The sequence below is a fragment of the Streptomyces sp. NPDC056161 genome, assembly GCF_042268025.1.
Taxonomy (GTDB): Bacteria; Actinomycetota; Actinomycetes; order Streptomycetales; family Streptomycetaceae; genus Streptomyces.
On sequence record NZ_JBHJUV010000003.1, the window covers coordinates 57,672 to 115,342 of the forward strand.

Annotated in this window: 43 protein-coding genes and 1 other RNA gene (2 of these 44 cut by a window edge); 28 read left to right on the forward strand and 16 right to left on the reverse strand. The window is 72.8% G+C overall.

The features are described from left to right. The 9 genes from ACFC09_RS03945 to ACFC09_RS03985 form a co-directional block, all read right to left on the reverse strand. Positions 1 to 1,290: the beginning of a nitrate- and nitrite sensing domain-containing protein gene (locus ACFC09_RS03945; RefSeq protein ID WP_376523744.1), read on the reverse strand. 1,521 nt of this gene lie to the left of the window's left edge; 1,290 of the gene's 2,811 nt are visible here — the first part of the coding sequence; its start codon is at positions 1,288 to 1,290; the stop codon falls past the left edge of the window. A 319-nt stretch (positions 1,291 to 1,609) separates the two neighbouring features. Beyond that, on the reverse strand, positions 1,610 to 2,938 hold the full coding sequence (locus ACFC09_RS03950) for a hypothetical protein (RefSeq protein WP_376523745.1): 1,329 nt from the start codon (positions 2,936 to 2,938) through the stop codon (positions 1,610 to 1,612). After that, on the reverse strand, positions 2,935 to 5,187 hold the full coding sequence (locus tag ACFC09_RS03955; RefSeq protein ID WP_376523746.1) for a CDP-glycerol glycerophosphotransferase family protein: 2,253 nt from the start codon (positions 5,185 to 5,187) through the stop codon (positions 2,935 to 2,937). Before ACFC09_RS03955 ends, ACFC09_RS03950 begins: the two co-directional genes overlap by 4 nt. A gap of 6 nt (positions 5,188 to 5,193) precedes the next feature. After that, positions 5,194 to 7,494, reverse strand: coding sequence for a CDP-glycerol glycerophosphotransferase family protein (locus ACFC09_RS03960; protein ID WP_376523748.1), 2,301 nt, complete (start codon positions 7,492 to 7,494; stop codon positions 5,194 to 5,196). Positions 7,495 to 7,660: 166 nt separating this feature from the next. Next, entirely contained in the window at positions 7,661 to 9,922 is a 2,262-nt protein-coding gene (locus tag ACFC09_RS03965) for a CDP-glycerol glycerophosphotransferase family protein (RefSeq protein WP_376523750.1), read from the reverse strand. A gap of 164 nt (positions 9,923 to 10,086) precedes the next feature. Continuing rightward, the gene (locus tag ACFC09_RS03970) at positions 10,087 to 10,995 is read right to left on the reverse strand and encodes a carbohydrate ABC transporter permease (protein ID WP_376523751.1); all 909 of its coding nucleotides are present in this window, start codon (positions 10,993 to 10,995) and stop codon (positions 10,087 to 10,089) included. Continuing rightward, a complete protein-coding gene (locus tag ACFC09_RS03975) occupies positions 10,992 to 12,335 on the reverse strand; it encodes a carbohydrate ABC transporter permease (protein WP_376523753.1) in 1,344 nt (447 codons plus the stop codon). The genes ACFC09_RS03970 and ACFC09_RS03975 overlap by 4 nt, the downstream gene beginning before the upstream one ends. Positions 12,336 to 12,342: 7 nt before the next feature. Continuing rightward, positions 12,343 to 13,725, reverse strand: coding sequence for an ABC transporter substrate-binding protein (locus tag ACFC09_RS03980; RefSeq protein WP_376523754.1), 1,383 nt, complete (start codon positions 13,723 to 13,725; stop codon positions 12,343 to 12,345). Between the two features lie 308 nt (positions 13,726 to 14,033). Then, entirely contained in the window at positions 14,034 to 17,807 is a 3,774-nt protein-coding gene (locus tag ACFC09_RS03985; RefSeq protein ID WP_376523756.1) for an FHA domain-containing protein, read from the reverse strand. 354 nt (positions 17,808 to 18,161) lie between these two features. On the opposite strand from ACFC09_RS03985, the gene ACFC09_RS03990 reads away from it, so the two are divergent. The 4 genes from ACFC09_RS03990 (at position 18,162) to ACFC09_RS04005 (ending at position 23,726) form a co-directional block, all read left to right on the forward strand. Further along, positions 18,162 to 19,832: a protein kinase gene (locus ACFC09_RS03990; RefSeq protein WP_376523758.1), complete on the forward strand. Its 1,671-nt coding sequence runs from the start codon at positions 18,162 to 18,164 to the stop codon at positions 19,830 to 19,832. A gap of 227 nt (positions 19,833 to 20,059) precedes the next feature. Then, on the forward strand, positions 20,060 to 21,292 hold the full coding sequence (locus ACFC09_RS03995) for a serine/threonine-protein kinase (RefSeq protein ID WP_376523759.1): 1,233 nt from the start codon (positions 20,060 to 20,062) through the stop codon (positions 21,290 to 21,292). 102 nt (positions 21,293 to 21,394) lie between these two features. After that, positions 21,395 to 22,501 carry a peptide chain release factor 2 gene (gene prfB, locus ACFC09_RS04000; protein WP_376523761.1) on the forward strand — a complete coding sequence of 369 codons (1,107 nt, stop codon included), beginning with the start codon at positions 21,395 to 21,397 and terminating at the stop codon, positions 22,499 to 22,501. Positions 22,502 to 22,829: 328 nt separating this feature from the next. Continuing rightward, positions 22,830 to 23,726 (forward strand): hypothetical protein, encoded by an 897-nt coding sequence (locus ACFC09_RS04005; protein WP_376523762.1) that lies wholly within the window; start codon positions 22,830 to 22,832, stop codon positions 23,724 to 23,726. A 112-nt stretch (positions 23,727 to 23,838) separates the two neighbouring features. Here ACFC09_RS04005 and ACFC09_RS04010 read toward each other — a convergent pair whose 3' ends face one another. Further along, positions 23,839 to 24,045 (reverse strand): hypothetical protein, encoded by a 207-nt coding sequence (locus ACFC09_RS04010; RefSeq protein WP_376523764.1) that lies wholly within the window; start codon positions 24,043 to 24,045, stop codon positions 23,839 to 23,841. A gap of 246 nt (positions 24,046 to 24,291) precedes the next feature. On the opposite strand from ACFC09_RS04010, the gene ftsE reads away from it, so the two are divergent. From ftsE to ssrA, 5 genes are all read left to right on the forward strand, one after another. Continuing rightward, on the forward strand, positions 24,292 to 24,981 hold the full coding sequence (gene ftsE / locus ACFC09_RS04015; protein WP_376523765.1) for a cell division ATP-binding protein FtsE: 690 nt from the start codon (positions 24,292 to 24,294) through the stop codon (positions 24,979 to 24,981). Positions 24,982 to 25,019: 38 nt separating this feature from the next. Beyond that, entirely contained in the window at positions 25,020 to 25,937 is a 918-nt protein-coding gene (gene ftsX / locus ACFC09_RS04020) for a permease-like cell division protein FtsX (protein WP_376523766.1), read from the forward strand. A gap of 67 nt (positions 25,938 to 26,004) precedes the next feature. Continuing rightward, positions 26,005 to 27,174, forward strand: a complete 1,170-nt coding sequence (locus ACFC09_RS04025; protein ID WP_376523767.1) for a S41 family peptidase — start codon at positions 26,005 to 26,007, stop codon at positions 27,172 to 27,174. A 60-nt stretch (positions 27,175 to 27,234) separates the two neighbouring features. Beyond that, a complete protein-coding gene (smpB, locus tag ACFC09_RS04030) occupies positions 27,235 to 27,714 on the forward strand; it encodes an SsrA-binding protein SmpB (protein WP_376523768.1) in 480 nt (159 codons plus the stop codon). A gap of 147 nt (positions 27,715 to 27,861) precedes the next feature. Next, positions 27,862 to 28,259: a transfer-messenger RNA gene (gene ssrA / locus ACFC09_RS04035) on the forward strand. 68 nt (positions 28,260 to 28,327) lie between these two features. Here ssrA and ACFC09_RS04040 read toward each other — a convergent pair. The 5 genes from ACFC09_RS04040 to ACFC09_RS04060 form a co-directional block, all read right to left on the reverse strand. Then, entirely contained in the window at positions 28,328 to 28,762 is a 435-nt protein-coding gene (locus ACFC09_RS04040; protein WP_376523770.1) for a nuclear transport factor 2 family protein, read from the reverse strand. A 355-nt stretch (positions 28,763 to 29,117) separates the two neighbouring features. Next, a complete protein-coding gene (locus ACFC09_RS04045) occupies positions 29,118 to 29,642 on the reverse strand; it encodes a hypothetical protein (protein ID WP_376523771.1) in 525 nt (174 codons plus the stop codon). Between the two features lie 136 nt (positions 29,643 to 29,778). Then, the gene (locus ACFC09_RS04050; RefSeq protein WP_376523772.1) at positions 29,779 to 30,708 is read right to left on the reverse strand and encodes a MauE/DoxX family redox-associated membrane protein; all 930 of its coding nucleotides are present in this window, start codon (positions 30,706 to 30,708) and stop codon (positions 29,779 to 29,781) included. An 11-nt stretch (positions 30,709 to 30,719) separates the two neighbouring features. Then, complete coding sequence (locus tag ACFC09_RS04055) at positions 30,720 to 31,340, reverse strand: cell wall protein (protein WP_376523773.1); 621 nt, start codon at positions 31,338 to 31,340, stop codon at positions 30,720 to 30,722. 143 nt (positions 31,341 to 31,483) lie between these two features. Next, on the reverse strand, positions 31,484 to 31,906 hold the full coding sequence (locus ACFC09_RS04060) for a hypothetical protein (protein ID WP_376523774.1): 423 nt from the start codon (positions 31,904 to 31,906) through the stop codon (positions 31,484 to 31,486). 366 nt (positions 31,907 to 32,272) lie between these two features. Here ACFC09_RS04060 and ACFC09_RS04065 point away from each other — a divergent pair, with 366 nt between their 5' ends. From ACFC09_RS04065 to ACFC09_RS04100, 8 genes are all read left to right on the forward strand, one after another. Then, a complete protein-coding gene (locus ACFC09_RS04065) occupies positions 32,273 to 33,655 on the forward strand; it encodes a nitrate/nitrite transporter (protein WP_376523776.1) in 1,383 nt (460 codons plus the stop codon). Between the two features lie 161 nt (positions 33,656 to 33,816). Then, positions 33,817 to 34,983 carry a uroporphyrinogen-III synthase gene (locus ACFC09_RS04070; RefSeq protein WP_376523778.1) on the forward strand — a complete coding sequence of 389 codons (1,167 nt, stop codon included), beginning with the start codon at positions 33,817 to 33,819 and terminating at the stop codon, positions 34,981 to 34,983. A gap of 363 nt (positions 34,984 to 35,346) precedes the next feature. Then, on the forward strand, positions 35,347 to 35,934 hold the full coding sequence (locus tag ACFC09_RS04075) for a CGNR zinc finger domain-containing protein (protein ID WP_376523779.1): 588 nt from the start codon (positions 35,347 to 35,349) through the stop codon (positions 35,932 to 35,934). Positions 35,935 to 36,341: 407 nt separating this feature from the next. Continuing rightward, positions 36,342 to 36,863 (forward strand): sigma-70 family RNA polymerase sigma factor, encoded by a 522-nt coding sequence (locus ACFC09_RS04080; RefSeq protein ID WP_376523780.1) that lies wholly within the window; start codon positions 36,342 to 36,344, stop codon positions 36,861 to 36,863. Positions 36,864 to 36,910: 47 nt separating this feature from the next. After that, positions 36,911 to 37,684, forward strand: a complete 774-nt coding sequence (locus tag ACFC09_RS04085) for an anti-sigma factor family protein (protein WP_376523781.1) — start codon at positions 36,911 to 36,913, stop codon at positions 37,682 to 37,684. Between the two features lie 94 nt (positions 37,685 to 37,778). Beyond that, positions 37,779 to 40,208 (forward strand): HelD family protein, encoded by a 2,430-nt coding sequence (locus ACFC09_RS04090; protein WP_376523783.1) that lies wholly within the window; start codon positions 37,779 to 37,781, stop codon positions 40,206 to 40,208. Between the two features lie 412 nt (positions 40,209 to 40,620). After that, complete coding sequence (locus ACFC09_RS04095; RefSeq protein ID WP_376523784.1) at positions 40,621 to 42,036, forward strand: NAD-dependent malic enzyme; 1,416 nt, start codon at positions 40,621 to 40,623, stop codon at positions 42,034 to 42,036. A 290-nt stretch (positions 42,037 to 42,326) separates the two neighbouring features. After that, the gene (locus ACFC09_RS04100; protein ID WP_351736298.1) at positions 42,327 to 42,608 is read left to right on the forward strand and encodes an HU family DNA-binding protein; all 282 of its coding nucleotides are present in this window, start codon (positions 42,327 to 42,329) and stop codon (positions 42,606 to 42,608) included. A 317-nt stretch (positions 42,609 to 42,925) separates the two neighbouring features. Here the strand turns inward: ACFC09_RS04100 and murA are convergent, their stop codons facing one another. After that, entirely contained in the window at positions 42,926 to 44,266 is a 1,341-nt protein-coding gene (gene murA / locus ACFC09_RS04105; RefSeq protein WP_376523786.1) for a UDP-N-acetylglucosamine 1-carboxyvinyltransferase, read from the reverse strand. 318 nt (positions 44,267 to 44,584) lie between these two features. Here murA and ACFC09_RS04110 point away from each other — a divergent pair, with 318 nt between their 5' ends. From ACFC09_RS04110 to ACFC09_RS04160, 11 genes are all read left to right on the forward strand, one after another. Further along, positions 44,585 to 45,157, forward strand: a complete 573-nt coding sequence (locus ACFC09_RS04110; protein ID WP_376523787.1) for a YqgE/AlgH family protein — start codon at positions 44,585 to 44,587, stop codon at positions 45,155 to 45,157. A 30-nt stretch (positions 45,158 to 45,187) separates the two neighbouring features. Then, on the forward strand, positions 45,188 to 45,463 hold the full coding sequence (locus ACFC09_RS04115) for a DUF3039 domain-containing protein (protein WP_376523789.1): 276 nt from the start codon (positions 45,188 to 45,190) through the stop codon (positions 45,461 to 45,463). A 236-nt stretch (positions 45,464 to 45,699) separates the two neighbouring features. Next, complete coding sequence (locus ACFC09_RS04120) at positions 45,700 to 46,995, forward strand: extracellular solute-binding protein (RefSeq protein ID WP_376523791.1); 1,296 nt, start codon at positions 45,700 to 45,702, stop codon at positions 46,993 to 46,995. A 338-nt stretch (positions 46,996 to 47,333) separates the two neighbouring features. Beyond that, positions 47,334 to 48,167 (forward strand): carbohydrate ABC transporter permease, encoded by an 834-nt coding sequence (locus tag ACFC09_RS04125; protein WP_376524102.1) that lies wholly within the window; start codon positions 47,334 to 47,336, stop codon positions 48,165 to 48,167. A 14-nt stretch (positions 48,168 to 48,181) separates the two neighbouring features. Next, on the forward strand, positions 48,182 to 49,027 hold the full coding sequence (locus tag ACFC09_RS04130) for a carbohydrate ABC transporter permease (protein ID WP_376524104.1): 846 nt from the start codon (positions 48,182 to 48,184) through the stop codon (positions 49,025 to 49,027). Between the two features lie 4 nt (positions 49,028 to 49,031). After that, positions 49,032 to 50,714 (forward strand): beta-N-acetylhexosaminidase, encoded by a 1,683-nt coding sequence (locus ACFC09_RS04135; protein WP_376523793.1) that lies wholly within the window; start codon positions 49,032 to 49,034, stop codon positions 50,712 to 50,714. A 566-nt stretch (positions 50,715 to 51,280) separates the two neighbouring features. Beyond that, positions 51,281 to 52,174: an FAD binding domain-containing protein gene (locus tag ACFC09_RS04140; RefSeq protein WP_376523794.1), complete on the forward strand. Its 894-nt coding sequence runs from the start codon at positions 51,281 to 51,283 to the stop codon at positions 52,172 to 52,174. Next, entirely contained in the window at positions 52,171 to 54,237 is a 2,067-nt protein-coding gene (locus ACFC09_RS04145) for a 2Fe-2S iron-sulfur cluster-binding protein (protein ID WP_376523796.1), read from the forward strand. The genes ACFC09_RS04140 and ACFC09_RS04145 overlap by 4 nt, the downstream gene beginning before the upstream one ends. After that, positions 54,234 to 56,543, forward strand: coding sequence for a xanthine dehydrogenase family protein molybdopterin-binding subunit (locus ACFC09_RS04150; RefSeq protein ID WP_376523797.1), 2,310 nt, complete (start codon positions 54,234 to 54,236; stop codon positions 56,541 to 56,543). The genes ACFC09_RS04145 and ACFC09_RS04150 overlap by 4 nt, the downstream gene beginning before the upstream one ends. Beyond that, complete coding sequence (locus tag ACFC09_RS04155) at positions 56,540 to 57,103, forward strand: AAA family ATPase (RefSeq protein WP_376523798.1); 564 nt, start codon at positions 56,540 to 56,542, stop codon at positions 57,101 to 57,103. Before ACFC09_RS04150 ends, ACFC09_RS04155 begins: the two co-directional genes overlap by 4 nt. A gap of 267 nt (positions 57,104 to 57,370) precedes the next feature. Continuing rightward, a protein-coding gene (locus tag ACFC09_RS04160) for an SUKH-4 family immunity protein (protein ID WP_376523800.1) crosses the window boundary here: on the forward strand, positions 57,371 to 57,671 show its 5' portion. 866 nt of this gene lie beyond the right edge of the window; the window shows 301 of its 1,167 coding nt (coding positions 1–301); its start codon is at positions 57,371 to 57,373; its stop codon lies off the right edge, out of view.

Genomic DNA, 57,671 nt, shown 5'->3' on the forward strand with positions numbered 1-57,671 from the left:
TCGCACGTCCTCCTCGGCCAGTTCCACGGCGGTCCGCTGCAACGCGTCGAACGCGGCGCCCAGTTCGGCCATCTCCCGGTTGACGAAGACCGGCCGGGTCATGCCGGCGCGCACGTCGACCGTCTCCCCGCGGCGCAGCCGGCCGACCACGTCCCGCAGCGCGTCCTCGGTGAGGTTGCGTGAGGAGGTGTTCAGCCGGTTGATGTCACCGCTGAGGGAGCGTGCCATCCGGACCGACATCACGATCGACACGATCAGCGACGACAGACCGAGCACACCGGCCACGATCAGTTCGGCGAACGCCCGGCGGGCCGGCGGACTGGTGCGGGTGAACACCAGCGAGATGTCGTCGAGGGCGGTCGTGCTGCTCGCCTTCGCCGTCGCGTCGTAGGCGGAGCGCCACTGGTCGATGGTGAACGGGAGCCGTCCGGCGGACGGACCCGCGCCGATGATCTTGTCCTCCAGTGCGCCGACCTTCGCCATCGGCCCGCCGGGCGCGGCCAGTTCGAGGAACGGCTTGCGCTGGGCCTCGGGCAGCCGCTTGACCACCTCGGCGCTCAGCAGCCGGCGTGCGCCGATGTCCTGCACCAGGGTCCGGTAGGTGGCGGCGTCCAGCCGGCCCGAGGAGGCGGCGGCGGCCGAGATCAGCGCGTCCTCCCGGGAGAGCAGGTCACCGGCGGGCACCTCGGTGTAGAGGGCCTGCCCGAAGTCCTGGGCGTCCTGGTCCGGCAGGATCGTCATGGCCCGCAGCGCCTCGGCGATGTCGCCGTTGACGGCCGTGTACGCGGCCAGGATCTCCTCCGGCGTACTGGTTCCCGCGTCGGTCCCGCGCCGGAGTGCGTCCAGGGTGGCGAGTGACTTCTCCGCCCGGTCCACGCCCTCGCGCACGGAGTCGCTCTCCGCGCGGCGTACGCCGTCGTCGTGCGCCTCTTTGAGGAACGCCGCGACCGCCGTGTCGGTGGCCACGCGACCGGCGTCCAGCGTCTTGCTGCCGCCGTCCGGTGTCTTGCTGCCGCCGTCCGGTGTCTTGCTGACGCCGCTCGGTGTCTTGCTGACCGTGTGCGCGACGGAGGCCGCCACGACCGCTTCGCGCCGTTCGATCTCCAGGGCCACCACCGTACGTCCGAGGGGGGCGGCGAGGTGATTGCCGATGGTGTCGACGTGCGAGAGGGTCAACGCGTTGCCGAGGGACAAGTAGGCGGCGTAGCCGCACAGGGCTGCCAGCGACACCAGCGGCAGCAGGAGGAGCGCGGTGAATTTGCGGCGGATGGACCAGCCATGACGTTTCATTGAGGCCCTGTCGAATAGCGCGGTGGCGCACGGCTGCCGGCATACGGATACATGACTTCCGTGACGCAGAACGCTTTCTCCACGGCAGAAGAGGGTGTGTGCTACTTGTGCAGGTCAAGGAGGAAGGGGCACATCACCCTGGAGGAATCTCCACGTCGTGATCATGTTATGCGTGTGCATCGGTTGCGAGATAAACAACTCCCGACAACTTGGTTAACGGCTCTGCTCCAGGAGATCTCCTGTGGGAAGCTCCGGACCCCCACCCGGTGTCCAGGTGATTCCACGGGCGGTAATTCCCCCTGGCTCACCGCCCGTTCGCTCACCCCACCGAATGCACCCGCCGTCCCCCGACCCCCTGCGCGGGCACCGGCAGGGGCCGCCGTACCACCGGTTCCAGCAGCAGCGGCACCCCGATCACCGGCAGCAGCCAGGCCAGTACGATCAGCCGTTCGCCGAAGATGTTGATGTCCGGGTGTGCCGCCTGGGTCAGGAAGCCGGTGGCCGCCGCCGCCAGCAGGAAGCAGCCGAACGCGGGACGGCGCAGCGCGCCCCACAGCCCCGCGCCCAGCGCCGCGGCGAACAGCGGCTGTCCCACCTGCCGTCGGGCCCACTCCGTCCAGAAGTTGCCCTCCAGGTGCAGGAACTCCGACCACGGGTGGGCCCGGTCCGGCCGGGCGAAGTGGTCGGTGAGCAGATCCTGGAGGCTCTCCGACTCGGCCGGATAGTGCAGCAGCCGCGCCAGCAGCACGGTGCCCAGCACCGCGCAGCACCCCGCCACGGCGATCGCCGCCACCCCGCGCCCTGCCGCCACCCCGCGCCCTGCCGCCACCCCGCGTCCCGGCGCCCGCCCGCGTCCCGGTGCCCGCCCGCGTCGCCCGCGCGCCACGAGGACCGCGGTGCCCGCCCCGGCCAGGGTCAGCCCGAGGAACAGCGCCTGGGAGTGCTTGACCGGAACCAGCGCGAGCAGGCAGCCGCAGGTCAGGGCGGTGCCCGCGCGGGCCCGACCGGTCAGGGCCAGAGCGCAGCCCCACACCGCGGCCAGGGTCAGCGCCAGCATCAGACCCTCGGTCATCGGACGCATGGCGGTCGCGCCGCACGGCAGGACGTAGTACAGCGCCTGACCGGTCAGCGCGAGCGGCACCGGTACGGACAGGGTGCGCAGGACCAGGAAGGCGAGGATCCCGGCGGCGACCGTGACGAGCACGCTCGCCGTCCACACGCCCCAGGTCACACCGAGCGCCGTGACGAACGGCAGCAGGAACACCGGGTAGCCGGGCCGTACTTCGAAGATCCGCTTGAGCCGGGGCTTCATGAACGGCGGGATGTGGCCGTCCGTCTGCCCGGCCGCCAGCCGCCGGTCCACCACCTTCAGCGCCTCGGACCGGCACTCGGCGAACTCCCGGGCGGCGGGGTCGGGCCGGTGGAAGCGCACCACGTCGACGCTCTGCCCGCGCCGCGCGAGGGAGGCCCGGCCCGCGCAGGCCCAGTCGACCGTGGTGGCGGCGGCCTCCCGCTTGCCCGCGCCGCCCAGACCGAGCGCGTACGCCACGTAGTTCCGCGAGTCGGGGGTGTCCCGGCCGGTGACGGCGGTGAGTTGGAGCAGCGCGAACACCGCTGCCAGCAGCAGCACCCAGGCGCGCGGCCTCACGTCGACGCCAGCAGGTCGTGGCCGGCGTCCTGCCCGGGTACCCGGGCGGCGCCCGGCTCGGGCATGGTCTCGCCGAGCAGCAGCGTCCGCACCACCCGCTCGGCGGCCCGGCCGTCGTCGAACTCGCAGAAACGCGACCGGAAACGGGCCCGCAGCCGCGCCGACTCCTCGTCCCGCCAGCGCCCGGAGGCGAACAGCTCCGCCAACTCCTCGTAGCAGCGGGAGACATGGCCCGGCGCCTCGGCCGTGATGTCGACGTAGGCGCCGCGGCTCGCCGTGTACACCGCCCAGTCGTCCGCGTGGACGACGACCGGCCGGTCCAGGTTGGCGTAGTCGAACATGATCGACGAGTAGTCGGTGACCAGGGCGTCCGCGGCCAGCAGCACCTCCTCGGCGTGCGGCTCGTCCGTGGCGTCCACCACGATTCCGCGCCGGTGCAGTTCCGCGAGGCCGAGACCGCGCGCGGGACCGGCCGCCAGGGCGGGGTGCAGCCGGACCACCAGCGTGGTCCCCGCGCCCAGGTCGGCGGCGAACCGGGCCAGGTCCACCCGGTCGACATGGCCGCCCCTGCGGTAGGCGCGGCGGGTCGGCGCGTACAGCACCACCAGGTGACCGTCCGGGATGCCGTGCCGCCGGCGGAACTCGGCCCCGGCGTCGGAGCCGTCGAGCGCCGCCCGGACCAGGACGTCGTTGCGCGGGCTGCCGGTGCGTGCCGAGGCGAAGTGGCACGGGTAGGCCCGCTCCCACACCAGCTCGGAGTGGCGGTTGGCGACCAGGCTGTGGTCCCAGCGGTCGGCCCGGCGCAGCATCTGCGGCACGTCGAAGCCGTACCGGGCGCCGGGCTTGCCCAGCAGGTCGACGCCCGCGTACCCCAGCGGGGTGCCCTGGTGGGTCTGGATGTGGACGCTGCCGGGCCGTTTGGGCTGGGTGCCCGGCCAGTTGACGTTGTTGACGAAGAATCCGGCCCGAGCGGCCAGCCGGTGGTGGGCGGCGGAGCCGAGCAGTACGTGCTCCACGCCGTCCGGGACGAGCGCGGCGGCCTCCGCGGACGACATGGCCGCCGCGGCCTCCGGGTCGCGCACCACCCACACCCCCCGCAGGTGCGGGGCGATCTCGCGCGCCGCGCGGTACACGGCCGCCGGGTCGCCGAGCACCCCCCGGTGCGAGGACGCCGAGTACAGCACGAGGTGCGGATCGAGCGGGCGGCGCGCGTGCGCCGCCCGGATGCCGCGCTTGACGCGCCCGGCCGCCGCCCGCCGGACCTGGAGCGCGCGCCGCCCCAGCTCCCGGCCCGCCCGCGCCGCCTGCCGCCGCACCAGATAGGCCGCGTACGGGCCGGTCAGCACGGCGGTCTCGCCGGTCACCCGGGTGTCCGCGGGCCGGTGCCGGGCGAACAGCGCGGCGGTGTTCCGGAAGAACTCGGCGCGGTCGCCCGGTGGCAGCCGGTCCGGCTTGGCGAGGACGTCCAGACAGTGCTCGCCCATCTTGCGGTGCAGGTACGGCCGCCAGTCCGCCAGCCCCGGGTGCTCGTCGACGTACCCGAAGACCCGCTCGTACTGGTCGTGGATGTCGAAGTGCTTGCGGCTGGTGGTGGACAGGATGTTGCCCTGCCGGCGCTGGCGGTAGTTCAGGCAGATCCGGTCGAGCACCGCGATCCGCCCGGCGCTGAGCAGGACCGGGAAGGTCCAGGGGGTGTCCTCGTAGTAGCCGGGCGGGAAGCGGAAGCCGTGTTCCGTCACGTACGCGCGGCGGTACGCCTTGTTCCACACCACCATCAGCAGGTCGAGGATCTGCGGCTGTTCGGCCGCCGTGAAGACGGCGTCGCCCGCCTGGGTCAGCACCTGGGCGAGCACGTTGCGCCGGGTGCCGCCCCACCAGTAGGTGCGCGCGTAGTCGAAGACCAGCACGTCCGGGTCGTCCGCCTCGTCCAGGCGGTCGGCGACGGCGCGCAGCGCTCCCGGGGTGAGGGTGTCGTCGCTGTCCAGGAACAGCAGGTAGTCACCTGTGGCGTGCGGCAGTCCGGCGTTGCGGGCGCGGCCGAGGCCGACGTTCTCGGGCAGGTGCAGCACCCGCACCCGGGGGTCGCGGGCCGCGTACTCGTCGAGGATCGCGCCGCAGCCGTCCGGCGAGCGGTCGTCCACGGCGATCAGTTCGATGTCGGTGAAGGACTGCTGGAGGACCGAGTCGAGGCATTCGCGCAGAAAGCCCTGCACCTTGTAGCACGGGACGATGACGCTGAAGCGGGGCACGGCGGGTCAGCTCCTTGCGAGGGTCGCGGCGGCGGGGGCGGGGAGACGCTCCGCGAGCGGGATCACCGGGGGGATCGCCTCGGGCGGCTCGCCGAGCAGCACCCGGCGGACCACCCGTTCGGCGGCCAGGCCGTCGTCGAACTGGCAGAACCGCTCCCGGAAGGCGGCGCGCAGCGCCCGTGACTCTGCCCCCGCGTAGGTGCGGTCGCGAAAGACGCGCGCCAGTTCCTCGGGGGTGCGGGTCACCGGGCCCGGCGGCGCCGCCATCAGGTCGAAGCAGACGCCACGGGTCTCCCGGTAGACCTCCCAGTCGTCGGCGTGGATCACGATCGGGCGGTCCAGGTTGGCGTAGTCGAACATGATCGACGAGTAGTCGGTGACCAGGACGTCCGCGGCCAGGCAGACCTCCTCGGCCGAGCGGTGCGCGGATACGTCGATGACGCGGCTGACGCGGCTGACGCGGTCGGCCCGGCCGTTCCGGCCGTTCCGGCCGTTCCGGCCGTTCCGGTCGCTCGGGTCGCTCGGGCCGCGCGGATCGCTCGGGTCGCCGCCCGCGGCCGGGTCGCGGTCGTAGAAGTAGTGGGCGCGCAGCAGCACGACCACGTCCTCGCCGGCCGCCGCGCAGAACGCCGCCAGGTCCAGGCCCGGTTCGAAACCGGTGTGGTGGTCGCGGTGGGTGGGCGCGTACAGGACGGCCGTCGCGCCCTCGGGCACGCCGAGTTCCCGGCGGACGCGGGCCACGTCGTGCGCGGTCGCCGTGCAGTACACGTCGTTGCGCGGATAGCCGTACTCCAGCGCCTCGTACGAACCGGGGAAGGCGCGCTCCCACACCTGGGTGGAGTGGCGGTTGGACGACAGGTTGACGTCCCAGCGGTCGACCCGGCCGAGCAGCTTGGCGAAGCTCCCGGTCTGCGCGGCCACCACCGGATAGGTCGACTGGTCCACGCCCATCGTCTTCAGCGGGGTGCCGTGCTGGGTCTGCACGTGCACACTGCCCGGCCGTTTGACGACGCCCTCGGCGAAGTTGGCGTTGTTGATCAGGTACTTGGCGCGGGCCAGCACCTCCCAGTAGCGGCGCGAGCCGATCACCGCGTGGTCGACGTCCGGCGGCATGGTGTGCTCCTGGCCCGGTTCGACCAGGAACACCGAGCGGATGTGCGGGGCGAGCACCCGGGCCTTGGCGTGGATGGCGGCCGGACTGCACGCGTAACCGCGGCCCCAGTAGGCGCAGTACACGGCGAGCCGCGCGTCGAGCGGGCGGCGCAGCAGGGCCCGGTAGCGCAGCCGGGTGCGCAGCATGCGGGGGCGCGGGACGCGCTCCGCGGCCCGCGCCGCCGTCCGGTTGGCGGCGCGCAGCGCGCGGAACGCCGTGTACGCGCCCGCCGCCAGCAGCCGGTGCTGCACGCCCAGCCGCCCGGCCGGCGGCCGGAAGCCGGCCGGGCGGTGCCGGCGGTGGAGCCTTCGGGCGCGCCGGAAGAACGCGCGGTGCCCGCCGGGCAGCCGCTCGGGCCGGGAGGCCGTCTTCAGGACGGTCCCGAACAACTGCTCGAACAGCGGCCGGGCCCGGTCGACGGCGAGCTGCCGTTCGGCGGCCCGGGTCAGCACCAGGTCCACCTGGTCGAGCAGGTCGAGCTGGTGCGCGCCCGGCAGGTTGAGCCGGCTGCCCTGGCGGCGCAGCCGGTGCCGGACCAGGACCCGGCGCAGCACCGCGATCCGTTCGGCGGCGAGAGTGGCGAGCCCGCCCCAGCCCAGGTCCGTGAAGTACCCGTCGGGGAAGGCGAGCCGGTGCCCGGTGACGAAGGCGCGGCGGTAGGCGGCGCTGAACGCCGGCAGCGGTACGCCGGTCAGCCGCGGCCACCGGCCGGGCGCGAATGCGCCGTCGGGGGCGCCGGCCAGCAGCGGGGCGACGGGGTCGGTGGGCTCGCCCTCCCACCAGGGGGCCCGCTCGTGCCCGAAGTACAGCACGTCCACGTCACCGGTCGCGGCGAGCCGTGCGGCGAGCGCCGCCAGCGCCCCCGGCAGGAGCAGGTCGTCGCCGTCCAGGAACAGCAGGTACGCCCCGCTCGCCGCCCGCGCCCCGGCGTTGCGCGCCCCGCCCAGCCCGGCGGACGGCGGGGAGTGCACCGGAGCCACCCGGGGATCCCGCTCGGCGTACGTCCCGGCGACGTCCGCCGCCGGGGTGCCGGGGCCGTCGCAGACCGGGATCAGTTCCAGGTCGCCGAAGGACTGCGCGAGGACCGAGTCCAGCGCCTGGGACAGCCGGCCGGCGACCCCGTGGGACGGAACGATGATGCTGAAGCGGGGCATGGCGCTCTCTCTGTGGTCTTACCTGCCTCCCGGGTCGTGCGGGTCCCGGGACTCAGGCCGTACGGACGCGGCCGGGCCGCCCCGTCGGCCGCCAGGGGGACGGCCGGCTCGGGGTGGGCCGCGAGGTGCTGCGGAGCATGGGAACTCCCGTAGGGGGAAACGGCGTTCAACGGCCTTCGGTGACGGTGAGCGGTCCGTAAGGTTGCGGAAGGGTTACCGAAGGGGAGTGGGCGGGGGTCGAGGACGCCGACGGGACCGGGTGGCGGTGGGCGAGCGGCGTGATGCGCGGCAGCCCCGCCGACTCGCCCAGCACCACGTGCCTGACCACCCGTTCGGCGGCGCGTCCGTCGTCGTACGGACAGAACCGCTCCCGGAACGCGGCCCGCAGCTGGGCCGAGCGCGAGCCGCGCCAGTGGCCGCTCGCGAAGATGTCGACCAGTTCGTCCTCGCCGCGCGCCATCGCCCCCGGCGGACAGGAACGCAGGTCGACGTAGGTGCCGCGGGCCGCCTCGAACGCCTCCAGGTCGTCGGCGTGGAGCACGATCGGACGGTCCAGGTTGGCGTAGTCGAACATGATCGACGAGTAGTCGGTGAGCAGCACGTCCGAGGCGAGGCACAGGGACTCGACGCTCGGGTGGCCGCTGACGTCGATGACGCGTTCGCCCCCGGCCGGCGGCCCGGGGTGCCCGGGATGGGCGCGCACCAGCAGCACGAACCGCGGACCCAGCCGGCGCAGCAGCCGCTGCGGGTCCAGCGGGAGCGGCTGGGCGCGCCGGTAGTCGCGGTGGGTGGGCGCGTAGAGGACCGCCACCGCGTCCCCGGGGACGCCGAGCCGCTCGCGCAGCCGGGCCACGTCCGCCGAGGTCGCCTTCTGGAAGACGTCGTTGCGCGGGTAGCCGTACTCCAGCGTCGTGTAGCGACCCGGGCAGACGCGCTCCCAGACCAGGGTGGAGTGGCGGTTGGCGGACAGGACGTAGTCCCAGGTGTCGACGTCGGCCAGGAAGGCCGCGAGGTCCGTGCCGCGGGCGGCGGACGGGCGGCCGTGCAGATCGAGGCCCGTCCGCTTCAGCGGCGTGCCGTGCCGGGTCTGCACCCGGATCTGGCCGCGCCGCTTGACCAGCCGGGGATCCAGGGCGGAGTTGTCGATCAGGTACTTGGCGCGGGCCAGCGCCGTCCAGTAGGCCGCGGTGCCGGGCCGCAGCCGCCGCGTGCCCGGCGGGACGGTGTGCCGGTGCTCGGGGCGGGCGATCCACGCCGTGCGGACGTGCGGGGCGTACGCCCGGAACGCGGCCTCCAGCGCCCCCGGGTTGCAGCCGTGGCCGCGGCCGTCGTACGCGGTGAACACCGCACGGTCGGCGCGCACGGGCAGACACCGCTGGACGCGGTAGTGCAGTCGCAGGACACCGGTGCGCACCGCCTTGAGCAGTCCGGCGGCGAGCCCTCGGGCACGCCGGTGCAGGGCCGCCGCCGCCCGGAGCGTGCGCCAGGTGCGGTGCGCGCCCAGCCGGACGAGGGTGTGGCGCAGCCGGGAGCCGGGCGGCACCGGGGCGCCCGCCGGGCGGTAGCGGCGGTAGTGGGCGCGGGCCCGGCGCAGGAACTCGGCCCGCGCGGCGCGCGGCAGCCGGTCCCGCCTGCCGTACACCGTCGCCAGGTGGTCCACCATGCGCTGCCACAACACCGGCTGCCAGCGGGCGAGTCGGGGCCGCTCGGCGACGTACGCGAAGACCCGGTCGTACTGCTCGAAGACGTCGAAGTGCCGGCGGCTGGTGGTGGAGAGGATGTTGCCGGCGCGGCGCTGCCGGTAGTGCACGCAGACCCGGTCCAGGGTCGCGATCGATCGCGCCGACATCAGCACCGGGAACGTCCAGGGCGTGTCCTCGTAATAGCCCGGCGGGAACGAGAACCCCGCCGCCTCGACGAACTCCCTGCGGCACGCCTTGTTCCAGGCGACCATCAGGACGTTCAGCAGCCCCGGCCGGTCCGCCAGCCGGAAGGGCGCCGGGCCGTCCTCGGTGAGTTCGGCGGCGACCCGGTTGCGGACCGTCTCGCCCGTCCAGTACGTGCGCGCGTAGTCGTAGACCAGGACGTCCGGTTCGCCGGTGCGAGCGATCCGGTCGGCGATCGAGTCGAGCGCGTCCGGGGTGAGGGTGTCGTCGCCGTCCAGGAAGACCAGGTAGTCGCCCTTCGCGCACTCCATGCCCGCGTTGCGGGCGCCGCCCAGCCCCCGGTTCTCGGGCAGGTGCACCGGCCGGACTCGCGTGTCCCGGGCCGCGTACTCGTCGATGACCGCCCCGCTCGCGTCGGGTGAGCAGTCGTCCACGACGATCAGTTCGAGATCCGGGTACGACTGCGCGAGCACCGAGTCCAGGCACGCGTGGAGGTACGCCTGGACCTGGTACGCGGGGACGATGACACTGAACCTGGGCACGGCACATCCATGGGTCGCTCGGCGCGGGCGTTCTGCCCGGGAACGGCCGGTGGAGTGACGTGGTTACGGCCCGTACGGCATACGGGGGACACCCCGCGCGCACCGGGAGGCGGGCCGGCACCGGCCCGCCTCCCGCTGGATCTCCGTCCGCCCCCGCCCGGCGGCTACTTGACCGCGCCCGCCATGACCCCGGACACGAACTGCCGCTGGAACGCGAAGAACACCGCCAGCGGGATCACCATCGACAGGAACGCACCGGGCGCCAGCACATCGATGTTGTTGCCGAACTGCCGTACCTGGGTCTGTAGGGCGACCGTGATCGGCTGCGAGCCGGAATCACTGAACACCAGCGCCACCAGCATGTCGTTCCACACCCACAGGAACTGGAAGATGCCCAGGCTGGCGACGGCGGGCCCGCCGAGCGGCAGCACCACCCGGGCGAACAGCCGCAGTTCACCCGCGCCGTCCAGCCGGGCCGCCTCCAGCAGTTCCCGCGGGATCTCAGCGAAGAAGTTCCGCAGCAGGAACACCGCGAACGGCAGGCCGAAGGCGACGTGGAACAGCACCACCCCGAAGACCGACCCGAACAGCCCGATTTTGCCGAAGAGTTCGGCGATCGGGATCAGCGCCACCTGCACCGGTACCACCAGCAGGCTGACCACGGTCAGGAACCACCAGTCGCGGCCCGGGAACTCCATCCACGCGAAGGCATAGCCCGCGAGCGCGCCGATGACGACGACCAGGACCGTCGCCGGGACCGTGATCAGCACCGTGTTCACCAGGGAGCCCGTGATGTCGCCGTTCTCCAGGAGCTTCTGGTAGCTGTCGAGGGTGAGCTGGGACGGCTTGGTGAACACGTGCCACCAGCCGTCCGCGCTCATGTCCTCGGGCGAGCGCAGGGACGAGACGAGCAGCCCGATGGTCGGCATCAGCCAGAACAGGCCGACCACGATCAGGACCGCGCGGACCAGCCCGCCGCTCAACCGCTGAGCGATCCGCGAGCCGAGCGAGGACCGGGCCCGCACCGCCGGGCCGGGGACCACCTTGCCGACGCCTGCCGCTTCCGTCGTCATCGCCGCCCCTCCCGCCGCAGCCGCCGAATGTTGAACCACATCACGGGAATCACCAGCAACAGCAGGAACACCGCGATCGCGCTCGCGACGCCGGGCCGGTCCTCCGCGAAGCCCTTCCGGTACAGCTCCAGGGCCAGCACGTTCGCGTCGTCCTGGGACGAGCCGGGCGCGATGACGAAGACCAGGTCGAACACCTTCAGCACATTGATCATCAAGGTGACGACGACCACGCCGAGGACCGGCGCGAGCAACGGCACGGTGACCCTCCGGAACACCTGCCACTCGTTGGCGCCGTCGACCCGCGCGGCCTCCAGCAGCTCCCGTGGCATCCCCGCGAGCCCGGCCGCGATCAGCACCATCGCGAAGCCCGCCCACATCCATACGTACGCCCCGATGACGGCCGGGGTCACCAGCGCCGGGCCCAGCCAGTCGACGCCGTTGTAGGGCTCCTCGAAGTTGTCCGCCGGGAGCCGCAGCACGGCGCCGTCGGCCGCCGCGGGCAGCGTGAACGTGCCGTCCGCGGCGGCCTTCGTGGCGGCCACCACCTTGCCGTCCTTCACCGCCTCGATCTTCATCCCGGCGTAGCCGAGTTCGGACGGGTCGGGCGCGCCGAGCCTGCCGACGCCCTTGCCGCGGGTGAAGTCCTGCCAGGCGGTGCCGGTGACCTTCCCCGGCTCGGGCCCGGCGGCCACGGCCGTGCGCGCGGCACCGGGCATCTGGTCGGGGGCGACGCCCACCAGCGGCAGGGTGACCGGCGTACCCGCGTGGACCGCCGCCGACGTGACGAAGCCGCCGCCGTCCGGCCTGAGCGGCGACTCACGGCCCGGGTGCGCCTTCGGGAACGCCGACGACTGGGCGAAGGTGTCGTGCACCCCCACCCACACGGCGTTGGCGACGCCCTTGTCCGGGTCCTGGTCGTACACCAGCCGGAAGATGATCCCGGCCGCCAGCATCGAGATCGCCATCGGCATGAAGACGACCAGCTTGAACGCCGTTCCCCAGCGCACCCGTTCGGTCAGCACCGCGAAGACCAGCCCGAGGGCGGTGGACACGGTCGGCGCGAACACCACCCAGATGATGTTGTTCTTCAGGGCGGTGCGGACGCCGTCGTCGGTGAACAGGGCCCGGTAGTTGTCGAATCCGGCGAATCCGTCGCCGGCGTTGTCGTAGAAGCTGCGGACCAGCGAGTACCCGATCGGGTAGACCACGAGCGCGCCGAGCAGCACCAGGGCGGGCAGCAGGAAGAGGACTGCCACGGCCTTGCGGGTGCCGGTCACGCTCTTGCGGCTGCGGGGAGCGGCGGGGGCCGGAGGGCCGCCCGCCGCCGTGGCCGACGCCATCGCCGCCTCAGCCGCCCGTCCCGTACGCGGCCGCCGCGCCCTTCTCCAACTGCGCCTGGGCGCCCGCGACGTCCGACGGGTTCTTCAGGAAGTCCTGGAGGGCCTTCCACTCGCCCTTGCCGGGCGTGCCGCCGAACGCCTGCGGGGCCTGGTCGGACATGTCGAAGCGGAAGTCGTCGCCGGAGGCGATCAACGCCTTGGCGATGGTGCGCTGCACGTCGTTCGGATACGCCGAGTTCGGCACGTTCTTGTTCGGGGAGAGGTAGCCGCCGAGCTTCGCCTGGATCGTCGCCGCGTCCGCCGAGGCCAGGAAGGTGACCAGCGCCTGCGCCGCCTCGGAGTCCTTCAGGACGACGGCCGCGTCGCCGCCGGAGACCACCGGCGTGCCGTCCCCCACCGCCGGGAACGGGAACACCTTCGCGTCCGTGCCCACCTTCGCCTTGGTCTCACCGATGTTGACCTGCGCGAAGTCGCCCTCGTAGACCATCGCCGCCTTCGGCTGGTCGCCGCCGGTGAAGGTCTGGGTGACGGAGGCCGGGAACTCGGTCTGCAACGCGCCGTTCGCGCCGCCCGCGATGTAGTCCTTCTTGCCCCAGATCTGGGCGAGCGTGGTCAGCGCCTCCTTGACGGAGGGATCCGTCCACTTGATCTTGTGCTGGGCCAGCTCGTCGTACTTCTGGGGGCCCGCCTGGGAGAGGTAGACGTTCTCGAACCAGTCGGTGAGCGTCCAGCCGTCGGCGCCGCCGACCGAGAACGGCGTGACCCCGGAGTCGTACACCGCCCGTGCCGCCGTCAGCAGGTCCTGCCAGGTCTTCGGCTCCTGGGCGCCCGCGTTCTCGAACGCCTTGGCGTTGTACCAGATCAGCGACTTGTTGGCGGCCTTGTAGTAGGCGCCGTACTGCTTGCCGCCGACCTTGCCGATGTCCTGCCAGCCCTGCGCGTAGTTCTTGGCCAGCTGCGCCTGCGCCTCGGCGCCCAGCGGCTTGGCCCACCCCTTGTCCACCGCCTGCTTGATCGCGCCGGGCTGCGGCAGCAGCGCGACGTCCGGCGGCTTTCCGCCCGCGATCTTCGAGCCGAGGAAGTTGATGATCGGGTCCTGCGCCGGTACGAAGGTGACCTTGGCGCCCGTGCGCTTCTCGAACTCCGCGAGGACCTGCTTGAAGTTCTTCTGCTCGCCACCGGTCCACACGGCGGCGACCTCCAGGCTCGCGCCGTTCAGCTTCGGCAGGGTGACGGTGCTCCCCGTCCCGGCGGAGCCGCTGCTCTCGCCGCCGCCGCTCCTCTTGTCGTCGCCGCCCCCGCAGGCGGTGAGCGCGAGCGCCCCCGCGAGGAGGCCGGCGAGTGTGGTGACGGCCCTGTGTGTCCGGACGGTGCTGCTCCTGCTGCGCATCACTACCCCGTTCTTCGTGCTGCCGTTGAACGTCCGAGCGCTGTCCCGTGCCGTACGGTCTACGCCCGGCCGCTCGGAAGCGGCAAGAGCGCCTGCGGCGTCAACGGGCTGATCGTGACCGGCTCGTGATCAAGCGCCTACACACAGTTCGGTGTCATGCGCGGGAGGGGCGGCATCGGGGACCGGCCATGGGGGCCTCCGGGATCGGCCACGGGGCCTGCCCCCCGGGGCGACGGCGCCTGGGACAGCGGTGGTTGAGGGTGGTGGCGCCGACGGGCGGTGGCGCTCGGGGTCACAGCAGTTCGGGGTCAGAGCAGTGATGGGACCTCCGCGGCCGACACCTCCCGGGCCGCCCGCTCCACCGCGCTCGCCAGCAGTGCCAAGTCCGTGGGCCCGTTGCCCAGTTCACGCACCGGTCGGCGGGCCGGCGGGTCGCCCATGCGGTGCCACTCCAGCGGGACGACCGTGGGCCGCTGGGTCGCCGTCCGCGGGATGCGCCCCGTCACCCGGCCGGCCTGGAACGCGGTGACGCCGCCGTCCGCCGTGGCCAACCGCCCGCGCCCCGGCGCTGGTTCGTCCGGTCCCGGGGACGGGGCGTCCAGGGTGACCCGGAGGGCGGCCCGCCGCGCCGGCTCCGTCTCCGCCGTACGACCGCCGGGGGCCGCCGCCGCGACCAGATGGACGCCGAGCCGGTCGCCCTCCCGCGCCACCGCCTCCAGCGCCCGCAGCACCGAGCCCGCGGCGGGGCGGCCCGGCGCACCGAGCGCCGGGGAGACCAACGCGTCCAGGTCGTCCACGACCACCACGAGACGGGGCAGCGGCGCCGCCGCCTCGGTCCGCTCCTGCCGGGCCCCGGCGGGGCGCAGCCGCAGCGTCGTACTGGGCGGGGATTCGAGGTCACCGCCGTCCGGCGCGGCGGGCCGTCCGGGCGGCGTGCGCTGGGCGACGATCCGGCCCGCCGCCCCGCCGTGGGCGTGCCACTCGGCGAAACCGGTCCGCCCCAGCAACTCGGCCCGCCGCTTCAGCTCGGCGCTCAGGGACTGCGCGAACTCCCGCATGCGCACCGGGTCGTTGGCGGTCAGGTGGGTGGTGACGTGGGGTATGTCGGTGCACACGCGCAGCCCTTCGCCGCCCGCTCCCGCGCCGTCCCGCCCGTCCATGAGGACGACGCCGAGCCGGTCCGGGCGTTCGGCGGCGGCCAGCGAGGCGACGAGGGCGCGCAGCAACTCCGTACGGCCGCTGCCGGGCGGGCCCTCGACCAGCAGGTGCGGGCCCTCGGCGACCAGGTCCGTACCGAGCGGGCCGTGCGGACCGGCGCCGAGCACCGCCCAGGCCCGGCCGCCCCGCGACTCCGTGTCGTCCGCCGCGTCCGCCCAGCGCGCCATCAGCGACGCCGGGGTGGCCCGCGCGAGCCCCAACTCGTCCAGCAGCCGCGCCGACTGGGGCAGCGGCGCCGCGACGCGGGCGCGGTGCCCGTCGACGGCGCCGTCCGTCCGCAGCGGCGCCAGCGCCCGCGCGAACCGCTCCGCCCAGGCGGGCGAGACGGCGTCGACCGCGGCGAACGCGCCCGGACCGACCGGGACGGGTGAGTCGTGGCGGCGCGGGCCGGCCGGGGCGGGGGCGGCATGGGTCGGGGGGCCGGCCGTGGTGGTGGGGGAGACGGGGGCGTCCGGCTGGGCGACCCGCATCAGGTGCAGCGCCGTCGCGACGTCACCGCCGAGCAGCGCTATGGCCCCGCACGCGCGGAACGCCGGCGCGACCTCGCACGCCGCCTCGTAGGCCGCCCGGTTCGCCGCCTCGTACGCCCCGGCCGCCTGCCCGGCGGCGTGCGCCGGGACGGGCGGTGTCTCGGCCAGGCACACCACGTGCACCCCGGCCCGCGGCCCCGCCAGCGCCAGCCGCGTCACCGCCTCGCGCAGGCCCGTGCCGCCCGGATCACCGTCCACGACGACGACCGTGTACGGACCCGGGAGGCCACCCGCCGCCTCCCCGCCGTGCACGGCGGGGGAGGCGGGGCGGGGCGCCGTCGGCCCGGCCGCGGCGGGGTGGTGCCCCGCCCGCCCCGCCGGTGCGTCCCCCGCACGGCTCTCCAGACGGCGCAGCAACTCCTCCGTGCGGGCCGCGGCCTGCTCGCGGTCGTAGGCCAGCAGCAGACGGCAGTCCTGACCGTGGCCGGGGCGTACGTGCGGGAGCCAGCCCAGCCAGGACCACTCGGCGGTGCGCTCCTCCAGCGGGCGCGAGTGGTCCGCGCTGATCAGGACGATTTCCAGGCCGTCGGGGGAGTGCAGCGCGGCGAGCTGGGCCAGCACCGAGCGGGCCAGCCCGGACAGCCGCGGGCGCGGTCCGGCCAGGCCCAGCGCCCCGGCCTCGCGCAGGTCGGCGGTGACCGGGACTGCGGGCAGCGGCCCCGAACCGTCCGGTGCCGTCCGGTCGGCCGTGCCCAGCCGGACCGTGAGTGACTGCGGGTGGCCCGGCCCGCGCTCCCACAGCCGCGGGCCCGGTCCGAGCGCGGTCAGCAGCAGCGCCGCCGGGTCCGGCCAGGTCTCCGGCCGCTGCGGGCCGCCGGGCGGGGGGCCGCCGGCGGGGCCGGGGTCCTGCGTGTCGTACGGCCCCGGGCCGCCGTCGGCCGGTTCGGGGCGCCCCCCGGCCAGCCGCCGCGCCCAGGCGCCGAGACCGCCGCGTCTGCGCACGCCCGGCGGCAGGTCGGTGCCGCGCACGGGAGTGCCTCTGCGGCCGTCGGCCTGCGGGGTGTCGGCGCCCGGACCACCGGGTCCGTACGCCCCGTCCGGGCCGGTCGCGGAATGGCCCGCGGGCGGGCGCGTGCCCGGGGCGCCCTCGGCGTGCCCGCCGCGCGTCGAGTCCGGGACACCCTCGGTGTGCCCGCCGCGCGTCGGGTCCGGGGCGAGGCCGTCGGGACCGGCGCCGCGAGCCGTCGCGTGCGGGTCCGCCGGCGGGCCGGACCCCGGGCCGCCGAAGGCCGCGCCGGGACCGCCGATCCCGAAGCGGCCGGCGTGGGTGTCCATGCCGGTCGCCGTGCGCGGCCCGCCCCGGTTCTCGATCCGCGGCGCGCCGGCCTGCCCGGGTACGACCGGCCCCTGCGCCGGGTGGTGCTCCTGGGCCCGGGGAGCCGTGTCCGAGGCACCCCGGCCGGCCGTGCCGTAGGCATGCCGGGTGGCCCCGGAGGGCGTGCCCGCCCCGCCGTACACCGCACCGGCGCCGCCCGCGTCTGCGCGCCCTGCTCCGCTCCCGCCCGCGCGGGCCGGGCCGCCCCCGTACGCCGCGCCGGCCCCGTGTCCCCCGCTCGGGCCGTCCGCACCGGCCCCGTAGGCCGCCCCGCTGCCCGGCGGCCGGGTACGCTCGCCGCCGCCCGCGGTCCCGCCGTCCCCGCCGCCCGCGGTGCTTCCCGTCCGCGGGGTCAGCCGCACGCAGCCCTCGCCGTCGGGTGCCGTCCGGATCCGGGCGCCGGGCCCCCCGGACGGCGTAAGCCGCAGGGCGGATTCGCCGATCCGCAGCAGCGCGCCCGGCGCGAAGCGGACCGGGCGGTCGTCCACGCGCGTGCCGTCCAGCACCGTGCCGTTCGTGGAGCCGAGGTCGGCGACGGAGACACGGCCGTCCGCGGCGACCGTGACGGCGCAGTGCAGGCGGGAGACGTCGGGGTCGTCGAGGGGGACGTCGGCGTCGGCGGAGCGGCCCACGGTGACCCGGCCGCCGTGCAGCAGATGGACCCCGCCCGCGTCCGGCCCCGCGACCACGTGCAGCTGCGTCGGGGCGTCGTCCAATTCCGGATGCGGCTCCGGCTCGGCCGGCCCGCCCAGGGCCAGCACGGCGCCGTCGACCAGCGGCGGCTCGCCGAGGGTGCTGCGCCGGGCGTCCAGCCGCTCGGCGCCGGCATACAGCACGACCGGGGCGCTCGCCGGGTCCCGGCCCGTGCCCCCGTCGCCCGCGACCGTCGAGGCCAGCGCCGACGCCACCGCCGCGAGGGCGGTGCCCGCGGGCGCCGTGACCAGCACGTCGCGGCTCGCGGCGGGTCCCCGGCGCGGAGACGGGCCGGGCGGCTCTACGACGGTCAGCCGGATCTGCATCGCCGTCAGCGGTCCCTTCTGCCTGCGCGGGCGCGGACTTCCCCCCACCCCGCACGAGCACATCGGCCAGTACTGAAGGCATCCTCGCACCTGCCACTGACACCTCGCCCGCGGCCCGGTGCCAAGTGATCTTGATTGGTCGGCTCTGCCCCTAAAAGTGCCTGACCAGTACGGCGCCGATGATCACTTGGGACCGGGTGAGATCGGCCATGCCGTGCTTCGGCGACCTTTCGGCAACCTGGAGAGCAAGGGGAGCGTCTTTCCTTCGAACGTGGACGAGAACGCTTATGTGGCGCCTCGGTGGGCGGCACTACAGTGGACCGGAACACCCGCAAGCAACAGGGAGCGCATGACGTGCGGCCGGTAGGCAGCAAGTACTTGCTTGAGGAGCCGCTCGGACGCGGTGCCACGGGCACCGTCTGGCGAGCCCGCCAGAGGGAGACCGCGGGCGCCGAGGCGGCCGTGCCCGGCCAGCCCGGCGAGACTGTCGCGATCAAGGTCCTCAAGGAGGAGCTGGCGAGCGACGCCGACGTCGTCATGCGGTTCCTGCGGGAGCGCTCCGTCCTGCTCCGGCTCACCCACCCGAACATCGTCCGGGTCCGCGACCTCGTCGTCGAGGGTGATCTGCTCGCCCTGGTCATGGACCTCGTCGAGGGCCCCGACCTGCACCGCTACCTGCGCGAGAACGGCCCGTTCACGCCCGTCGCCGCCGCGCTGCTGACCGCCCAGATCGCCGACGCGCTCGCGGCCAGCCACGCCGACGGGGTCGTCCACCGCGACCTGAAGCCCGCCAACGTGCTGCTTGAGCAGTCCGACGGCCGGATGCACCCGCTGCTGACCGACTTCGGCATCGCGCGCCTCGCCGACTCCCCGGGCCTCACCCGGACGCAGGAGTTCGTCGGCACGCCCGCGTACGTCGCGCCGGAGTCCGCCGAGGGCCGCCCGCAGACCTCCGCCGTCGACATCTACGGCGCCGGCATCCTGCTGTACGAGCTGGTCACCGGCCACCCGCCGTTCTCCGGCAGCTCCGCACTCGAAGTCCTGCACCAGCACCTCAGCGCCGAGCCGCGCCGCCCGTCCACCGTGCCCGACCCGCTGTGGACCGTGATAGAGCGCTGCCTGCGCAAGAACCCCGACGAACGCCCCAGCGCCGAAAACCTCGCGCGCGGCCTGCGGGTCGTCGCCGACGGCGTCGGCGTGCACGCGGGCTCCGCCCAGATCGCCGCCGCCGAGGGCGTCGGCGCGCTGCTCGCCCCCGACCCGGCGCCCACCTCCGTACCGGGCGCGCCCGGGGCGGCCGACCCGACCCAGGTGCTGCCGACGGGCTCGTCGCCCGGCGGGTTCGACCCGAACGGCGCGACCAGCGTCCTGCCGCACTCCGCAGGCCCGGCCGGCGCGGCCGACCCCACCGCGGTCCTGCCGAGCACCGGTGCGGCCGACCCGACCGCCGTCATGCCGCCGATGCCCCCGGGACAACCCGGTCAGCCCGACCAGCCGCACCCCTGGCAGAACCAGCTGCGCGCGGCCCGCGACCGCAACGAGCAGACGCAGGTCCAGTACCTCGACCCGGACCAGGACCCGCTGCGCCGCCGCCCGCAGCGGCAGGTGTCCCGCCCGCAGCAGCAACAGCGCCCGCCCGGCGGCTACCAGCAGCCGTACCAGCAGCCGCAGCAACAGCCGTACCAGCAGCCTCAGCAGTACCAGCCGCAGCCGTACGCCGCACCCCGCCCCCAGCAGCGGTACGCGCCGCCCGCCCCGGCCGAGCCGCAGCGCCCGGCGCCGGAGCCCCGGCAGCCACGCGGGCGCAGCGCCAACCCGATGCGGATCCCCGGGCTCGGCTGTCTGAAGGGCTGCCTGTTCACGATCGTCATCCTGTTCGTGGCGGGCTGGCTGGTGTGGGAGCTGAGCCCTTTGCAGGACTGGATCGGGACCGGCAAGGGCTACTGGGCGCAGCTCAGCGACTGGTTCAGCACCGTCACCGGATGGTTCAAGGACCTGGGCGGCGGCAGCTCCAGCGGCAACTGACCGGACCGGGGCGGGGCCGCCGCGCCCCACGGCGGCGCGGGGAGACCGCCCGGCCGTGCACGGCGCCGCCGCGGACGAGCGACGGCACGGCACGACCCGGTCGGCGGAGCACTCGGCTCCCGGTCTGGGGATTTGTCGACACCCCGCGGGTGATTTGGGTCTCCGCGGTGAACGTGGGCTCCTCGGACGCGTAGTTTTGTCGGCAACACGCGTCTGTAGGAGCAGTCTTGACACGGAAGATCGGCAGCCGGTACACCGCGAACCAGATCCTGGGACGGGGCAGCGCCGGCACGGTGTGGCTGGGCGAGGGACCGGACGGACCCGTCGCCGTCAAGCTGCTGCGCGAGGATCTCGCCTCCGACCAGGAACTCGTCGGACGCTTCGTGCAGGAGCGCACGGCGCTGCTCGGCCTGAACCACCCGCACGTGGTGTCGGTGCGCGACCTCGTCGTCGACGGCACCGACCTGGCCCTCGTCATGGACCTGGTCCGCGGCACCGACCTGCGCACCCGCCTGGAGCGGGAGCGGCGGCTCGCCCCCGAGGCGGCGGTGGCCATCGTCGCGGACGTCGCGGAGGGGCTGGCCGCGGCACACGCGGCCGGAGTCGTGCACCGCGACGTCAAACCGGAGAACGTGCTGCTGGACATGCAGGGGCCGCTCGGCCCCGGCGGCTCGCACCGCGCGCTGCTCACCGACTTCGGGGTCGCGAAGCTGATCGACTCCCCGAAGCGGACCCGCGCGACGAAGATCATCGGGACCCCGGACTATCTGGCGCCGGAGATCGTGGAAGGGCTGCCGCCGCGCGCCGCCGTCGACATCTACGCCCTCGCGACGGTGCTGTACGAGCTGCTGGCCGGGTTCACACCGTTCGGCGGCGGCCACCCGGGGGCGGTGCTGCGCCGGCACGTGACCGAGACGGTCGCGCCGCTGCCGGGGATCCCGGACGAGCTGTGGCAGCTGCTCGTGCAGTGCCTGGCGAAGGCGCCCGCCTCGCGGCTGCGCGCGTCCGAGCTGGCGGCACGGCTGCGGGAGCAGTTGCCGCTGCTGGCCGGGATGCCGCCGCTGGTGGTGGACGAGCCGGACGCGGTGGCGCCGCCCGAGGCCGCGGAGCCCGCGCCGGAACGCCCCGCGTCCGGCGAGCGGACCCGGCGGCGCGGCTCGGTGTCGCTCGTCCCCGGCGCCCAGCCGGACTCCAACCGGGACACCCACACCTCGATGCGGGTGCCGGGGCCCGACGAGCTGGCGGGCGGCGCCCGGGGCACCGCGCGGGTGCCGCGGGCCGCGGGTGCCCCGCGCCCCGGCTCGGCCCGGCACCGGGCGGCGGCCCGGCGCAGACGGGTGACGCTGGGGGTGGCGGGCGTGGTGCTCGCGGCGGCCGTCGGCGTCGGCGCCTGGCTCGCGACCTCGGGCGACGGCACGGACGCGACTCCCGGGAGCACTCGGACGTCCACGGCACCGTGACATTTCCCACCCCGCGGCGTCCGCCCGGCCCCGCCGTCCGCCGACCGGGCGGCCGGCGGACGCGCGGCCGAGGTCGGTTGCCACAGCGGTTACGCTGGGGGCGTGGCAGTCGTCGATGTATCCGAAGAGCTCAAGTCCCTCTCCTCGACCATGGAGTCGATCGAGGCCGTTCTGGACCTCGACCGGATGAGGGCAGACATCGCCGCGCTTGAGGAGCAGGCGGCGGCGCCCTCCCTGTGGGACAACCCGGACGAGGCGCAGAAGATCACCAGCAAGCTCTCCCACCTCCAGGCCGAGGTCAGGAAGACGGAGGGGCTGCGCGGCCGGATCGACGACCTCGGTGTGCTCTTCGAGCTGGCCGAGGCCGAGGACGACTCCGACACCCGGGCCGAGGCCGAGACCGAGCTGGCCGACGTCCGCAAGGCGCTGGACGAGATGGAGGTCCGCACGCTGCTCAGCGGGGAGTACGACGCGCGTGAGGCGCTCGTCAACATCCGCGCCGAGGCCGGCGGCGTCGACGCCGCCGACTTCGCCGAGAAGCTCCAGCGCATGTATCTGCGCTGGGCCGAGCAGCGCGGCTACAAGACCGAGGTCTACGAGACGTCGTACGCCGAAGAGGCCGGCATCAAGTCGACCACCTTCGCCGTGCAGGTGCCGTACGCCTACGGCACCCTCTCCGTGGAGCAGGGCACGCACCGGCTGGTGCGCATCTCGCCCTTCGACAACCAGGGGCGCCGCCAGACCTCCTTCGCCGGCGTCGAGGTGCTGCCCGTCGTCGAGCAGTCCGACCACGTCGAGATCGACGAGTCCGAGCTGCGCATCGACGTCTACCGGTCCTCCGGTCCGGGCGGCCAGGGCGTCAACACCACCGACTCCGCGGTCCGCATCACCCACCTGCCGACCGGCATCGTCGTCTCCTGTCAGAACGAGCGGTCGCAGATCCAGAACAAGGCCACCGCCATGAACGTCCTCCAGGCCAAGCTGCTGGAGCGGCGCCGCCAGGAGGAACAGGCCAGGATGGACGCCCTCAAGGGCGACGGCGGCAACTCCTGGGGCAACCAGATGCGTTCGTACGTGCTGCACCCCTACCAGATGGTCAAGGACCTGCGCACCGACTTCGAGGTCGGCAACCCGGAGGCCGTGTTCAACGGCGAGATCGACGGCTTCCTGGAGGCCGGGATCCGCTGGCGCAAGCAGCAGGAGAAGTAGAAGCAGCGGAGACGCCGGTTTCCGTCCGCCAACTGCCGCCCATGAGGCGGCAGTTGTCTTTTGGTTGGATTTTCGATAACGATCGCGGGCTGCAACTCCCCGTAAATGCCGTGCGGGCGGACATTGTCCACGCAGTGGCCTTGACGGTTCCTTGGAAAATAGGAAGGGTGAAGCGTGCTCATGCGTATCTCTGGGGCGCATGTGAACCGGGGGGCGTGCAGGACTCGAAGGACAGTTGAAGGACGCTGACTTCACCGGCTACCTCCGTCGATCACGGCTGGCCCCATGCGCCGCACACTGACGATCAGCTACTGGGGGTAGCAACTACATGACCAAGAAGACGCGGGTCCGGGTCGCGCGGGTCGCCGCCGGTGCGGTGATCGCGGCCGGCGCCTCGCTGACCGCCGCGGGCGCGGCATCGGCGCTGGACATCGGTATCCAGGCCGGTCCGATCAAGGCCCAGGTGAGCACCGGCGATGGACTCATCGGCGGTTCCAGCTCCGGTTCGTCCGAGGGGACCAGCACGGGCACGTCCGAGGGGACGAGCATCGGTGCCTCCGAGGGGACGAGCACCGGTTCGTCCGAGGGGACCAGCACGGGCACGTCCGAGGGGACGAGCACGGGTACGTCCGAAGGAACCAGCACGGGCACGTCCGAGGGGACCAGCACCGGTGCCTCCGAGGGGACGAGCACGGGTACGTCCGAAGGAACCAGCACGGGCACGTCCGAAGGAACCAGCACGGGCACGTCCGAGGGGACCAGCACGGGCACGTCCGACGGTGGCACCGGGAACAACGGTGGCAACGGCAACGGCGGCAACGGCAACAACGGTGGTAACGGCAACGGCGGCACCGGCAACAACGGTGGCAACGGTAACGGCGGCGGTAACGGGAACGGCGGCGGCAACGGCGGCGGTAACGGTAACGGCGGCGGCAACGGTGGTGGCTCCAGCACCACCGGCGGCAACGGCGGCGGCTCCAGCACCACCGGCGGAACCACCCCCGACGGCGGCGGCAACGACAACGTGCCCCAGGACGAGGGCTCCTCGGCCCTCACCGACACGGGCTCGGACACCACCGCCCAGGGCGGCGGCGACCAGCTGGCCGAGACCGGTGCCGGGCAGACCGCGTTCCTGCTCGTGGGCGCCGCGACGATGATCGCCGGCGGCATCGGCTTCCGTGTCCTGCCGCGGCTGGCGGGCGGCCGGGGCGGCACCACCGCCTGACGGTGACGGAACGTAGTCACCGGCGTACGATTCGTACGTACAGGGCATGACGAAGGGCCCGGAGCCTGGCGCTCCGGGCCCTTCGGCCGTCCTCAGCCGCGCTACGGCCCGCTCACGCGGTCTGGTGCGCCACCAGCGCCACCGCGGCGATCAGCACCACCAGGAGCGCGATCAGCGCCATCGGGTTCAGCCCCGCGAAGAAGCCGTCCTGGAAGAAGCCCTGCTGCTGCAAGCGCTCGCGGTTGGCCCGGCACACCGGGCACCGGCCCTCGCTCACAGGCGCAGCGCAGTTCGCGCACACCAACCGGTCGTACGTCATGCGCTCGCCCTCCTTGCACCGGCCGTCATAGGGACAACGCCCACGGGAACGGGAACGTTCCCCCACCACTGTGCCAGGTTCCCGCGGAGCCTGCGCGGGCCACCGCCGTGGCCCGGTCCGCACGGCGCCCCCAAATCCGGGCACAAAAATGTACAAGCTCCGCACAACCTCGACCGGCGACTGCGCTCGCCCTCCGGGTTCGCGTATGGTCACGCACATCTACCCCCGGCTACCCGTGGTGCATCCGTGATCCGATTCGACAATGTCTCCAAGGTCTACCCCAAGCAGACCCGCCCCGCGCTCAGGGATGTCTCCCTGGAGGTGGAGAAGGGCGAGTTCGTGTTCCTCGTGGGGTCCTCCGGCTCCGGAAAGTCCACCTTCCTGCGGCTGATCCTCCGCGAGGAGCGGTGCAGCCATGGTCAGGTGCACATCCTGGGCAAGGACCTCGCGCGCGTCTCCAACTGGAAGGTGCCGCAGATCCGGCGCCAGCTCGGCACGGTCTTCCAGGACTTCCGGCTCCTGCCGAACAAGACCGTCGCGGAGAACGTGGCCTTCGCGCAGGAGGTCATCGGCAAGTCGCGCGGCGAGATCCGCAAGTCCGTGCCGCAGGTGCTCGACCTCGTCGGGCTCGGCGGCAAGGAGGACCGGATGCCCGGCGAGCTGTCCGGCGGTGAGCAGCAGCGCGTGGCCATCGCGCGGGCCTTCGTCAACCGGCCCAAGCTGCTCATCTGCGACGAGCCCACCGGCAACCTCGACCCGCAGACCTCCGTCGGCATCATGAAACTGCTCGACCGGATCAACAGGACCGGTACGACCGTGGTGATGGCGACGCACGACCAGAACATCGTCGACCAGATGCGCAAGCGCGTCATCGAGTTGGAGAAGGGGCGTCTCGTCCGCGACCAGGCCCGCGGCGTCTACGGCTACCAGCACTGACACCGCACGAGATCCACGGAAAGGCTTGATCCGACGCCATGCGCGCCCAGTTCGTACTGTCGGAGATCAGTGTCGGTCTCCGCCGCAATCTGACGATGACCTTCGCCGTCGTCGTCTCCGTCGCCCTCTCCCTGGCCCTGTTCGGCGGTTCGCTGCTGATGAGCGACCAGGTGACCACCATGAAGGGCTTCTGGTACGACAAGATCAACGTATCGATCTTCCTCTGCAACAAGAGCGAGGCCGAGACGGACCCCACCTGCGCCAAGGGCGCGGTGACCGACGACCAGAAGAAGCAGATCCTCGCGGACCTGAAGAAGATGTCGGTCGTCGAGACGGTCAGCCACGAGTCGCAGGACGAGGCGTACAAGCACTACAAGCAGCAGTTCGGCGACTCCCCGCTGGCCAGTTCGCTCACGCCGGACCAGATGCAGGAGTCGTACCGGATCAAGCTGAAGGACCCGGAGAAGTACCAGGTCATCGACTCCGCCTTCTCCGGACGTGACGGTGTGCAGTCGGTCCAGGACCAGAAGGGCATCCTGGACAACCTCTTCGGGCTGCTCAACCTGCTGAACCGGGCGGCGCTCGGCGTCATGGCGCTGATGCTGATCATCGCGCTGATGCTGATCGTCAACACCGTGCGGGTGTCCGCGTTCAGCCGGCGGCGCGAGACCGGGATCATGCGGCTGGTCGGCGCGTCCGGTTTCTACATCCAGGCGCCGTTCATCATGGAGGCCGCGGTCGCCGGACTCATCGGCGGTGGCCTCGCCTGCGTCTTCCTGGTCGTCGGGCGTTACTTCACCGTCGACCACGGCATGGACCTGTCCGCGAAGCTGAGCCTGATCAACTTCGTCGGCTGGGACGCCGTGCTGACCAAGCTCCCGCTGATCCTCGCCGCGAGCATTCTGATGCCCGCGCTGGCAGCGTTCTTCGCGTTGCGCAAGTACCTGAAGGTGTGACGCACGCCAAGAGGGCCGTACGGTCAACCGGCCGTACGGCCCTTCGTGTTGTCCTAGACTCACCGGCATGTCAGGCCGTGACCCGTTCTGTCAGCCCCGCCGCTTCCGCCGCGGGGCGGCCCTGACATTGGTCTTCGCCGGTGTGCTCGTCACCGGCGCCGCGACCGGGTCCTTCCCCGACCCGGACCACTCCGGCCGCGGGACCCTCCGCGACGCGGCCCGCACGGCCACCCGGTACGACGACGTCCAGGAGGCCGCCGCCGAGGCCATGGCCGACGGCAAGTCCCCCATGGAGGCCGCCGAACGAGCCGTGAGCCGCAGCGGGAACCGCTGGGACGCCGTCTACTCCGAGGGCGAGTACCAGGAGTTCGAGGAAGCCCTCGACGGCGAGTACACCGGCGTCGGCCTGTGGGCGCGGCGCGAGAGCGACGGCCGTATCGAGGTGACCAAGGTGCAGGCCGGGTCGCCCGCGGCCGCCGCCGGGATCCGCGGGGGCGATCTGCTGCGCAGCGTCGACGGCACCGGGGTCGACGGGCGCCCGGTCACCGACGTGGTCGCCCTGCTGCGCGGCGACGCCCAGGACGCCGCCGCCGGCACCACCGTCCGGCTCGGCCTACAGCGCGGCACGCGCGCGTGGAGCGAGACGCTGCGCCGGGCCCGGCTGTCCACCGACTCCGTGACCGTCCGCAGGCTCACCCGGGGCGTCACCGTGATCAAGGTCGACGCCTTCACCAAGGGAGTCGGCGACGCCGTCCGCACCGCCGTACGGCAGGCCCCGGCCGGCGCCGGGATCATCCTCGACCTGTGCGGCAACTCCGGCGGCCTGGTCACCGAGGCCGTCACCGCCGCCTCCGCCTTCCTGGACGGCGGCCTGGTGGCCACCTACGACGTCGACGGCGAGCAGCGCGCCCTGCACGCCGCGTCCGGCGGCGACACCACCAGACCCCTGGTCGCGCTCGTCGACGGCGGGACGATGAGCGCGGCCGAAATGCTCACCGGTGCCCTCCAGGACCGGGGCCGCGCGGTCGTCGTCGGCTCCCGCACCTTCGGCAAGGGCTCGATCCAGATGCCGACCGAACTGCCCGACGGCTCCGTCGCCGAACTGACCGTCGGCCACTACCGCACCCCCTCGGGGCACACCGTCGACGGCCGCGGCATCACCCCCGACCTACAGGCCGGCCAGCAGGCGCTGGAGCGGGCGGAGACCGTCCTGAGCGGACTCGGCGACCCTTCGTAGGGGCCCGCGTTTTATCTGCTTCCTCCAGACCCCCTCCATAGTGCGAAAATGGTCGGCACTATGGCTAAGGAAAAAGGGCGCAAGCTGATCGCGCAGAACAAGAAGGCGCGGCACGACTACCAGATCCTGGACACCTACGAGGCCGGCCTGGTCCTCACCGGTACCGAGGTGAAGTCGCTGCGCCAGGGACGGGCCTCATTGGTCGACGGCTTCGTGCAACTCGACGCGCACGAGGCGTGGCTGTACAACGTGCACGTGCCCGAGTACAGCCAGGGCACCTGGACCAACCACACCGCCCGGCGCAAGCGGAAGCTGCTGCTGCACCGAGTGGAGATCGAGAAGCTGGAGTCCAAGGTCCAGGAGGCGGGTCACACGATCGTGCCGCTCGCGCTGTACTTCAAGGACGGCCGGGCCAAGATCGAGATCGCGCTGGCGCGGGGCAAGAAGGAGTACGACAAGCGGCAGACGCTGCGCGAGAAGCAGGACCGCCGCGAGGCGGACCGTGCGATCGCGGCGGTCCGGCGCAAACAGCGCGCCTGACCGGTCCGCGCGCCGTGCGGCGCCGCCCGGACACCTGCCGGAGGCCATGGGCCCCGCCGGCGCGGGAATGCGCTGGCACGCGGGCACGTCGGTCACGTAAGATGTCACCGCACCCCGAGGCGGGTGCACGGATTGAAAAATCAACATGGGGATGATCGGTTTCGACAGCGGTTGTCGAAGCAGGGGAAGCGTGTCGAGGAAGCGGCCATGATCTCGTAAACCACAGGCCGAAAAAATAATCGCCAATACCAAGCGCGATTCCTCCCAGCAGGCCTTCGCCCTCGCTGCCTGATCAGGCAGCAAGAGCGAGCCTCCTACTAAGGGAGTGTCAGCCCGGGGCTGTTCCCGACCCGGATCCTGGCATCAACTAGGGGACTAAACCTTGATCCCGGTCACGGGGTGAAGAGGGAAACCAAACAGTGACTGAGCCCGTCGGAGACTTGTCCGCGTGATCTCCGGGGCTGAGAAAAGCGCAGCGGACTGCACACGGAGAAGCCCTGGTTCCGCACCGTTGGACGCGGGTTCGATTCCCGCCATCTCCACTCGTCCCGTACGACCAGGACCCCGTCGCCGCGCGCGACGGGGTCTTTGTCATGGCCGGCCGGCCGACCGCTCAGCGCAGGTGACGGCCGACGTTCCCGACCATGTGAATGGTGATCCGGCGCTGGGCGAACCGCCACGTGCCGTCCCGCCGTACGAACTGGTCCCGGTAACGGCCCGCCGCGATCGGCTGGAGCGGCAGTCCGTCCACCGCCTGGAAAATCGTCAGGTAGGACCGTGCGGCCGCCGTGTCGGCCTGCTCGTCGACCTCGATGCGGATATTGGTGGTGACGTGGTGGGTGCGTGGAGTGCCGTCGTCATAGAGGATGACGTGGTCCCGGAGCATGTTCTCCACGGCCGTACTGCCCTCGAACCGGACGCCGTCACTGCCGATGAAAACGCCGTCGGTGAAGAGTCGGCCGAGGCCGGCAAGGTCGCCGGTGTCGACCAGTTCTGCGTACTCGGCGATCAGATTCTCGATGTCCCGAGCGGCGGCGACTGCTGTCATGGGAAACCCTTTCGTGTTCTTCTCCGCTGCACGCCGGCACACGCCGAGTGACGCAGAGGGGCCCCGACCATGGCAGCCCCGGCCAGCAGCAGGAACGCCACCGTATAACCGCTCTCGCTCGGGAACTGTCCGGACGCCGTGTGGGAGGCGAGGACGGCGGCGACGGCGGCGGTGCCCACCGCCCGGACGCCGAGGACCCGGCCGCCGTTCGCGGCCGGGTCCCGGGTGGGGCTGGGTCCCCGGTGGGGCCGGGTCCCGGGCGAGGCTGGGCCCCCGGTGGGGTTGGGTCCCGGGCGAGGCTGGGCCCCCGGTGGGGTTGGGTCCCGGGCGAGGCTGGGTTCCCGGTGGGGCCGGGTCAGCAGCCGCCGCAGTTGTAGTAGAGGACGTCCCAGTGGTTGCCCTCGTCCGCGTAGATGTTGCCCGCGCCGGACTGGTACTGGGGGGCGCCGTCGCCGCGGAGGCCGATGTAGGTGAAGGCGCCCTTGATGTAGTTGGTGACGCAGGTGTTCTTGCCGTAGTCGAGCTTGTAGCCGTTCCAGTGGGAGTACGTGCCGCTGGCGTGGCCGGTCTCGGTGCCGCCCGTGATGTTCAGCGCGCAGCCGGAGGACCGCTTGAGGGTCTGGGCGCCCTGCGCGGTGGCCAGGTTGAGCTGGTCGAAGGACGTGCAGGTCGAGACGTTGCGGTTGGAGCAGTTGCCGGAGGACGACCAGGTGATGCCGACCGAGCTGAACATCGACGTGGCGGTCGCGTGGGAGATCTTCGTGACGGCGACGGTCTGGGCACCGTCCTGGGCGGCGAGGGCGTCCCCGGCGCCGGCGAGGACGGCGAGCCCGGGGGTGAGGGTGAGCGCGAGGGCCGTGAGGGCGGAGCGGATCTTCATGGGGACCTTCCTGCGGTAGGGCCGTTCTTCCTATGGGGCGGCTGTGCAGGTGGTGCACGGAGATGGTGCCCGAGGTCTACGCGTGTCCGCCAGGGGGAGGCGGGTGTCCGATCGCCCGCGCCCGGCCGGCGGACCGTCAGTCGGCCGACGGGAGCGGGGTCCGGTGGGGCAGGGGGGCCAGGGCCTCGGGCGGGAGGATCTCTTCCGTTTCCTCGTCCACCAGGCAGACCCGGACCGCCGGGTTCGGCGCGGTGACGATGTCCGCCGTGCTGTCGAGGGCGAACAGCACGCTCACCGGACGGGACCCGCGGGCGTCCGGGTACGTGCCCGAGTAGCGCAGCACCCGCCAGCCGTCGTCGTCCCAGTGGTCGAGCAGCGCCGAGCGGACCGCCGGACGGGCGGTCTCCCAGGCCAGGGAGCGTTCCAGGAGTTGTACGGTCGCGTCGACCGGGACGCGTTCGCCGGCCGCCGCGGGCAGCGGGCTGCCGAACAGCCGGAGCCTGGCCCGGCGCAGCGGGACCAGCCACAGGTGGTCCAGGTCCGAGGAGACGGACAGCAGCAGTGCCGCCGCGGCCAGCAGCAGGACGGCGGACGCGACGGGACGGCCGGCGAGCGTCGACCACCAGGCGGTGTCCGCGCCGGCCGCCGCCAGACCGCCGACCACGACGAGCCCGGCCCTGGCGAAGGACCGTACGCCGATCGGGCCCTCCGCGCGGGCGCTGCATCCGCAGGACGACTCGGGGGCGGTGGCCCTGGCGTAGGCCAGGTACGCGGTGAAGCCGAGGCCGAGCGCCGCCGTGGCGAGGCCGGGAAGGGCCGGGGCGGGGCCGGAGGCGGTCGTGGCGGGTACGGTCAGCAGCGCGGCGGCCAGGACGAGTTCGGTTCCGCCCACGGTGCGCAGTGCCGCCGTGGCCCGTCGGCCGTCGCCGAGCACCCGTACCAGTACGGTGCCGGCGGCCAGTTGCGCGGTCCGCCGGCCGAACAGCTTGGCCGCGCCGGTCAGTCCCAGCAGCAGCCCGCAGACCAGCGGCGCCAGGTCGGGGACGAGCGGGAGCGTGGCGATCATGGCGCCGCCCCTCAGTGTCCGAGTGCGACGCGGGCGATGTCGATGTGGTTGTCCGCGGGCCGCCAGGCGCCGAGCACCTGCGCGGTCTGCCCGATCCGCATCCGCGACAGGTCGGAGGTCGGGGCGCCGCCCCGGTAGGAGGCGGTCGTGGTCTCGGGCACGACCCTGCCGACCAGTTCGTGGTCGTTGTGGGCGAGGTGCAGCCGGTTCTTGCCGATGCCGCGGATCGTGCAGTGGATGTTGACGATGTTGACCCACACGGCGTCCGCCGCGATGGTGCCGTCGGGCATGGTCACCCCGCGGGCGTAGAGCCCGTCGCCCGTCTCGACGGCCTCCGCGGTGGTGGTGCGCAGCTTCCAGACGCTGGTGGCGTTGGTGAGCTGGACGAGGTGCCGCTCACCGTGCGAGCCGGCGACGTCCAGCACGCTCCGGTTGATCGCGACGACGCGGCCCTCCGCGAACGCGGCGGAGACCGCAGGGTCGAGCGAGGGCATCGGCGCGGCGAAGGCCGCCTCGGCGTCGAGGCCGCCGAGCGCCGAGGCGCCCACGACGGTGGCGCCGCCGATGGCGGCCGTGGTGAGGAAGCGTCTGCGGTCCAGCCGGCGTGCGCCGGGGGTCTGGCTGTGGTTCATGTCGTTCTCTCCTCTCCTGCCTACGGTGTGTCTCGTGTCTCTCGTGTGACTCGTCCTGTTCTGAGGCGGTGTCCTACGTCGGTGTCCTACGGCGGTGTCCCGCGCGGGTGTGCTGCGCGGGTGTGCTGCGTCGGTCGGAGCTGTCACTCGTAGATGTAGACGGGCACCATGCCGGAGCTGAGGCTGCCGATCGCGGAGAACGCGGCCGGGGTCAGATCGAGCACCCGGTTGGTGCGGCAGGCCCCGTTGCAGCAGGTCGCCTCGCCGCAGAAGCTCTTGGTGCGCGGGCCGCAGTCGGCGAGCGTGACGCACACCGTGGCGCCCGAGCACTGGTGGCGTACGTTCACCACGGCGCCGCAGCCGCGCCGCGGCATGTTCTCGCCGCACAGGTCGGGCCGGGTGATGTCCCAGCAGGCCGAGGACAGGTTGGGCCAGGCCGCCATGTTCTTGGCGGACTGGCAGGTGCCGCAGGCCCCGGTGCCGGCGCTGCCGCAGGAGCCCCAGGCGTTGCCGCAGCAGAACCAGGTGGCTTCACCGGCCCAGAGCGAGGTTGATCCGCAAGCCATGTCTGTTCCCTTCGGGTGGGCACAGGTCGCGAGATGATCCTTGATGTTCTGTGCATGACAATTCGAGGATCGCAGCCATGATGCCGTGCTTCTACGCGCGTCCGGAAGTGGGCGGGTGAGCCCAATCCGTTCGGATCCGGCCGCCACCGGGGCCGCGGGGGACCTCTCAGTCGCCCTCCGCGCCGGGTGAGAGCAACGTTCCCGGGCGGTCACCCACGGCCACAGACCGGAAACGCGCCCTTCCTACCTTCGGAAGTCATCACCCGCTCATCCCGCTCATCCCGCTCGTCACCCCGCTCACCGGCAAGTGGCGCCCGCAACGCCCGACCCCCGCACCACCCGATCCCCGGAGCACCTGGAGGCGCGATGACAGCCACTGGTACGGACCCCGCCCCGACCGGCGGGGGAGGCCGCTGGATCCGGGACTGGGATCCCGAGGACGAGACCTTCTGGACGACCACCGGCGAGCGGATCGCCCGGCGCAACCTGTTCTTCTCCGTGCTCAGCGAACACATCGGGTTCTCGATCTGGACCCTGTGGTCCGTCCTGGTGCTGTTCATGGGCCCGGAGTACGGCCTGAGCCCGGCCGACAAGTTCCTGCTGACCTCGGTGGTCACCCTGGTCGGTGCCGTCGCCCGGGTGCCGTACACCTTCGCCGTCGCGGTCTTCGGCGGGCGGAACTGGACGATCATCTCCGCCGGGCTGCTGCTGGTACCGACAGTCGCCGCATTCGCGGTGATGGAGCCGGGCACCTCCTTCGCCACCTTCCTGTGGACCGGCCTGCTGGCCGGCATCGGCGGCGGCAACTTCGCCTCCTCCATGACCAACATCAACGCCTTCTTCCCGATGCGGCAGAAGGGCTGGGCGCTCGGGCTCAACGCGGGCGGCGGCAACATCGGCGTGCCGGTCATCCAACTCGTCGCGCTCGCGGTCATCGGCGCCGGCGGCGGGCCGCGCGTACTGCTCGGGATCTACATCCCGCTGATCGTCATCGCCGCCGTACTCGCCGCCGTCTTCATGGACAACCTCGCCTCCGTGAAGAACGACACCGGCGCCGCCAGGGACGCCGCGAAGGAGGCGCACACCTGGATCATGTCCTTCCTGTACGTCGGCACGTTCGGGTCGTTCATCGGGTACAGCTTCGCCTTCGGGCAGGTGCTCACCACCCAGTTCGGCCGTACGCCGTTGCAGGCCGCCTACCTCACCTTCGTCGGGCCGCTGCTCGGCTCGCTCGTCCGGCCGCTCGGCGGGCGGCTCGCCGACCGGTACGGCGGCGCGCGGATCACCCTGTGGACCTACGTGGCCATGGCGGCGGCCACCGCCGTGCTCATCGTCGCGGGTGAGCAGCGGTCGCCCGCCCTGTTCACGGTCACGTTCGTCGTGCTGTTCGCGCTCACCGGGCTCGGCAACGGGTCGACGTACAAGATGATCCCCGGCATCTTCCAGGCCAAGGCGCTGGCCGCGGGGCTGACCGGCGAGGCGGCCGTGCGGTACGGGCGGCGGCTCTCCGGGGCCTCGATGGGGCTGATCGGAGCGGTCGGCGCGCTCGGCGGGGTCGGCATCAACCTCGCCTTCCGGCAGTCGTTCCTCAGCTCCGGCACCGGCACCGGCGCGTTCGCCGCCTTCCTGGCCTGCTACGCCGTCTGCTTCGTGGTCACCTGGGCCGTATACCTTCGCCGGCCGGCCGCCCCGGTCGCCGCCGAATCCGCCACCGAGGAGAAGCGGCAGCTCAGCTATGCCGACGTGTGACGTGACAGCCGAGGCGTGACGTAACAATGGTGACATCGAGTCGATCCGAGCCTGTCACGCGCCGTTGACAAGCTCCGTCGACAGGCGGCTGCCGCACCGCCGAAACAGCCGGACCGGCGCCTTCGCCTGCGGCACGACGAACCGAGCGCGGGACGAGAGCCATGGACGAGGCACAGCAGCGACCGGAACCCGGGCCCCCGGAGCACGGGCCCCTCGCGGGGTTCACCGTGGGCGTGACGGCCGCGCGCCGCGCCGACGAACTCGGGGCACTGCTCCAGCGGCGCGGCGCCGTCGTCGTGCACGCGCCCGCGCTGCGCATCGTGCCGCTCGCGGACGACGGCGAGCTGCTCGCCGCCACCGAGGAGATCATCGACCGGGCGCCGGACGTCGTGGTGGCCACCACCGCCATCGGCTTCCGCGGCTGGATCGAGGCCGCCGACGGGTGGGGGCTCGGTGAATCGCTGCTCGGGCGGTTGCGGGGCGTCGAACTGCTGGCCCGCGGACCCAAGGTGAAGGGCGCCATCCGGGCCGCGGGCCTCACCGAGAAGTGGTCGCCGTCGAGCGAGTCGATGGCCGAGGTCCTGGACCGGCTGCTGGAGGAGGGCGTCGAGGGGCGCGTGGTCGCCGTGCAGTTGCACGGGGAGCCGCTGCCCGGCTTCGTGGAGGCGCTGCGGGCCGGGGGCGCGGAGGTGATTCCGGTGCCGGTGTACCGGTGGATGCCGCCCGAGGACATCGGTCCGGTGGACCGGCTGCTGGACGCGGCTCTTTCGCACGGGCTGGACGCGCTCACCTTCACCAGCGCGCCCGCCGCCGCGTCGCTGCTGTCCCGGGCGGAGGAACGGGGCCTGACGCGCGAGTTGCTCGACGTACTCCAGCACGCCGTGCTGCCGGCCTGCGTCGGGCCGGTGACCGCGCTGCCGTTGCAGGCGCGCGGGGTGGCCACGGTGCAGCCGGAACGCTTCCGGCTCGGGCCGCTCGTCCAGTTGCTGTGCCAGGAACTTCCCGGGCGCGCGCAGGTGTTGCCGATCGCCGGCCACCGGGTGGGGATCCGGGGGCACGCGGTGCTGGTGGACGGGGACCTCAGGCCGGTGCCGCCGGCCGGGATGGCGCTGCTGCGGGCGCTGTCGCGGCGCCCGGGGTGGGTGGTCTCCCGGGCCGAACTGCTGCGTGTGCTGCCCGGTGCCGGGCGGGACGAGCACGCGGTGGAGACGGCGATGGCCCGGCTCCGCACCGCCCTGGGCACGCCCAGACTGATCCAGACGGTGGTCAAACGGGGCTACCGGCTGGCCCTGGACCCGTCGGCGGACACCAAGTACGGCGACGCGTGAGCCACCGGTCATCCGCGCATATCGCAAATGCGCAAATGCCGCCTAATACCCTTAAATGCCCTTGAATATCTCCCCCTTGAGTATCTCCGCATATTGCTTGAGCATTTCCGATTGCTTGAGCGTCTCCGAGTATTGCTGAGTGTTCGTCACGGCCCCTGACGCGGCCCGCGTTCGCCCGCCGCGCCTCGTACGGGAGTCGTACGGGTGCCGCACCGCCCCTCGCCCCGGACCCCGCACACGGCTTCGGCGGTGTGAGGGGTTCCGGTCGCGCGACTGGGCAGGCACTGTGGGAGAGGGAACGGTTTTCCCTGCCGCAAGCGAATCAGGGCCCTTCCAGCAGAGCGCAGAGGCGGTGACAGGCACATGGCACTGGGTACGGCCCCCAACGAGCTGCGGTTCCATGCCGGGCGGAGGTGCCTGGACCTCCTGGCGACCGCCCACCCGGCGGAACGGCTGGCCGCGGTCGAGCCGCTGCGGGCCTGGATCGTCGGGTCCGGGCTCGTTCCGCCCGGCACCCCGCTGGCCCACGCCGACGCCTCCTGGCTGCCGGGCTTCCGCGAACTGCGCCGGTTCATCGGGCAGTTGGTGCGGGGCGGACTCGCTGGTGACGGACGGCCGTACGATCTCGCGCTGGCCCGGGTCAACGCGGTCGCGCAGGCCGCGCCCCCGGCACCGCGCGCGGTGCGCCGCCCGGACGGCACACTCGTCCGGGAACTGGCCGGTCCGCCCGAGTGCGCGGCGCTGCTCGCGGCCCTCGCCCGGGACGCCGTGGACCTGCTCACCGACCCCGTGGCGCGGGCGGCGGTCCGGGAGTGCGAGGGCGACAACTGCCCCATCGTGTACCTGGACACCTCGCGCGGGCGGCGCAGGCGCTGGTGCTCCAGCGAGGTCTGCGGGAACCGGGAGCGGGTGGCCCGGCACCGTCGGCGAGCGGCGCTGGCCCGCGCCTGACCACCCCACCGGCCGGCGTCCGGAGCGATGTCCACGGCGTCCGGAGCGATGTCCACGGCGGCCGGCGTGATGGCCGCGATGGCCGACGTGATGTCCACGACAGACGGAGTGACGTCCGCGACAGCCGGAGTGACGTTCACGACAGGTGGTTGGTCCGCGCCGCCGCCCGCCCGGTGCTGACCCCGCCCGATGTGCCGGAAATGCAAAAAAAGCACGGGGGTAATGTGTGCGCATGTCCCCTCGTCGCGGCGCTCCACGGAAATCCGTCACTCCGGTTTGAACACGCCCCACCCGGCATCCGTACCGGTGCACGAGCGACCGGCTGGGGGAACCCCCGGACATCGGAGGTGGGCGTGCGCAAGGATCCCGTCGTGGCCAGTGAGCGTGGAACGAGGCCCTGGCACCGCATGTCCCGATCCGCGGAGCCCGACGAGGAGCTGATGCGTGCCCTGTACCGCGAGCACGCCGGCCCCCTCCTCGCCTTCGTCCTCCGGCTGGTCGCCGGGGACCGGCAGCGCGCCGAGGACGTGGTGCAGGAGACGCTCATCCGTGCCTGGAAGAACGCCGGTCAGCTCGACCGGGCGACCGGATCGGTACGACCCTGGCTGGTGACGGTCGCGCGCCGCATCGTCATCGACGGCCACCGCAGCCGGCAGGCCCGGCCGCAGGAGGTCGATCCGTCGCCGCTGGAGGCCATCCCCGCGGAGGACGAGATCGACAAGGCGCTGTGGCTGATGACACTGTCCGACGCGCTCGACGACCTGACCCCGGCGCACCGGGAGGTCCTGGTCGAGACCTACTTCAAGGGGCGTACCGTCAACGAGGCGGCCGAGACGCTCGGCATACCCAGCGGCACGGTCCGTTCACGGGTGTTCTACGCCCTGCGGTCGATGAAGCTGGCGCTGGAGGAGCGGGGGGTGACGGCGTGACGAGCGGGTACGCAGGACGCGACGGATCCGGCACGGACGGTCCGGGCATGTCCGGTCCCACGACTCCGGGCCGGGGAACCCCGGCGACCGGCGAGCACGTGACGGTCGGCGCCTACGCGCTCGGCATCCTCGACGACGCCGAGGCGACCGCCTTCGAGTCCCACCTCGCCGGGTGCGACTGGTGCGCGCGGCAACTCGACGAACTCGCCGGGCTGGAGCCCGTGCTGGCCGCGCTCGCGGACCTGCCGGGGGCCGGCACACCCGCGCTCGGGGAGTCGCCGTCCGACGGGCCCGGCCGGCGGCCGGCGGAGAAACTGGTCGACGAGGTCGCCGAGCACCGCGCCCGGAAGCGGCGGCGGAGCCGCTACCTGGTCGCCGCGGCGGTCGCGCTGATCATCGGCGGTCCGCTGACCGTGCTGGCCGCCACCGGCGGCTCGGACGGCCCCGCGACGGCCGCTCCGCCCGCCAGGACCGCGTTCACGGCCATGACGGACAAGGTCACGGCGACCGACCCGACGACGCACGTCACCGCGACGGTCGCACTGGAGGGGAAACCCTGGGGTTCGGACACCGTCCTGCGACTGGAGAACGTCCCCGGACCGGAGAAGTGCGCGCTGATCGCCGTCGGCAGGAACGGCGAACGCGAGACGGTGACCTCCTGGTCCGTGCCGGACCGGGGCTACGGCCTGCCGGGCGGCGGCGCCGACGCGGCGAAGAACCCCCTCTACGTCCGCGGCGGTGCGGCCCTGCAACCGGACCAGATCGACCACTTCGAGGTCATGACCTTCAGCGGCCGAAAACTCGTCCAGGTCGACGCGTGAGACCGTCCGGTGGGATCCCCCGGCCGGGCCGTAGCTTCCAGGGGCCCCCTTCGCGTACGGTTGACGGCTGCCCAGCACGTCAGAAGGGGGCCAGGTGGCCGCTCAGGCTCAGCGATCCGCGGTCGGGTCGGTGCACGATTCCGTACGTGACCGAGAGATCAGCGTCGAACAGGAACACCTCGACCGGGTGTACCAGCGCCTCGCGGAGAAGATCCACGAAGCCGAGTTCCTCATGGACGACGCGGCCCGGCGCGGCCAGGTCGGCACGCCCGGCGCGCTCGCCGAACGCGACGCGCAGGTCTTCCGGGCGGGCATCCACCTCAACCGGCTGAACAACGAGTTCGAGGACTTCCTGTTCGGCCGCATCGACCTGCTGCGCGGCAAGGACGGGAAGAAGGGCGCCGACGGCGCCTACACCGCCGTGGAGCCCGCCGAGGGCGCGGTGCGCGCCGACAACACCGCCGACATCGCCGAGACCCTGCACATCGGGCGCATCGGCGTGCTCGACGCGGAGTACGCGCCGCTGGTCATCGACTGGCGGGCGCCCGCGGCGGCCCCGTTCTACCGCTCCACGCCGGTCGACCCCGGCCGGGTCGTGCGCCGCCGCGTCATCCGGTCCAAGGGGCGCCGGGTGCTGGGCGTCGAGGACGACCTGATGCGCCCCGAGCTGACCGCCTACCTGGACGGCCGGCAACTGCCCGTGATCGGCGACGGCGCGCTGATGGCCGCCCTGAGCCAGGCCCGCGGCCACACCATGCGGGACATCGTCTCCTCCATCCAGGCCGAGCAGGACCTGGTCATCCGCGCCCCCGCAGGCTCGGTGACCTACGTCGAGGGCGGGCCGGGCACGGGCAAGACGGCCGTCGCGCTGCACCGGGCGGCCTACCTGCTCTACCAGGACCGGCGCCGCTACTCGGGCGGCATCCTGATCGTCTCGCCGACCCCGCTGCTGGTGGCCTACACCGAGGGCGTGCTGCCCTCGCTCGGCGAGGAGGGCCAGGTCGCCATCCGGGCGATCGGCTCGCTCGTCGACGGCGCCGAGGCCAGGCTGTACGACGCGCCGTCGGTGGCCCGTGCCAAGGGCTCGTACCGGATGCTGAAGGTGCTGCGCAAGGCCGCGCGCGGGGCGCTGGAGCTGGGGCCGGGCGGCGGCGCGGCACCCACCGCGGGACAGCTCGCCTTCGGTGAGGACGACGACACCGACGCCCCGCCGGTCCCGTCCGGCTCGCTCGACCGCCTCCGGGTCGTCGCCTTCGGCCGGCGCCTTGAGCTGACGGCCGCCGACCTCGACCGCGTCCGCCGTACCGCCCTCGGCGGCACGGCCCCGGTGAACCTGCTGCGCCCGCGCGCCCGCAGGCTGCTGCTGGACGCCCTGTACGAGCAGTCCGGCGCCGCCGGACGGCACACCGACCCGGAGCTGGCCGCCGAGCTGCGCGCCTCCTTCGACGAGGACGTGGCGGGCGAGGACGCCTTCCTCGCCTTCCTGGACGCGTGGTGGCCCGAGCTGACCCCGAAGGCCGTCCTCGACGCGATGGCCGACGAGCGCCGGCTCGGCCGCTGGGCCCGGCGCGTCCTCAACCCCGGCGAGATCCGCAAGGTGGCCCGCTCCCTGAAGCGGGACGGGTACTCCGTGCACGACATCGCGCTGCTCGACGAGTTGCAGGCGATCCTCGGGACGCCGGCCCGCCCCCGCAAGAAGCGCGACGTGGACCCGCTGGACCAGCTCACCGGCCTGGAGGAGCTGATGCCGGTGCGCGAGGAGTCGCAGCGCGAGCGGGCCGAGCGGCTGGCCCAGGAGCGCACGGAGTACGCGCACGTCATCGTCGACGAGGCGCAGGACGTCACGCCGTTGCAGTGGCGGATGATCGGCCGCCGCGGCCGGCACGCCAGCTGGACCGTCGTCGGCGACCCGGCGCAGTCCTCCTGGTCCGACCCGGACGAGGCGGCCGAGGCCCGCGACGAGGCGCTGGGCACCCGCGTGCCCGGCTCCCACCAGCGCCCCGGCGGCGACGGCGCGACGGGCCGCTCCGCGCGCGCCCGCCGCTTCCGGCTCACCGTGAACTACCGCAACCCGGCCGAGATCGCCGACCTGGCCTCGAAGGTGCTGGCCCTCGCGATGCCGGGCTCCGAGTCCCCGACCGCGGTCCGCTCCACCGGGGTCCAGCCGCACTTCACGGTCGCCCGGGACTCCCTGGAGAAGACCGTGCGGGCGGCGGCCGAGCGGCTGCTCGGCCTGGTCGACGGCACGGTCGGCGTCGTCGTCGCGATGAACCGGCGCGCGGAGGCCGCGCGCTGGCTCGCCGGGCTCGGCGACCGGGTGGCGGCGCTCGGCAGCCTGGAGGCCAAGGGACTGGAGTACGACGCGACGGTCGTCGTCTCCCCGGCGGAGATCGCCGACGAGAGCCCGGCCGGCCTGCGGGTGCTGTACGTCGCCATGACCCGTGCGACCCAGCAGCTCACGGTCGTCTCCGCGGACCGCGACGAGCCGGACGCGGCGGGGGTGCCGGACCTGCTGCGGGACTGAATGCGGGATGAACTCCCGGGACGAATCAGCAGGAGTCGCCGCAAAGCGTCGCCATCGAGGGGTGGAGGTCGGGTGACGGGAAGGCAGTCGGGGATCCGTTTGTTAGCCTTGCTGTGACACCGGCTCGATCCAAGCCCCCGGGCCCAACCTTAGTCGCTACGAGCGACCACTTGCCGCGAGGCGAGCATGGCGGGTCGGTGTCATGAACGAAGAGAGAGGCCCACGTCGCTCGACGACGTGGGCCTCTCTCATTGCCCGATCTCCTCCCGTATGGTGGAAGCTGTTTTCCGAACTCGCAGCGCACCTGTGAACAAAACGTCCGTATTCCAGGGCGGCTGGCACGTACTCAGGGGTAGGTGCGACGATCGGACGGCACAACTTCGCGACACGGTGAAAGCAGAGGAAGTCGGCCATGGCAACGGCGCCCAGCGTCTCCTACTCGATGACCATCCGGCTGGAGGTGCCCGCGAGCGGAACCGCCGTCTCGCAGCTCACCACCGCGGTGGAGTCCTCCGGAGGCTCGGTGACCGGCCTCGACGTCACGGCGTCCGGCCACGAGAAGCTCCGTATCGACGTCACCATCGCCGCCACCTCCACCGCGCACGCCGACGAGATCGTGAAGAAGCTGCGCGGCATCGAGGGCATCACGCTCGGCAAGGTCTCCGACCGTACGTTCCTCATGCACCTCGGCGGCAAGATCGAGATGCAGTCCAAGCACCCCATCCGCAACCGTGACGACCTGTCCATGGTCTATACGCCCGGCGTGGCCCGCGTGTGCATGGCGATCGCCGAGAACCCCGAGGACGCCCGCCGCCTCACCATCAAGCGCAACTCGGTTGCGGTCGTGACGGACGGCTCCGCCGTCCTGGGCCTCGGCAACATCGGCCCGAAGGCCGCGCTGCCCGTCATGGAGGGCAAGGCGGCCCTCTTCAAGCGCTTCGCCGGCATCGACGCCTGGCCGCTGTGCCTGGACACCCAGGACACCGACGCGATCGTCGAGATCGTCAAGGCGATCGCGCCCGGCTTCGCCGGCATCAACCTGGAGGACATCTCCGCGCCCCGCTGCTTCGAGATCGAGGCACGGCTGCGCGAGGCGCTGGACATCCCCGTCTTCCACGACGACCAGCACGGCACCGCGATCGTCGTCCTCGCGGCCCTCACCAACGCGCTGCGCGTGGTGGGCAAGGCGATCGAGAACGTCCGGGTCGTCATGTCGGGGGCCGGCGCGGCGGGCACGGCCATCCTGAAGCTGCTGCTCGCGGCGGGCGTCAAGAACGCGGTCGTCGCCGACATCCACGGCGTGGTGCACGCCGGCCGCGAGGACCTGGTGGCCGCGTCCCCCGACTCGCCGCTGCGCTGGATCGCCGACAACACCAACCACGAGGGCCTCACCGGCACCCTGAAGGAGGCCGTGCGCGGCGCGGACGTCTTCATCGGCGTCTCGGCCCCGAACCTGCTCGACGGGGACGACGTGGCCGCCATGGCGGACGACGCGATCGTGTTCGCACTCGCGAATCCGGACCCCGAGGTCGACCCGGCAATCGCTCGTCAGACGGCCGCAGTTGTGGCCACCGGCCGGTCCGACTTCCCGAACCAGATCAACAATGTGCTGGTCTTCCCGGGCGTCTTCCGCGGTCTGCTGGACGCCCAGTCCCGCACCGTCAGCACGGACATGATGCTGGCCGCGGCGCAGGCACTGGCCGACGTGGTCACCGTGGACGAGCTGAACCCGAACTACATCGTTCCGAGCGTCTTCAACGACAAGGTCGCGGGCGCGGTGGCCGGCGCGGTCCGGGAGGCCGCCAGGTCGGCAGCGGGAGCGGTGTAGAGCCTCGTACCGTAGTGTGCACAGGCGTGACGATCGACACGGCGGCCCCGCACCGGCGCGTCGCGGAACCTCCTGACGCCGGGCGCCCTCTAGGGTGACGGCCGAGCAGGCGCTTTTCGTGTGACTCCCTAGGGTGTTCTCACGACTCCTACGGGTGCCGGATTGGCTTTCCCGCCGCAGGTGGGGGCAGGATGCGTCTCTGGGCGCGAGCGCATCGGCTTCGCTGTGCCTGATCTGCGGCTCCGCCGCGTGGCACGCCCCAACAGCAAGAAGAACACGGGAGTAACAACATGAATCGCAGTGAGCTGGTGGCCGCGCTGGCCGACCGCGCCGAAGTGACCCGCAAGGACGCCGACGCCGTGCTGGCCGCGTTCGCCGAGGTCGTCGGTGACGTCGTCTCCAAGGGCGACGAGAAGGTCACCATCCCCGGCTTCCTGACCTTCGAGCGCACCCACCGTGCCGCTCGCACCGCCCGCAACCCGCAGACCGGTGAGCCCATCAACATCCCCGCCGGTTACAGCGTGAAGGTCTCCGCGGGCAGCAAGCTCAAGGAATCGGCCAAGGGCAAGTAACCCCTGCCGTTCGTGCGTCACGGGACGGCGTACGGCACGCAGTGGCACGAGAGGGGCGGCCCCCGGACCGGGTGGCCGCCCCTCTCGTCGTACTCGTTTCGTCGTACTCGTTTCGGCGTACTCGTTTCCGGACTGGTACGGACCTCTGACGCTGGTACGGACCACTCGTCCGCGTCAGCCGGAACCGACGTCAGCCGGATGCCGACGAGAACCGACGTCAGCGAATGCCGACGTCAGCCGAGGGGCCCCCGGTCAGCCGAGGGGCCCCGCCGTCCGCGCGCCCTGTCAGTCGCGCGCCACCGCCGTCCGCGCGCGCGTCAGCCGAGCGCCTTGCCGGGCAGCTCCACCTTGGCGCCCAGGCCCATGAGTTTCTCCATGAAGTTCTCGTAACCGCGGTTGATCAGGTCGATGCCGTGGACCCGGGAGGTGCCCTGCGCGGCCAGCGCGGCGATCAGGTAGGAGAAGCCGCCCCGCAGGTCGGGGATGACCAGATCGGCGCCCTGGAGGCGGGTGGGGCCCGAGACGACCGCGGAGTGCAGGAAGTTGCGCTGGCCGAAGCGGCAGTCGGAGCCGCCGAGGCATTCGCGGTAGAGCTGGATGTGCGCACCCATCTGGTTGAGCGCGGAGGTGAAGCCCAGCCGGGACTCGTAGACCGTCTCGTGGACGATGGACAGGCCCGTGGCCTGGGTGAGGGCGACGACCAGCGGCTGCTGCCAGTCGGTCTGGAAGCCCGGATGCACGTCCGTCTCCAGCGCGATGGACTTCAGCTGGCCGCCGGGGTGCCAGAAGCGGATGCCCTCGTCGTCGATCTCGAAGGCGCCGCCCACCTTCCGGTAGGTGTTCAGGAACGTCATCATCGAACGCTGCTGGGCGCCGCGGACGAAGATGTCGCCCTCGGTCGCCAGCGCCGCCGACGCCCAGGACGCGGCCTCAAGACGGTCCGGCAGCGCCCGGTGGGCGTAGCCGCCGAGTCTGTCCACGCCGGTGATGCGGATGGTGCGGTCGGTGTCCAGCGCGATGATGGCGCCCATCTTCTGCAGGACGCAGATCAGGTCCTCGATCTCCGGCTCGACGGCCGCGTTGGACAACTCCGTGACGCCCTCGGCGAGTACGGCCGTCAGCAGCACCTGCTCGGTCGTGCCGACCGACGGGTAGGGCAGCCGGATCTTCGTGCCGCGCAGTCCCTTGGGCGCCTCCAGGTACTGGCCGTCGGCGCGTTTCTCGATGACCGCGCCGAACTGCCGCAGCACGTCGAAGTGGAAGTCGATGGGCCGGCCGCCGATGTCGCAGCCGCCGAGGCCGGGGATGAACGCGTGCCCGAGCCGGTGCAGCAGCGGGCCGCAGAACAGGATCGGAATGCGCGAGGAGCCCGCGTGGGCGTCGATGTCGGCGACGTTCGCGCTCTCCACGTGCGTGGGATCCAGCACCAACTCGCCGGGTTCCTCACCCGGACGGACCGTCACCCCGTGCAACTGGAGCAATCCGCGGACGACCCGGACGTCCCGGATGTCCGGAACGTTGCGCAGCCTGCTCGGTCCGCTGCCCAGCAGGGCGGCGACCATGGCCTTCGGCACGAGGTTCTTCGCACCGCGGAGACGGATCTCGCCCTCCAGCGGGGTTCCGCCGTGGACAAGGAGGACATCGTCGGTGACGGTCATGTAACTCGCGTTCCGTGGAGTGGGGCAGGGCCAGGGGAGACAGACTAATCGCCGTACGCCCCCCTCCCGTAAGCCCGATGGGCACCCAGTCGCGTCATAGCTGTGTCACAACACGAACCGTTCCCCGGCGGGCACATGGCGTCACCGGCCGCGTCAGGCGGCCGGGCGGCGCCGCCGAGGCCCCGGCCGTCCCCGCCGTCACCCCGGAGAACGCCCTCACCAGGCCGCTCCTCGGCCCCGAAGGTGATGCGCGCCCCATTCACTCGCCTACCCCGGTTGGCTCCCCACTCGGCGGGAAGATGCGGGATCATGTCTGGCATGACCGAGGTGTCCTCGCTCACAGGGCGGTTGCTCGTGGCCACACCCGCCCTGGCGGACCCGAACTTCGACCGCGCGGTGGTGCTCCTCCTCGACCACGACGAGGAGGGCTCGCTCGGCGTCGTCCTCAACCGTCCGACCCCCGTGGATGTGGGCGACATCCTGGAGGGCTGGGCCGCCCTCGCCGGCGAGCCCGGTGTGGTCTTCCAGGGCGGCCCGGTGTCGCTGGACTCGGCGCTCGGCGTCGCGGTCATCCCAGGTGGAAGCGGTGGCGGGCGCGCCCCGCTGGGCTGGCGCCGGGTGCACGGCGCGATCGGCCTCGTCGACCTGGAGGCCCCGCCCGAACTGCTCGCCTCGGCCCTCGGCTCGCTCAGGATCTTCGCCGGATACGCCGGCTGGGGGCCCGGCCAGTTGGAGGACGAGCTGGTGGAAGGCGCCTGGTACGTCGTGGAGTCCGAGCCCGGTGACGTCTCCTCGCCCGCCCCGGAGGGACTGTGGCGCGAGGTGCTGCGCCGTCAGCGCAGCGAACTGGCGATGGTGGCCACGTATCCGGACGACCCGTCTCTCAACTGATCCGGATGCCGTTTCAGTACCCTGGCAGGTATGAGCACTCTTGAGCCCGAGCGCGGGACTGGTACGGGGACCCTCGTAGAGCCGACACCGCAGGTGTCCCACGGCGACGGTGACCACGAGCGCTTCGCCCATTACGTCCAGAAGGACAAGATCATGGCGAGCGCTCTGGACGGCACCCCGGTCGTGGCGCTGTGCGGCAAGGTGTGGGTGCCCGGCCGCGATCCGAAGAAGTACCCCGTGTGCCCCATGTGCAAGGAGATCTACGAGTCCATGGGCAAGGGCGGCGACGAGGGCGACGGCAAGTAACCGGCCCGTCCCCGGCTGAGATCCCCGCGGCCTCCGGGTGCGCTCATGCGTACCTCGGGGGCCTTTGTCGTGTTGTGTACGGCTTTGTCGTGATGCGGTGGGGCGGGATGTGCGCCCGCCGGTCACAGAGTGGTTCAGACCTCTTGTCGGCGTGTTCGGGTACTTCATAGCCTCCTCCTGTTGTGCAGAGCGAAATCGTCATTGCGTATGTTGCAACGCTCTCCCGGAGGATCACGATGAAACAGTCCGCCCGGTTCGCCCCCGCACTACTGACCGCCCTGCTCCTCACCGCCTGCGCCCCGCAGTCGTCCTCCAACTCGGCCTCCGACGAGGACGACAAGGGCGGCACCGTGCGCGTGTGGCTGTTCCAGGAGGTCGGCAACAAGCCGAAGGAGAAGGTCGTCGACGCCGTCACGGCCGACTTCGAGAAGGACCACGACGGGGTGCGGGTCGACGTCGAGTACATCCCCGTCGAGACCCGCGCCCAGCGCGTCAAGGCCGCCTTCAACGACCCGAAGTCCGCACCGGACGTCATGGAGTACGGCAACACCGACACCGCCGGCTACGTCCACGACGGCGGGCTCCTCGACGTCACCAAGGAGTTCGACGCCTGGAAGGAGGCCAAGGACACCGACCCGACCGCCCGGCAGTCCGTCACCGTGGACGGCAGGATCTACGGAGCGCCGCTCTACGTCGGCGTCCGCGCCCTGTACTACCGCACCGACGTCTTCGACGAACTCGGCCTGGACGTCCCGAAGACCATGGCCGAACTGGCCACCGCGGCCCGCGCCGTCCGGAAGGCCGAGCCGGACCTGTACGGCCTGGCCGTCGGCGGCGTCTACACCTACGGCGCGCTGCCCTTCGTCTGGGCGGGCGGCGGCGAACTCGCGACCCGCGAAGGCGGTTCGTACACCTCCGCCATCGACAGCCCGGCCGCGCAGCAGGGCATCAAGGCGTACACGTCCTTGTTCTCCGACGACAACTGCCCCGCCGCCAAGTGCGCGGGCATGGGCGGCAACGACACGATCACCGTGTTCGCGGCCGGCAAGGCGGGCATGGCGATCGGCGGTGACTTCAGCCACGCGGCCGTGGAGGCCGGGAAGGTGAAGGGCAAGTACGCGGTGGTGCCGCTGCCCGGGGTGACGCCCGGCTCGATCGCCCCGGCGTTCGCGGGCGGCAACAACATCGGCGTGCTCAAGAGCACGGCGCACCGCAGCCTCGCCGTCGACCTGATGCAGCGCCTCGCGTCGAAGGAGACGCAGTCCTCGCTGTTCGACGCGATGGGCTTCCTGCCGACCTTCACCGACGTGCGCGACCAGGCCGCCGCCGAGCGGCCGTACGTGAAGCCGTTCGTGCAGACGCTGTCCGCGGGCGCCAAGTTCGTACCGGCCTCGCCCGCCTGGTCCCAGATCGACTCCTCCCTGGTCCTGCCGACCATGTTCCAGGAGGTCATCAGCGGCAAGAAGAAGGTGCCGGCGGCCGCCGAGGAAGCGGCGGCGAAGATGGACGACGCGTTCGGCTCCGCCGGGTGAGCCGGCCGAACGGGCGCACCGCCCCCGAGCCGGGAACGGGAGACGGCGCCCCCGTGGACCCCGCCGGGGACGGTGCGGGGGAGGGCGCCGCCGCCGGCGGCGTCGGGCCCGGGGCGAGTGCGGCCGGCGCTGTGAGCGGGCCGCGGGCGGCCGGCGACCCCGGCCTCCGCCGGTCGGCACGCCGCTCCGGCTCCCGCCGGGCGGCACGCGACGCCGGCCTCCGGCGTACCTCGCGAGAGGCCGGCCCCCGCAGCGCGTCGCGGGACACCGGCGCGCGGGGCCGTCGCGGGGCGCGCGGTGCCGGCGCCTGGACCCCCTGGCTCTATCTCGCACCCGCCCTGGCCGTCCTCGGCGCGCTGCTCGTCTACCCCATCTACCAGTTGGGCCTGATCTCCTTCTTCCGGTACACACAGGCCCAGGTCAGCGGCGGCGAGCCGAGCACCTTCGAGGGGTTCGGCAACTACGCGGAACTCTTCGGGGACACCCAGTTCTGGCAGGTGCTGCTGGCCACGGTCGTCTTCGCGGCGGCCTGCGTCGGCGCCACGCTCGCCGTCGGCTGCGCCCTCGCCGTCCTGCTCACCCGCGTACGCGCCGTGCCCCGGCTGGCGCTGATGCTGGCCGCGCTGGGCGCGTGGGCGACACCCGCGGTGACCGGCTCCACCGTCTGGCTGTTCCTCTTCGACCCGGACTTCGGCCCGGTCAACCGGGTCCTCGGACTGGGCGACCACTCGTGGACGTACGGCCGCTACAGCGCCTTCCTCCTCGTGCTCCTCGAAGTGGTCTGGTGCTCCTTCCCGTTCGTGATGGTCACCGTGTACGCCGGGATCCGCGCCGTGCCCGCCGAGGTCCTGGAGGCCGCCGCCCTGGACGGCGCCTCGCAGTGGCGGATCTGGCGGTCCGTGCTCGCCCCGATGCTCCGGCCGATCCTCGCGGTCGTCACCATCCAATCGGTCATCTGGGACTTCAAGGTGTTCACGCAGATCTACGTCATGACGAACGGCGGCGGCATCGCGGGACAGAACCTGGTCCTGAACGTGTACGCGTACCAGCAGGCGTTCGCGTCCTCGCAGTACGGGCTCGGCTCGGCGATCGGCGTCGTGATGCTGCTGATCCTGCTCGCCGTCACGCTCGGGTACCTGCGGTCGCTGCGCCGGCAGGGGGAGGAGCTGTGAGCGTCGTGAATCTTGTGCGCGGCTTTCCGTGCGGGCCGCGCCGCAGGGGGCGCGCGCTGGCCGAGGCGACAGCCCTCCTGGTCGCCGCGGTGGTCGCCTTCCCGCTGTACTGGATGGTGCTGAGCGCCTTCAAACCGGCCGGCGAGATCGAGTCGGACCACCCCCGGCCGTGGACCACGACGCCCTCCCTGGACTCCTTCCGACGGGTGTTCGGGCAGCAGGAATTCGGCCGTTACTTCCTCAACAGTCTCGTCGTCGCGTGCAGCGTCGTGATCGTCTCGGCGCTGATCGCGTTTCTCGCGGCGACCGCCGTGACGCGATTCCGTTTCCGTTTCCGGACAACGCTGTTGATCATGTTCCTGGTGGCCCAGACGGTGCCGGTCGAGGCCCTGACGATCCCCTTGTTCTTCCTCATGCGGGACTTCGGCCAACTGAACACGCTCGGCTCGCTGATCCTGCCGCACATCGCCTTCTCGCTGCCCTTCGCGATCTGGATGCTGCGGGGGTTCGTGAAAGCGGTGCCCGACGCGCTGGAGGAGGCCGCGTACATCGACGGGGCGAGCCGCGCGCGATTTTTGTGGCAGATCCTTTTCCCGCTCGTCTTCCCGGGCCTGGTGGCCACGAGCGTGTTTTCCTTCATCTCGGCCTGGAACGACTTCCTGTTCGCCAAGTCCTTCATCATCAGCGACACCTCGCAGTCGACCCTGCCGATGGCCCTGCTCGTCTTCTACAAGCCGGACGAGCCGGACTGGGGCGGGGTCATGGCGGCGTCCACGGTGATGACGATTCCGGTGCTGGTCTTCTTCGTACTCGTACAACGACGCCTGGTCTCCGGACTGGGCGGAGCGGTTAAGGAGTAGTGACGTGAGTGGCGACGTGACTTCTACGACGGAACTGATCCCGGCTCCCCTGACGACCGGCGCGGCGGCCCCCTCGGGCGCCTTCGTGCTCGACGGGACCACGGTGATCGACGCGGGCCCCGGCACCGAGGGCACCGCCCGCTGGCTGCGCGGCACGCTCGGGGCCGCGACGGGGTTCGCGCTGCCGCCCGGTGACGGAGCGGACAGCGGGGCGCTCCGGCTGCGGATCCGGCCCGACGAGACCGTCCGGCTCGGTCCCGAGGGTTACACGCTGCACGTCGACCGGACCGCCGTCACCCTGAGCGGCGGCGGTCCGGCCGGCGTGTTCTGGGGCGCGCAGACGCTGCGTCAACTGCTCGGCCCCGACGCCTTCCGACGCGCCCCGCTCGCCCCCGGCCGCCGCTGGACCGTGCCCGCCACCGACGTCGAGGACGCCCCGCGGTTCCGCTGGCGCGGCCTCCTGCTCGACGTGGCCCGCCACTTCACGGCCAAGGAAGGCGTCCTGCGCTACCTGGACCTGATGGCGGCGCACAAACTCAACGTCTTCCACTTCCATCTGACGGACGACCAGGGCTGGCGGCTGGAGATCAAGCGCCACCCGAAGCTGACCGAGACCGGCGCCTGGCGGGCGCGGACCAAATTCGGTCACCGGTTCTCACCGCTGTGGGAGGAGAAGCCACACGGTGGCTACTACACCCAGGACGACATCCGGGAGATCGTGGCCTACGCCGCCGAGCGGCATATCTCCGTCGTCCCGGAAATCGACGTACCGGGCCACTCGCAGGCCGCCATCGCCGCGTATCCGGAACTCGGCAACACCGACGTCATCGACACCACCGCCCTCTCCGTCTGGGACACCTGGGGGGTCTCTTCGAACGTACTCGCCCCCACTGACAACACCCTGCACTTCTTCGAAGGGGTGCTGGAGGAAGTCCTCGAACTCTTCCCGGCGGACGTCACAGGGCTCTTGCCGTTCTCCGGGTTCATTCACATCGGGGGCGACGAATGCCCCAAGGACCAGTGGAGGCGGTCGCCGGTCGCGCAGGCCCGCATCAAGGAACTCGGGCTCGCCGACGAGGACGAGTTGCAGTCCTGGTTCGTCGCGCACTTCGACAACTGGCTGCGGGACCGCGGGCGGCGGCTCATCGGCTGGGACGAGATCCTGGAGGGTGGGCTCGCCAAGGGCGCGGCCGTGGCGTCCTGGCGCGGCTACCAGGGCGGGATCGCCGCCGCGCGGGCCGGCCACGACGTCGTCGTCTGCCCCGAGCAGCATGTCTACCTCGACCACCGGCAGGCCGCCGGCCCGGACGAACCCGTACCGATCGGCTTCGTGCGCACCCTGGAGGACGTCTACCGTTTTGAGCCCGTTCCCCCGGAGTTGGACGCCCGGCAGGCCGAGCACGTGCTCGGCACCCAGGCCAACCTGTGGACCGAGGTGATGGAGAACCACGCGCGCGTGGACTATCAGGCGTTCCCCCGACTGGCCGCGTTCGCCGAGGTGGCCTGGAGTCGGCTGCCCGCGCCGGCGGAGCGGGACTTCGCCGGATTCGAGCGCCGGATGGCCGCCCACTACCGGCGACTCGACGCCCTCGGCGTCGACTACCGGCCGCCGTCCGGGCCCCGGCCGTGGCAGCAGCGTCCCGGCGTGCAGGGCCGGCCCCTGGACGGACCGCCCCCGAGCCGGTGATCCTCCCGCGGCCGGGCGGCGGCGACCAGCGTGACCGGCCGCGGGCGCCTGACCTGCCGTCAAGTGGGTGCCCTGCCCGCCAAGGGCGCGTGGCCTGCCGCCAAGGGTGTGGCCGGCCGCGTACGGCGTGGCGGCCCGCCATCGGTGTGGTCGGCGCCGCCGACCCGGTGCGGCCGGCCGTCGACGTCGTACGGTCGGCCGTACTCGCGCTTGGCCGGTTGTCGTCGCCGATGTCGTCACCGCGACGGCCGCCCGCCCAGGCGGTGCGGCCCGCCGCCGAGGCCGCGCGGTCGGTCGCCTGGTGGCTGATTGCCGCCCCCGTCCGCGCACCCGAACACATGACGGAGAAAGCCCTCAGAAATCACCGAAGAGTGTCATTCACCGCGCACCGGCGATGATGGGTGAAAACAGGCCATCTCCCCAGCGAGGCGGGCGAATGCCTCCTAGCGGACCCCTGCGTTCGGGCCCTGCGAAGATGTGCCAGAGTTGCCACGTCCGCCCTGTCAGCACGTACCGTACGGCAGCACAGGTGGGACCAGGTGGGGCAGCGGGAAGGGGCAGCCGGTTTGACCACGCACGCACCGCAGGCGGCGCAGGCCGTCACGCTGCCCACGACGCTGGACGAGGCCGTGGCGGCGCTCACCGCCATGCCGGCCGCCGTCCCCGTGGCGGGTGGCACCGACCTCATGGCCGCCGTCAACTCCGGACAGCTCAGGCCGGCCGCCCTGGTCGGCCTCGGCCGGATCAGTGAGATCCGCGGCTGGCAGTACCAGGACGGTCACGCGCTCCTCGGCGCCGGCCTCACGCACGCGCGCATGGGCCGCCCGGACTTCGCGGCCCTGATCCCGGCGCTCGCCGCCGCCGCGCGCGCCGCGGGTCCGCCGCACATCCGCAACGCGGGCACCCTGGGCGGCAACATCGCCTCGGGCGCGCCCACCGGGGACGCGCTGCCGGTCCTCGCCGCCCTGGAGGCGATCCTGGTCATCGCGGGCGCGCAGGGAGCGCGCCGGGAGGTCCCGGTGTCGCATCTGCTCGCGGGCGTGGACATGCTCCGCGGCGGCGAACTCATCGGCTACGTGCGCGTGCCGCTGCTGCACGCCCCGCAGGTCTTCCTGAAGGCGACGGGGCGCACCGGACCCGGCCGGGCCGCGGCGTCCGTGGCGCTCGTCCTCGACCCCGCCCGGCGCGGAGTGCGGTGCGCCGTGGGGGCCATAGCGCCGATGCCGCTGCGGCCCCTGGAGGCCGAGCAGTGGGTCGCCCGGCTGATCGACTGGGACAACGACCGCGCGATCGTGCCCGAGGCGCTGACCGCCTTCGGCGAGTACGTGGCCGCGGCCTGCATCCCCGACCCGGCCCCCGAGCAGGACGGCTCCGTACCACAGCTTCCGCCTGCCGTACTGCACCTGCGGCGCACCGTCGCCGCGCTGGCCCGGCGAGCACTGGGGAGGGCACTGTCGTGACCGACGACCAGCACGGAGAGAACCCGCCCCAGGCGGGCGGCCGCTGGGATCCGCTGCCCCAGGACGGTTACGACGACGGCGCCACCGCCTTCGTGAAGCTCCCCGAGGGAGGCGTCGGCGCCCTGCGGACCGCCGACAGCCCGCTCGCCGCGCCCGGCCACGGCTATGTGCCGCCGCCGATCACGGTGGCCGCCGGGGACCCCGGCTCCGGTCCGGCTGCCACCGGCGGCTGGTCGATGCCGGCCGACGGCGTCCAGTGGGCCGACCCGAACGCCGTGCCGCAGGAGCCGGGCGCGGGCGACCGGTTCACGTACCACCCGGCGGCCACGCAGCAGTGGACCTACGAGGACCCGACCGCGCCGGGTGCGCAGGCCGCGCCGTCGGCGCACACTCCCGGCCAGGACCTGGCCGGCCAGGACGTGACCGGCCAGTGGTCCATTCCCGTCGCCGGGGGCGATCTACCGGACGAATCGGGCGAGTTCACTACATCTTCCCTCGTCGAGCAGTGGGGCGGCACGCCGCCGGCCACGCTGCCCGGCGGCGCCCCCGCGCCCTGGGCGACCGAGGCCGCGGGACAGCCCTGGGGAGCGCAGGCGGCGCCCGCCGAGCAGCGGACGGCGCCCCCGCGCGCGGGCGGACAGCAGGCCGGGGGTGCGCCGGAGACCGCTCCGGAGCAGTTCCTGCCCGCCGAGACGTACCAGGACGGCCCGACGGCCCCGGCCGGACCGGACCCGGCGGCTCCGCCCGCTGACGGCCCGACAGGCCACGACCTCACGGGCCACGACCTCACGGGCCACGACCTCACGGGCCACGACCTCACGGGCCACGACCTCACGGGCCACGACTCCACGGCAATCGGCCCCACGGACCACGCCCAGGCAGGACAACTCCAGGCAGGACAACTCCAGCCCGGTCACGGCACGGCGATCCGTCCGCACGACGGCCACGCGCCCGAGGCAGGACCCGTCGGGCCGGGCGCCGCGGGCCCGGCGGCCCCCGCCCCCCGACCCACGGCCGACCACGGCACCACCGCCGCCGACCCGGCCGGATCCGGCGCGGACGCCCGCTCCGGCTCCGCTCCGGCCGCCACGGCCGAACACGCCCCCGCCCGCGCTCTGTCCGAGGCCGACGCGCCGGCCTCCCACGAACCGGACCGGACCGCCGCAACCCCGGGTGCGGCCGGGCCCGCCGTGCTGAGCGGGCCGCCCGGCACCGCCGAAGGCGCCGAGGAGGCCGCTGAAGGGGCCGCTGAGCCCCCCGCGGGGGCCGAGGCGACCGGCGCCGCCGGAACCGGCCCGGAAGGCGGGCAGCCGCCCGCGACGGCCGCCGGCTCCGACACCCCGTCCGGCGACGCCGAGGCCGAACCCGCCGAGGACGCCGAAGCCACCGGCACGGCCCCGCACGACGACCACCCCCTCGCCTCCTACGTCCTGCGGGTCAACGGCGCCGACCGCCCCGTCACCGACGCCTGGATCGGCGAGTCCCTGCTGTACGTGCTGCGCGAGCGACTGGGGCTGGCCGGCGCCAAGGACGGCTGCTCACAGGGCGAATGCGGTGCCTGCAACGTGCAGGTGGAGGGGCGCCTCGTCGCGTCCTGCCTGGTGCCCGCCGTCACCGCGGCCGGCGCCGAGGTCCGCACGGTCGAGGGCCTCGCGGCCGACGGCCGGCCCTCCGACGTCCAGCGGGCGCTCGCCGCGCGCGGCGCGGTGCAGTGCGGTTTCTGCGTCCCCGGTATGGCGATGACCGTGCACGACCTGCTGGAGGGCAACCCGGCCCCCACCGAACTGGAGGCGCGTCAGGCGCTGTGCGGCAACCTGTGCCGCTGCTCCGGCTACCGGGGCGTCCTGGACGCCGTACAGGAGGTCGTCGCCGAACGCGCGGCACACAAGGCGCCGGACACCGAGCCCGACGCGGACGGCACACGGATTCCGCACCAGGCGGGCCCGGGTGCCGGCGGTGTCCACCCCTCGGCGTTCGACGCCCAGGTCCCGCCCGGACCGCACGACGAGCCCTACAACCAGCCTTACGACCAGCCCTACGGCCAGGACGGAGGCCAGGCGTGAGCAACGAAGCCGGCGCCGCGACCACGGTCCCCGAAGCCGCCGACGCCCCCGGACAACCTCCGCACGGCCTCGGCGTGTCGCTGCTGCCGGCCGACGCCCGCGCCAAGACCGAGGGCACCTTCCCCTACGCCGCCGACCTGTGGGCCGAAGGGCTGCTGTGGGCGGCCGTGCTGCGCTCCCCGCACCCGCACGCGCGCATCGTCTCCGTCGACACCTCGCACGCGCGCGCGATGCGCGGCGTACGGGCCGTCATCACCCACGAGGACGTGCCCGGCACCCCGCGCCACGGCCGCGGCACGCCCGACCGCCCGGTGTTCGCGTCCGAGGTGGTGCGCTACCACGGCGAGCCCATCGCGGCCGTCGCCGCCGACCACCCGGACACCGCGCGGATGGCCGCCGCCGCCGTCATCGTCGAGTACGAGGTGCTCGACCCGGTGACCGACCCTGAGCAGGCGTTCGAGGCCGAACCCCTGCACCCCGACGGCAACCTGATCCGCCACATCCCGCTGCGGCACGGCGACCCGGAGGCGGCCGGCGAGGTCGTCGTCGAGGGCCTGTACCGCATCGGCCGCCAGGACCCCGCGCCCATCGGCGCCGAGGCCGGCCTCGCGGTGCCCCGCCCCGACGGCGGCGTCGAACTGTACGTGGCCTCCACCGACCCGCACACCGACCGCGACACCGCCGCCGCCTGCTACGGCCTGGCCCCCGACCGGGTGAAGATCGTCGTCACCGGTGTCCCCGGCGCCACCGCCGACCGCGAGGACCAGGGCTTCCAGCTCCCGCTCGGCCTGCTCGCGCTGAAGACCGGCTGCCCGGTGAAGCTGACGGCGACCCGCGAGGAGTCCTTCCTGGGCCACGTCCACCGGCACCCCACGCTGCTGCGCTACCGCCACCACGCCGACGCCGAGGGCAAGCTGGTCAAGGTCGAGGCGCAGATCCTGCTGGACGCGGGCGCGTACGCGGACACCTCGGCCGAGGCGCTGGCCGCCGCCGTCTCCTTCGCCTGCGGCCCCTACGTCGTGCCCAACGCCTTCATCGAGGGCTGGGCCGTGCGCACCAACAACCCGCCCTCCGGCCATGTGCGCGGCGAAGGCGCGATGCAGGTGTGCGCCGCCTACGAGGCGCAGATGGACAAGCTCGCGAAGAAGCTCGGCGTCGAACCGGCGGAGCTGCGCCTGCGCAACGCGCTCGCCACCGGCGACGTACTCCCCATCGGCCAGACCGTGACCTGCCCGGCCCCGGTCGCCGAACTGCTCCAGGCGGTCCGGGACTTCCCGCTGCCCGCGCTCCCCAAGGACACCCCCGAGGAGGACTGGCTGCTGCCCGGCGGCCTGGAGGGCGCGGGCGAGCCGGGCGCGGTGCGCCGGGGCGTCGGCTACAGCCTGGGCATGGTGCACATGCTCGGCGCGGAGGGCGCCGACGAGGTCTCGACGGCGACCGTCAAGGTCCAGGACGGGGTCGCGACCGTGCTGTGCGCGGCGGTGGAGACCGGACAGGGCTTCAGCACGCTCGCCCGGCAGATCGTCCAGGAGACCCTGGGCATCGACGAGGTGCACGTGGCGCCCGTCGACACCGACCAGCCCACGGCGGGCCCGGGCTGCCGCGGCCGGCACACCTGGGTCTCCGGCGGCGCGGTCGAACGGGCCGCGAAGATGGTGCGCACCCAACTGCTCCAGCCGCTGGCGCACAAGTTCGGGATGTCGACCGAACTGCTCCAGATCACCGACGGCAAGATCACCTCGTACGACGGCGTCCTGTCGACCACCGTCACGGAGGCGATGGACGGCAAGGAGCTGTGGGCCACCGCCCAGTGCCGCCCGCACCCGACCGAGCCGCTGGACGGCTCCGGGCAGGGCGACGCCTTCGTGGGCCTCGCCTTCTGCGCCGTACGCGCGGTGGTCGACGTCGACATCGAACTCGGCTCGGTACGGGTCGTGGAACTCGCCGTCGCCCAGGACGTGGGCCGCGTGCTCAACCCGGCGCAGCTCACCGCCCGGATCGAGGCGGGCGTCACCCAGGGGGTCGGCATCGCGCTCACCGAGAACCTGCGCACTCCCCGGGGCCTGATCCGCCACCCCGACCTCACCGGCTACGCGCTGCCGACCGCCCTGGACACACCGGACATCCGGATCGTCAAACTGGTCGAGGAGCGGGACGTGGTCGCCCCCTTCGGCGCCAAGGCGGTCAGCGCGGTCCCCGTCGTCACCTCACCGGCGGCCATCGCCTCCGCCGTGCGGTCCGCGACCGGCAGGCCCGTCAACCGCCTCCCGATCCGGCCGCAGGCCGCGGTGGTCACGGACCGATGAGCACACCCGGGCCCGCCCGGGGATTCGCGGCGGGCGGGGTCGTGGTGGTCACCGGGGTGATGGCGGCCGGCAAGTCGGCCGTCGCCCAGGCACTGGCCGAGCGGCTGCCGCGGGCCGCCCACGTCCGCGGGGACCTGTTCCGCCGGATGATCGTCTCCGGCCGCGAGGAGTACGTCCCCGGCGCGGGAGCCGAGGCCGTGGCCCAACTCCGGCTGCGGCACCGGCTGTCGGCGGCGACGGCGGACACCTACGCGGCGGCCGGGTTCACCGCGCTGGTGCAGGACGTGCTGCTCGGCGCCGATCTCTCGGCGTACGTCGCACTGGTGCGCACGCGCCCCCTGTACGTCGTGGTCCTGGCGCCGGGCCCCGACGCCGTGGCGGCGCGGGAGGCGGGACGGGCGAAGACCGGCTACGGGGCCTGGACGGCCGCGCGGCTGGACGCCGAACTGCGCTCGCCGCGGACACCGCGGATCGGGCTGTGGCTGGACACCTCGGCGCAGACCGTGACGGAGACGGTGGAAACGATCATGGCGGGGACGGAACGTGCGAGGGTCGCCTGACGTCCTTTTCCACGGGGCGTTGTCAGTGGGGCGGCGTACTGTTGCGGTCAGTGGGGACGGCTGCTTCGGACAGCGCACCGAAGGACCGGACGTGCCCGCGCGCCCAGATCTGAACACGACCGCGCTCGCCGCCGTATGACGTCATGACATGTACGACGGCCCGGCGGTACGGCGGTCGACCGGCACGGCAACGGACGTACGACGACTTTTCTCGACTTTTCTCGACGCACGACGGCACAACTGCACGACAGGAATCGCGGGGGAGCGATGACCACGACCACGACCGACACCAGGGCCGCAGCGATCACGCTGACCGAGGCCGAGCTGGACCTCTACGTCACCCACGCGCCCACGCGCGGCCTGCTCACCGGCCCCGGCCTGCCGGACGACAGCGGCCTGTTGACGTTCGCGCCGCTGCGCACGGCCGGCCTGCGCACCCTTGCCGACGTCACGGACGGCCCGGCCCGCCTCGCGGGGGAACTGCGGGACCGGCTCGTGATAGGGGAACTCCTCGGCCCGTCGGGTGCCGGGACCGAGTCGATCCTGCTCGACGGCGGCACCGGCGAGA

Coding starts and splice junctions, on each gene's coding strand:
- ACFC09_RS03960 (WP_376523748.1), bottom strand. CDS start 7,494: ATGCCCCGCTTCAGCATCATCGTTCCGTCCCACGGGGTCGCCGGCCGG.
- ACFC09_RS03970 (WP_376523751.1), bottom strand. CDS start 10,995: ATGACGACGGAAGCGGCAGGCGTCGGCAAGGTGGTCCCCGGCCCGGCG.
- ACFC09_RS03975 (WP_376523753.1), bottom strand. CDS start 12,335: ATGGCGTCGGCCACGGCGGCGGGCGGCCCTCCGGCCCCCGCCGCTCCC.
- ACFC09_RS03980 (WP_376523754.1), bottom strand. CDS start 13,725: ATGCGCAGCAGGAGCAGCACCGTCCGGACACACAGGGCCGTCACCACA.
- ACFC09_RS03985 (WP_376523756.1), bottom strand. CDS start 17,807: ATGCAGATCCGGCTGACCGTCGTAGAGCCGCCCGGCCCGTCTCCGCGC.
- ACFC09_RS04005 (WP_376523762.1), top strand. CDS start 22,830: ATGACCAAGAAGACGCGGGTCCGGGTCGCGCGGGTCGCCGCCGGTGCG.
- ACFC09_RS04010 (WP_376523764.1), bottom strand. CDS start 24,045: ATGACGTACGACCGGTTGGTGTGCGCGAACTGCGCTGCGCCTGTGAGC.
- ftsX (WP_376523766.1), top strand. CDS start 25,020: ATGCGCGCCCAGTTCGTACTGTCGGAGATCAGTGTCGGTCTCCGCCGC.
- ACFC09_RS04025 (WP_376523767.1), top strand. CDS start 26,005: ATGTCAGGCCGTGACCCGTTCTGTCAGCCCCGCCGCTTCCGCCGCGGG.
- smpB (WP_376523768.1), top strand. CDS start 27,235: ATGGCTAAGGAAAAAGGGCGCAAGCTGATCGCGCAGAACAAGAAGGCG.
- ACFC09_RS04040 (WP_376523770.1), bottom strand. CDS start 28,762: ATGACAGCAGTCGCCGCCGCTCGGGACATCGAGAATCTGATCGCCGAG.
- ACFC09_RS04045 (WP_376523771.1), bottom strand. CDS start 29,642: ATGAAGATCCGCTCCGCCCTCACGGCCCTCGCGCTCACCCTCACCCCC.
- ACFC09_RS04050 (WP_376523772.1), bottom strand. CDS start 30,708: ATGATCGCCACGCTCCCGCTCGTCCCCGACCTGGCGCCGCTGGTCTGC.
- ACFC09_RS04055 (WP_376523773.1), bottom strand. CDS start 31,340: ATGAACCACAGCCAGACCCCCGGCGCACGCCGGCTGGACCGCAGACGC.
- ACFC09_RS04060 (WP_376523774.1), bottom strand. CDS start 31,906: ATGGCTTGCGGATCAACCTCGCTCTGGGCCGGTGAAGCCACCTGGTTC.
- ACFC09_RS04065 (WP_376523776.1), top strand. CDS start 32,273: ATGACAGCCACTGGTACGGACCCCGCCCCGACCGGCGGGGGAGGCCGC.
- ACFC09_RS04070 (WP_376523778.1), top strand. CDS start 33,817: ATGGACGAGGCACAGCAGCGACCGGAACCCGGGCCCCCGGAGCACGGG.
- ACFC09_RS04075 (WP_376523779.1), top strand. CDS start 35,347: ATGGCACTGGGTACGGCCCCCAACGAGCTGCGGTTCCATGCCGGGCGG.
- ACFC09_RS04080 (WP_376523780.1), top strand. CDS start 36,342: ATGTCCCGATCCGCGGAGCCCGACGAGGAGCTGATGCGTGCCCTGTAC.
- ACFC09_RS04085 (WP_376523781.1), top strand. CDS start 36,911: ATGTCCGGTCCCACGACTCCGGGCCGGGGAACCCCGGCGACCGGCGAG.
- ACFC09_RS04095 (WP_376523784.1), top strand. CDS start 40,621: ATGGCAACGGCGCCCAGCGTCTCCTACTCGATGACCATCCGGCTGGAG.
- ACFC09_RS04100 (WP_351736298.1), top strand. CDS start 42,327: ATGAATCGCAGTGAGCTGGTGGCCGCGCTGGCCGACCGCGCCGAAGTG.
- murA (WP_376523786.1), bottom strand. CDS start 44,266: ATGACCGTCACCGACGATGTCCTCCTTGTCCACGGCGGAACCCCGCTG.
- ACFC09_RS04110 (WP_376523787.1), top strand. CDS start 44,585: ATGACCGAGGTGTCCTCGCTCACAGGGCGGTTGCTCGTGGCCACACCC.
- ACFC09_RS04115 (WP_376523789.1), top strand. CDS start 45,188: ATGAGCACTCTTGAGCCCGAGCGCGGGACTGGTACGGGGACCCTCGTA.
- ACFC09_RS04120 (WP_376523791.1), top strand. CDS start 45,700: ATGAAACAGTCCGCCCGGTTCGCCCCCGCACTACTGACCGCCCTGCTC.
- ACFC09_RS04155 (WP_376523798.1), top strand. CDS start 56,540: ATGAGCACACCCGGGCCCGCCCGGGGATTCGCGGCGGGCGGGGTCGTG.